The sequence below is a fragment of the Lelliottia sp. RWM.1 genome (assembly GCF_016859735.1).
Classification (GTDB): domain Bacteria; phylum Pseudomonadota; class Gammaproteobacteria; order Enterobacterales; family Enterobacteriaceae; genus Enterobacter.
In genome coordinates this window covers 1-57,671 of the sequence record NZ_WLVC01000006.1, presented here as the reverse complement: position 1 = coordinate 57,671, position 57,671 = coordinate 1, and the positions used below count along the sequence as shown (strand labels likewise).

Below are 57,671 nucleotides of genomic sequence, written 5' to 3'. Positions count from 1 at the left end.
GATAGCGGCATGATCCCGTGGTTGCTGGTGACAGAGTTGCTGTGCCTGAAAGGGCAGACGTTGGGCGAGCTGGTTCGCGACCGTATGGCAGCGTTCCCGGCGAGTGGTGAAATCAACAGCACACTGGCATTGCCCGTCGAGGCGATTGCGCGCGTCGAGCAGCATTTTGCTATTCACGCTCTGGATATTGATCACACCGATGGGATCAGCATGTCGTTTCCTCAATGGCGATTCAATCTGCGCTCCTCGAATACGGAACCTGTGGTGCGTCTGAATGTGGAGTCACGGGGAGATGTCCCGCTGATGGAAGCGCGAACGCAGGACATTCTGGCGCTGTTGAATCAGTAAAACTTTCCCCCTCAACTTCTCTTCGGAAGGGAGAAGGTGAGGGGCGGGTTTTGAACGAAAGGAACAACGATGACAAATCTAAAAAAGCGCGAGCGAGCCAGAACGAATGCATCGTTAATCTCAATGGTGCAGCGTTTTTCTGACATTACCATCATGGTCGGCGGGCTGTGGGCGGTGTGCCGGATAAGCGGATTGCCATTTTTATACATGCATCTGCTGATGGCGTTGATTGCCCTGGTGGTGTTTCAAATGATCGGCGGGATGACCGATTTTTATCGTTCATGGCGCGGTGTAAAGATTACAACTGAACTGATGCTGCTGCTGCAAAACTGGACCTTAAGTCTGATATTCAGTGCCGGACTGGTGGCATTTAGCCATGATTTTGATAATCGTCTTGTCACTTATCTGTGCTGGTACGGGTTAACCAGTCTCGGCATGGTGGTGTGTCGCGTGTCTATCCGTTATTGCGCTGGTTGGTTACGTAACCAGGGGTATAACACCCGCTTTGTGGCAGTGGCCGGCGATCTGCCCGTTGGGGCGTTATTACTCAACAGTTTCCGCAAAGAGCCCTGGCTGGGCTTCGACGTTGTCGGGGTGTATCACGACGCACAACCCGGCGGTGTCTCACCGGATTGGGCAGGCAATACCGAACAGCTCATTGAGGATGCGAAAGCGGGCAAGATCCACAATGTCTACATTGCGATGCCGATGAGTGAAGAGAAGTGTATCCGTAACCTGATGCGCGAGCTGGCTGATACCACCTGCTCAGTAAGTCTTATCCCTGATGTCTTTACCTTCAATATCTTGCATTCGCGTATCGAAGAGGTGAATGGCGTACCGGTAGTACCGCTTTACGATACACCGCTCTCCGGCATCAACCGCGTGCTGAAACGCCTGGAAGATATCGTCCTCTCTTCCCTGATTTTGTTGCTGATCTCCCCCGTTCTGTGCGCGATCGCCCTTGCGGTGAAGATCACCTCGCCAGGTCCGGTGATCTTCCGCCAGACCCGTTACGGCATGGACGGAAAACCGATCATGGTGTGGAAGTTCCGCTCAATGAAAGTCATGGAAAACGACAGCGTCGTGACGCAGGCGACGCAAAACGATCCGCGAGTGACGCGTGTGGGTAACTTTTTGCGCCGTACTTCACTGGACGAATTACCGCAATTTATTAACGTCCTGACCGGCGGTATGTCGATTGTTGGGCCACGACCACATGCAGTGGCGCATAACGAGCAATACCGTTCACTGATTGAAGGTTACATGCTGCGCCACAAAGTGAAGCCGGGTATTACGGGCTGGGCGCAAATCAACGGTTGGCGTGGTGAAACCGATACTCTGGAAAAAATGGAGAAACGCATTGAGTTCGATCTGGAGTACATCCGTGAGTGGAGTGTCTGGTTCGATATCAAAATCGTTTTTCTGACCATCTTTAAAGGCTTTGTGAACAAAGCGGCGTATTAAGGAACGGTCATGAGCTTACGTGAAAAAACCATCAGTGGGGCAAAGTGGTCAGCCATGGCGACGCTGGTGATCATCGGACTGGGGCTGGTGCAGATGACCGTCCTGGCGCGGATTATCGATAATCATCAGTTCGGTCTGTTGACCATCTCACTGGTCATTATTGCCCTGGCCGATACGCTATCGGATTTTGGTATTGCGAACTCCATTATCCAGCGTAAAGAGATTAGCCACCTGGAACTGACCACGCTCTACTGGCTGAACGTGGCGCTGGGCATTACGGTATGTGTGTTGGTCTTTCTGTCGGCCAGCACTATTGCTGACGTGTTACATAACCCCGATCTCGCACCGTTAATACGTACACTCTCTTTTGCTTTTGTCGTGATCCCGCATGGGCAACAGTTTCGTGCGCTCATGCAAAAAGAGCTGGAGTTCAGCAAGATTGGTATGGTTGAAACCAGTGCTGTGGTGGCGGGATTTACCTTTACCGTCGTGAGCGCGCATTTCTGGCCGTGGGCGTTAACGGCGATTCTGGGGTATCTGGTGAATACCGTCGTGCGTACCGCACTGTTCGGCTACTTTGGTCGTAAGATTTACCGTCCTGGATTCCACTTTTCGCTGGCGTCGGTGTCATCTAACCTGCGTTTTGGGGCGTGGCTAACCGCAGATAGCATCATTAACTACATTAATACCAATCTGTCCACGCTGGTGCTGGCGCGCATTCTGGGGGCGAGCATCGCAGGCGGCTACAATCTTGCGTACAACGTCGCGGTTGTCCCGCCGATGAAACTCAACCCTATCATCACCCGCGTGCTTTTTCCTGCGTTCGCCAAAATACAGGACGATACCGAAAAGTTACGCGTCAACTTCTATAAGCTACTTTCCGTGGTGGGGATTATTAATTTCCCGGCTCTGCTGGGGCTGATGGTGGTCTCCAACAATTTTGTTCCGCTGGTTTTTGGTGAGAAGTGGAACGGCATCGTTCCGATCCTGCAGTTGCTATGTGTGGTGGGGTTATTGCGTTCGGTAGGGAATCCGATTGGTTCCCTGCTGATGGCAAAAGCCCGCGTGGATATCAGCTTTAAATTCAATGTATTCAAAACCTTCCTGTTTATCCCGGCCATTATTGTTGGCGGTCATCTGGCGGGTGCGATTGGCGTGACGCTGGGCTTTCTGCTGGTGCAGGTCATCAACACCGTATTGAGCTATTTCGTGATGATCAAACCGGTACTCGGTTCCAGCTACCGGCAGTACATCCTGAGTCTGTGGCTGCCGTTTTACCTGTCGTTGCCAACACTGGCAGTCAGTTATGGCCTGGGCATAGCGCTCAATGGTCATCTGCCGCTTGGCGTATTGCTAGCCGCGCAAATAGCCGCTGGCGCACTAGCATTTGGGGCGATGATTGTGCTTTCACGTAATGCCCTGGTGGTGGAGATGAAACGCCAGTTTTGCCGAAGTGAGAAGATGAAAACGCTGCTCCGGGCAGGTTGATTTAGGGCATTTTTTCTTGATTCCGGCCTTTAGAGAAGAAGGTCAGGGTGGAGAATTTCTTTAAGAGGTCATTATGAAATTATTGATTCTTGGTAATCACACATGCGGCAACCGTGGTGACAGTGCCATTCTGCGCGGTTTACTGGATGCGATTAACGCGCTGGCCCCTGAAACGGAAGTGGATGTGATGAGCCGTTATCCGGTGAGCTCATCCTGGCTTCTTAACCGTCCGGTGATGGGCGACCCGCTGTACAGCCAGATGAAACAGCACAACAACGCCGCAGGGGTGATGGGGCGCGTAAAGAAAGTGCTGCGTCGTCGCTATCAGCATCAGGTGCTTTTGTCCCGTGTGACAGATACCGGGAAGTTGCGCAATATTGCTATTGCTCAGGGGTTTACTGATTTTGTCCGTCTGTTGTCGGGCTACGACGCCATCATTCAGGTCGGCGGTTCATTTTTTGTCGATCTCTATGGCGTGCCTCAGTTCGAGCACGCACTCTGTACTTTTATGGCGAAAAAACCGCTGTTTATGATTGGGCATAGCGTGGGGCCTTTCCAGGACCCACAGTTCAACCAACTGGCAAATTATGTATTTGGTCACTGTGATGCGCTAATCCTGCGTGAATCCGTCAGCCTTGAATTGATGAAACGAAGTGAAATCGACACGTCAAAAGTGGAGCATGGGGTCGATACGGCCTGGCTGGTCGATCATCAGGCTGATCAATTTGAGGCCAGTTATGCCGTTCAGCACTGGTTGAATGTGGCGGAACAACAAAAAACCGTTGCCATTACTTTGCGCGAGCTTGCACCTTTTGATAAGCGTCTGGGAACCACGCAGGAAGCCTATGAAAAAGCCTTCGCCGACGTGGTTAACCGCGTACTGGACTGCGGTTATCAGGTTCTGGCGCTTTCCACCTGCACCGGTATTGACAGCTACAACAAGGACGATCGCATGGTGGCGCTGAACCTGCGTCAGTATGTGAACGACCCGTCACGTTATCATGTGGTGATGGACGAGCTGAATGACCTTGAGATGGGGAAACTGCTTTCAGCCTGTGATTTAACCGTTGGGACGCGCCTGCATTCTGCGATTATCTCAATGAATTTCGGTACACCTGCCATTGCCATCAACTACGAGCACAAATCGGCAGGCATCATGCAGCAACTGGGAATGCCAGAGATGGCGATTGATGTTCGCCATCTTCTGGATGGGTCACTCAGTGCCATGGTGGCGGACACGCTGGGGCAGTTACCGGTCATTAACGCGCGCCTGACGAAGGCGGTGAAAGCAGAGCGAGAAAATGGCCTCGGTATGGTGAAGTCTGTTCTTGAACGCATCGGGGAGGTGAAATGAAGGTTGGTTTCTTTTTGCTGAAATTCCCGCTGTCTTCGGAAACGTTTGTCCTGAATCAGATTACTGCGTTTATTGATATGGGATATGAGGTTGAGATCATCGCCCTGCAAAAAGGGGATACGCAAAATACCCATGCTGCGTGGAAACAATACGGCCTGGAGGCGAAAACTCGCTGGTTGCAGGATGAACCGCAGGGGCGGATGGGAAAGCTCCGCTATCGCGCCGGTAAAACGCTACAAGGCATGCATCGCGCCTCGACATGGCGTGCGTTAAACATCTCTCGCTATGGCGACGAGTCACGCAATTTGATCCTCTCCGCCATCTGTGGTCAGACCGCCCGGCCCTACCGTGCAGATGTATTTATTGCTCATTTTGGGCCAGCGGGTGTCACGGCGGCAAAATTACGTGAACTGGGCGTGATTGAAGGGAAAATCGCCACGATTTTTCATGGGATCGATATCTCCAGCCATGACGTGCTTAACCACTATACCGCAGAGTATCAGGCGCTTTTTCGTCGTGGCGATCTGATGCTGCCTATCAGTGAACTGTGGGCCGGACGTCTGAAGCAAATGGGCTGCCCTGGTGAGAAGATTACTGTTTCTCGTATGGGCGTAGATATGGATCGTTTTACTCTGCGACCGATAAAAGTGCCGGGTAAACCGCTGCAAATTATCTCGGTTGCCCGTCTGACGGAGAAAAAGGGGCTGCACGTAGCAATTGAAGCCTGCCGGCAATTGAAATCCCGGGGCGTCGATTTTAAGTATCGCATCCTGGGTATCGGCCCGTGGGAGCGTCGCCTGAAGACCCTTATCGAACACTATGAACTGGACGATTATGTCGAAATGCCAGGTTTCAAACCGAGCCATGAAGTCAAAGCAATGCTGGATGACGCTGACGTCTTTTTGCTGCCGTCGGTAACAGGGACGGATGGCGATATGGAAGGCATTCCGGTGGCGCTGATGGAAGCGATGGCTGTGGGGATCCCGGTGGTGTCGACGGTACATAGCGGGATCCCGGAACTGATTAGCCCCGGTTACTCCGGCTGGCTTGTGCCTGAGAATGATGCACTCGCGCTGGCCGAGTGCCTGGCCACCTTTAGCCATATTGAGCAACAAGAACTGATGCCCGTATTACACAACGCACGGCAGAAAGTCGAAACGGAGTTTAATCAACACCTGATTAATCGCCAGTTAGCCAGCCTGTTACACACGCTTTAACGCCGAGGTTGTATGTTGAAATCAATTACCCGACGCACTTTTGTCTCTGCTTTTTCTGTCCTGGCTGCGACACCGCTGCTTAACTCGCGCGTGGCGAAGGCTGCCACCGGGGGAACGGTGGATATCAGCCATTACAACCACAATGACTGGATTGCCGCTTTTAAACAGGCGTTTGCCGAAGGGAACACGGTTATCGTTCCTGCCGGACTTCACTGTGAAAATATCAATACAGGCATTTTTATTCCTGAGGGTAAAACGCTGCTGATTCGTGGGATGTTGACCGGAAATGGCCGCGGACGCTTTGTCTTGCAGGATGGCTGCAAAGTGCTTGGGGAAGGGGAGGGACGGACTGAGAACATCACTCTGGATGTGCGTGGGTCCGATTGCGTGATTCAGGGACTGGCAATGAGTGGGTTTGGTCCCGTCACCCAGATTTACATTGGCGGAAAAACAGCGCGGGTGATGCGCAACCTGCTTATTGACAAGATCACGGTGGCTCAGGCGAATTACGCGATTCTCCGCCAGGGATTTCATAACCAGATTGATGGCGCGCGGATCACCAATAGCCGTTTTAGTCACTTGCAAGGGGATGCCATTGAGTGGAATGTCGCGATTAATGACCACAATATTTTGATCTCGGACCATGTCATCGACAACATCAACTGCACCAACGGTAAGATCAACTGGGGGATAGGGATTGGGCTGGCAGGGAGCACTTATGATAATGACTACCCTGAACAGCAGGCTGTGAAGAACTTCGTGGTGGCGAATATTACGGGCAGTAATTGCCGTCAACTGGTGCATGTTGAGAACGGCAAACACTTTGTTATTCGCAATATAAAAGCACAAAATATTACCCCGGATTTCAGTAAGAAAGCGGGGATCGATAATGCCACTGTGGCCATTTATGGCTGTGATAATTTCGTTATTGATAATGTTGAAATGGTGAATAGCGCGGGTATGTTAATTGGTTACGGCGTAATCAAGGGGGATTATCTGTCGATACCGCAGAATTTCAGGCTCAATAGCATCCGGCTTGATAATCGAAAACTTGATTACAAATTACGCGGCATTCAAATCTCTTCCGGAAATGCAACATCATTCGTGGCGATCACGAATGTTGATATTCAGCGCGCAACGCTTGAGCTACATAATAAACCGCAACATCTTTTTATGCGTAATATCAGTGTGATGCAGGAATCGAAGAGCGGACCAGCTCTTAAGGTAAACTTCGATCTGCGTAAAGATGTTCGCGGCAAGTTTATGGCAAGAGAAGAGACATTGCTTTCACTGGCCAACATTACTGCGGTTAATGAGAAGGGGCAGAGCTCCGTCGATATTGACAGGGTTGATCAGCAGGTTGTGAATGCGGAAAAACTGAATTTTACGTTGCCGCGCAGATGATACGAGTTGACACACTTTGCGACGATTCCTGGTATCTGTTCACGTGTTATTCGGATTACAACTACTGCATTTTATGGGGCTGAGGGGTAACATCTGCCCGAGAATTACAGCAAATCTTGCTGGCGAAAACAGGCTAAAGGGCTATAATTCGTCAACCATTTTAAGGTGGAAGAAATAATGATTAATTTGAAAGCAGTCATTCCGGTAGCAGGTCTTGGCATGCATATGCTGCCAGCCACCAAAGCGATTCCTAAAGAGATGCTGCCGATCGTCGACAAGCCAATGATCCAATACATCGTTGACGAGATTGTTGCTGCAGGGATCAAAGAAATCGTTCTGGTCACCCATTCATCAAAGAATGCGGTTGAAAACCACTTCGACACCTCTTACGAACTCGAAGCGTTGCTTGAGCAACGTGTCAAACGTCAGCTCCTGGCCGAAGTGCAGTCTATCTGCCCACCAGGGGTGACCATAATGAATGTCCGCCAGGCCCAGCCTCTGGGTCTGGGTCATTCCATTTTGTGTGCCCGTCCGATTGTCGGTGATAATCCGTTCATTGTCGTCTTGCCGGATATTATCCTGGACAATGCATCTGCCGACCCGCTGCGCTACAACCTTGCCGCAATGGTGGCCCGTTTCAATGAAACTGGCCGTAGCCAGGTGCTGGCAAAACGCATGAATGGCGATCTGTCCGAGTACTCTGTTATTCAGACAAAAGAACCTCTGGACTCAGAAGGCCAGGTGAGCCGTATCGTTGAATTTATCGAAAAACCAGATCAGCCGCAGACGCTGGACTCTGATTTGATGGCTGTAGGGCGTTATGTCCTCAACGCTGACATCTGGGCAGAACTGGAAAAAACGGAACCCGGCGCTTGGGATCGTGTCCAGTTAACTGACGCAATCGCTGAGCTTGCGAAGAAACAGTCCGTTGATGCGATGCTGATGACTGGCGACAGTTACGATTGCGGCAAAAAAATGGGGTACATGCAGGCGTTTGTAAACTACGGACTGCGTAACCTGAAAGAAGGGGCTAAGTTCCGTAAAAGCATTGAGAAAATGCTTACAGAGTAAGACATCGAAAAGGCCGTTTAATCGTGGCAGTAAGAAGGTAGTTGAGAGTGATTCTGGGCTGTTCAGAGCTTAGTCATTTATTCTCGCTACCTTTTTTTTATATTAAAATCAATAGTTAAAATTAGTAGTTCTCTCTTCTAACTCCTTAATTGGCAGTAAGATTTTTCCTTGTCTTCAAGGACGTTTAAGGGGAGAATATCGGATTAGCTTTTTGTGCCAATCCTTATAAAATTGCACTCCAGTTTCAACTGAGGTGCAGATAACGTTGTTCTTTTTTTCAGTATACTGGTAGCTGTAGAGCCAGGGGCGGTAGCGTGTTTATAATTTCTGCTCGCTGCTGTGCGTCTCTACGGAATGAAGGTTGAATTTAAACATTGCGACGCAATACGGAATAGTCTTGTGAAAATACTCGTCACTGGTGGTGCAGGTTTTATTGGATCTGCAGTAGTTCGTTATATCATTAATAATACTAAAGATTCTGTAGTGAACGTAGATAAGTTGACCTACGCAGGTAACCTTGAATCGTTGGTAGACATTGAAAATGATCCGCGTTACGCATTTGAGCGAGCAGACATCTGTGATGGTAATGCCATGGCGCGTATTTTCACTGAGCATCAACCCGATGCGGTTATGCATCTGGCGGCCGAAAGCCATGTCGATCGCTCCATTACTGGTCCTGCTGCATTTATCGAAACGAACATTATCGGAACGTATGTGCTGTTGGAAGCTGCTCGTCAATACTGGGCGCAACTGGATGAGACGCGCAAAGCGGCTTTCCGTTTCCATCATATCTCGACCGATGAGGTCTACGGCGATTTGCCACACCCTGATGAGTTGCCTGCCGGAAGCGCATTACCGCTGTTTACTGAAAAAACATCCTACTCCCCTAGCAGCCCTTACTCTTCCTCGAAAGCGTCCAGTGACCATTTAGTTCGTGCGTGGCGTCGTACCTACGGCTTGCCAACGCTAGTGACAAACTGCTCCAATAATTACGGTCCGTACCATTTCCCAGAAAAACTCATTCCACTTATTATCCTGAACGCAGTAGCGGGTAAACCGTTGCCGGTTTACGGCAATGGCGAGCAGATCCGTGACTGGTTGTTTGTAGAAGATCATGCTCGTGCTTTATATAAAGTGGTGACGGAAGGTGAGGTTGGCGAGACTTACAATATTGGTGGCCATAATGAGCGTAAAAACATCGATGTTGTGAAAACCATTTGCGGCATTCTCGATGAGGTTATCGCAGATAAACCTGCAGGTATTAATCATTACGCCGAACTCATTACCTATGTAACCGATCGCCCTGGGCACGATCTGCGTTATGCGATTGATGCTAGTAAAATTAAACATGATCTGGGTTGGGTCCCGCAAGAAACATTCGAGTCAGGTATTCGTAAAACTGTCCACTGGTATCTAAATAATAAAGAATGGTGGCAGCGAGTAATGGATGGTTCTTATGCAGGCGAGCGCCTGGGATTGGCGGAATAAGAAAGGAAATAATGATGAAAGGTATTGTACTTGCAGGTGGTTCCGGAACTCGTCTTTATCCAATAACTCAGGGTGTATCAAAGCAACTGTTACCAGTTTACGATAAGCCTATGATTTATTACCCAATATCTGTACTGATGTTGGCTGGCATTCGCGAGATCTTAATTATCACAACGCCAGAAGATATGTCTTCGTTCCAGCGTCTGCTTGGGGATGGGTCACAATTTGGTATAGAGCTTACCTATAAAGTTCAGCCCTCTCCTGATGGTCTGGCGCAGGCATTTATTATCGGTGAAGAGTTCATCAACAACGAACCATGTGCATTGGTGCTTGGGGATAATATCTATTTTGGCCAGAGCTTTGGCAAGAAGTTGGAAACTGCTGCAAAACTTACAAGTGGGGCAATGGTATTCGGCTATCAGGTTCTGGATCCAGAACGTTTCGGCGTAGTTGAGTTTGATGAGAATTATAAGGCACTTTCCATTGAGGAAAAACCTTTAAAGCCAAAATCAAATTGGGCAGTAACGGGACTCTATTTTTATGACAAAAATGTCGTAGAAATGGCAAAACAAGTTAAACCGTCTCCACGCGGTGAATTAGAAATTACTACACTCAACCAAATGTATCTCGAAAGAGAAGAATTACAGGTTGAATTGTTGGGGCGTGGTTTCGCGTGGCTTGATACCGGAACTCACGATAGCCTCGTTGAAGCATCTCAGTTTATTCATACTATAGAAAAACGGCAGGGTATGAAAGTTGCTTGCCTGGAGGAAATTGCCTTCAGGAAAGGTTGGTTAGATAAAGCTCAGGTCGAAGTTCAGGCAAAAATGTTGCAAAAAACAGAATATGGCCGCTACCTTCGCATGTTAATTAATGAGTAATTGTTTTTTAAACTCGCTTATCTGACTACTGTATGGAGCATCGATGAATATTCTTCTCATTGGGAAAAATGGGCAAGTTGGTTGGGAATTGCAGCGTTCACTTTCACTGCTTGGCAAAGTAACGGCCGTTGATTATTTTGACACGGAAATTTGTGGTGACCTGACAAATTTAACAGGTATTGCCAAAACTATAAGCGATATTAAACCTGATATCGTCGTCAATGCAGCTGCACATACCGCCGTTGATAAAGCAGAGAGTGAGCACGAATTAGCCCATTTACTGAACGCAGAAAGTGTTGAGATTATTGCTAAAGAGACGGCTAAGATCGGTGCTCTTTTAGTTCATTACTCTACAGATTATGTTTTTGATGGCGAAGGGGAGCATTACCGGCTCGAAAATGAAGCCCCTAATCCATTAAACGTCTATGGAGAGACAAAGCTGGCTGGTGAATTAGCTATTGCCCGTTTTAACCCACGGCATTTAATTTTTAGAACGAGTTGGGTTTATGCTGCCCGGGGAGCTAATTTTGCAAAAACAATGCTCCGTCTGGCAAAAGAAAAATCAATGTTGTCTATTATCAATGATCAATATGGTGCGCCAACAGGTGCTGAGTTGCTCGCTGATTGCACTGCTCAGGCTATTAGAGTGGAACAGCAAAACAACCAGGTGCATGGCACATACCATCTTGTCGCAAGTGGCGAAACAACATGGTATGACTATGCAGAATTCGTTTTTAATATTGCGAAGAAGAACAACGAAACTTTAGCTGTTGAAGTCGTGCATGGTGTATCAACATCATCCTATCCCACTCCTGCAAAGCGACCGCACAACTCAAGACTCTCAAACGAAAAATTTCAGAATGCGTTTAACGTCGTGTTGCCGCACTGGAGTGTGGGTGTTGAGCGTGTAGTGACTGAAATTCTTGGTAAGTAAAATATTAAAGAGCGATGTATGAACATAATTAAAACAGCCATTCCTGATGTATTAATCTGCGAGCCTAGAGTTTTTGGCGATGCTCGAGGTTTCTTTTTTGAAAGTTTTAACAAAAAACTCTTTGATGAAGCTGTTGGCCGCAGTGTTGAATTTGTTCAGGATAACCACTCTCAGTCGCAAAAAGGGGTGCTGCGTGGGCTCCATTATCAAATGGCTCCTCATGCGCAGGGTAAATTGGTACGTTGTGTTGAAGGTGAGGTTTTTGATGTTGCGGTCGATATCAGAAAGTCATCTAGCACGTTCGGTAAATGGGTTGGTGTTATCTTAAGCGCTGAAAATAAAAGACAGCTGTGGATTCCTGAAGGCTTTGCCCACGGATTTTTGACTCTAAGCGAAAGGGCACAGTTTGTTTATAAAACAACTAATTATTATCATCCACAAAGTGATCGCGGCATCATGTGGAATGATCCCGCTATTGGTATAGACTGGCCAGAAATAAATGGTCAGCTTATTCTTTCTGAAAAAGATAAAATGCATTCGTCTTTGAATGAAAATGAAAGTTTTTGATAATGAAAAAACATGATACATCACTAAAATATATGGTTAAGAGTTTTTGGCTTAATTATCCCTTGCTGAAAGGGCTTGTTATTAGAGATATAAAGTCTCGTTATAATGGCTCCTATATGGGGGTGCTTTGGTCAATTATCACACCTATTGTCATGCTGGCAATTTATACTTTCGTGTTCAGCGTTGTATTTAAGGCTAAATGGGGTGTTGATAGCGGCTCAAAAACCGAGTTTGCTTTGGTCCTGTTTGCGGGGATGATTATATTTAATTTATTCTCCGAATGTATAGCAAGATCAACATCATTAATATTGCAAAATGCCAACTATGTTAAAAAAGTTGTATTTCCTTTAGAGATATTAGTCCCTGTATGTCTCGGAAGTGCATTATTTAACTTTATAGTCAGTTTCTCGGTATGGATAATTGCATATGCCGTTTTGAATGGAATCCCTCCGGTCACTTTCCTGTTATTTCCTGTAATACTTATTCCATTCATATTTTTTGTAGCCGGCGTCTGTTGGCTCTTGAGTGCACTGAGCGTATTTATTCGTGATATAGCACAATTTATTAATATAATAATAACTGTATTGCTCTTTATGTCTCCAGTGTTTTATCCGGTGACAGCATTACCAGAAAACTATAGACATTATTTGTTTATAAATCCTTTGACATATTTTGTTGAAACGTTCAGAGCTTTTATCTTTTTTGGTCATGGAATAGATGTCTATTATCCAGTTTGTTTTATAGCATCATTATTAATGCTATGGCTCGGTTTCTATTTTTTCCAGAAAACAAGAAAAGGTTTCGCAGATGTCATCTGATTACGCAATCAAAGTTGAGAATATAAGTAAGTGCTATCAGATATATGATAAGCCGTTCGACAGGCTTAAGCAGATGTTCTCTAAATCTAATCATAAATACTATCGAGAATTCTGGGCACTACGAGATATTTCATTTGAAGTTAAAAAAGGTGAGACCGTAGGCATTGTTGGGAAAAATGGTAGCGGAAAGTCAACATTATTACAGATAATATGCGGAACACTTAACCCAACTTCAGGTGAGGTTACTACCAACGGTCGTATCGCGGCTTTGTTGGAGCTAGGCTCAGGCTTTAATCCTGAGTTTACTGGCAGAGATAATGTTTATATGAACGCTGCCTTATTGGGTTTGAGTAAGGCAGAAATTGAAGAAAAATTTGATAGCATTATTGATTTTGCCGATATTGGTCAATTTATCGATCAACCAGTAAAAACCTATTCAAGCGGCATGATGGTTCGTTTAGCATTTGCAGTACAAGCGCAAATTGAACCAGATATTCTCATCGTAGATGAAGCTTTGGCTGTTGGGGATGCTAAATTTCAGGCCCGTTGTTTTGAGCGACTCAAACAACTCAAACAAAATGGAACAAGTATTCTGCTTGTGACACACTCAACAGAACAAATTGTCACTCATTGTTCAAAAGCGGTGTTGATCGATAGTGGAATAGTGATGGAAATTGGTGAACCGAGAAAAGTAACTAACTATTATTTGGATCTTCTTTTTGGTCGTAGTGTCAAACCAGCAAATAACCAATCACAGTCGCTAGAATTGTCCCAATCCTCTGCGGAGAGCGATATCTGTAGTCTTAGCAAAACTGAAGATATTTTCTTAGCTCGACCAAATTCGAATAATCTAAGTTATCGATGGGGAGATCAAAAAGCAATAATCCTCGATTACTTACTTTCTTCTGAAGGTGTCAATTATCCACCAACCTTAAGATCAGGAAGTAAAATTGATCTTTCAATGTCGGTCAGGTTTGTGGAAGAAATTTTCCGTCCTATTATTGGATTCACAGTAAAGAATAAAGAAGGTGTCACTGTATATGGCACTAACTCTGAGTTGCTGGAATTTGAAGATGTTATGTCTACAGGAGCAAAAGACAGTGTAGAGATCATTAATATGAGCTTTACATGCAACCTTGCACCGGGAGACTACTTTATCTCATTAGGCGTTGCGAGCAAGGCTTCAGAAGATGTAGAACCGCATGACCGTCGTTATGATGCTATCCATGTACATGTAGAACCTGATAAAACAATGTTCGGGTTGTCAAATATGAATTTAACAATGAATAAGTTTTCAGGGGATGAGTAAATAAATGTCCAGTCTTTTTAATACTCAAAAATATTTTCTCAATGATGATATCAACGTCTATTGTAATAACGAATATAAAAGCATTAATTATAGCGATGGTGACAATATTGAACAAAATATCTATGAAATCATTAGCAATACCAATGATTTAAGTGTCTTGTCTAGTGAGTTAAGACATCATTGTAATGATTGGCCGACTGTATATCATCTTGGTTCTGAAAGAGCTAATATTCTAAGACCATTTGAAAATATTTTAAAAGGTGCTGATGTTCTTGAAATAGGCGCAGGATGTGGCGCTATTACCCGTTTTCTGGGTGAGTGCGGAGCTAATGTTCTGGCTGTCGAAGGATCATTACGTCGTGCAAAAATAGCGCGTTCTCGCACACGTGATTTGGATAATGTCACGGTACTTGCTGAAAAATTTGCTGATTTTGAGACCGACCATAAATTTGATGTTATCACCCTAATAGGTGTTCTTGAATATGCAAATCTTTTTACTTCAAGCGATACTCCGACGAAATCAATGCTTGAAGATGTATATGGATATTTAAAACCTAATGGTAAATTGATTATTGCCATAGAAAACCAGCTAGGACTGAAATACTTTGCAGGTGCTCCAGAAGATCATAAATGGCAAGTAATGTATGGTATTGAGGGGCGTTATACAAAAAATGATCCTGAAACCTTTGGTAAGCATAAGTTAAAAAATATTCTGAAAAGTGCTAAGTTCAATTCGCAGCAATTTTTTGCACCGTTCCCTGATTATAAAACTGCAAACTCCATCATATCTGAGACTGCTTACCAGAACCCAGCATTTAATGCTGCAGCCTTAGCGATAGAAAATACTCTTAAAGACCATCAGTTACCAAATCATTTACTCTTCTCACAAGAAAGAACGTGGTCTGTTATCCATGATAATAATTTGGGTCTCGACCTGGCTAACTCATTTTTAATTGTTGCTAGCCCAGAAGAAAATGCAAAACCAGTTTTGGAATCTAACAATCTTGCTTTTCACTATAGTACTTCCCGTCTTAAACATTTTTGTAAACAAACTCGCTTCGTTGCGGATGATGCGGGGAAAATAATTGTTAAAACTAGTAGGTTTTCTGAATCTATTAATATTAAAGAAATTAATTCCTCATTAGTCAATAGCATCAAAGAAGAAGAAAATTATATTGTTGGAACTTCTTTAAATGAAAAAATATCAAAAATCATCACCACTGATTACTGGTCACTTGATGATTTTATTGGTATTTTGAAAAAGTATTTGACCTTTATTTATAACTATAAAGATCATAGTTCTCACGAATACAATCCGGATTGGTTAGACGAAACTATCTGTGGTTCGCTAATTGATTGCATTCCTCAAAATATACTTATTTCAGAATCAAATCCAGAGTCCTGGAGCTTAATTGATCAGGAGTGGTCCTATGAAGGCAATGTACCATTGTCCTGGATCCTTTTTAGAGTCCTGCTAATCACTGTTCAGTCCAACACTCGGTTAGGTTACAATGATCAGGTTAATGATTTAACGCGTCGAGAGTTCTTTGAACTGTGCTATAAATTACTCGGTTTTAATATTACATCTCCTAAACTTGAAGAGTATGCTTCTTTTGAAGCTAATTTCCAAAGTTTAGTTTCTGGACGGGATATTGAAAACCTTGGTAACTGGTACTCCTCGCAAATTATCCGTACCAGAAACTACATACAGGAATCAGAGCGCTTTAGGAATACCAGAGAACTCATTATCACGCAAAATAAGCAGCTTGAGCGTCAAAATAATGAGATATCTGAATTTAATATTAAAGTTGAAGAACTTGAACGTATAAAATCTGGACTGAGCGATGAACTGGCACGCTATAAATTAAATGAGCAGCTAATTAAGGCATCGTTGAGCTGGAAAGTGACGAAACCCTTGAGAGTCATTAGAGCGCTTACTATAATTCCTCGTGAAGGAAAAACAATAAATTGGCTTAGACACAAAAGGAATTTAGCTAATTACCTTGCGAAACGTATTCAGAGTGGTGTAAAGCGACACGGGTTTATCAACTCAATTCCGCTTGCTATTAAGACTGCAGGAAGCTTATCTATAAATCACTTTAAAAAAGTACAGAAAAGTAAGCTTTATCAGCAAAAAATTAGTGAGCTTGAGCAATTCATTCTTAATGAAAAAAACTATATCGACCTCTTCCATGTACCTATGGGGTGGCATACACCACTCTTCCAGCGATTCCAACATTTGTCTTTACAGGCTGCACGGCTTGGCGGGTTGGCACTATATGGCGGACATATACAGGTAGATAAAGAATTATTTGTTTATGAACGTGAAGATAGCAATGTAATCGTATTTGATGCACTTGATAGTTTGGTTAATGAGAAAATAAAAGCTGCGCTGAAAAAGAACACTTTGGCTCAGAAAGTTGTTAGAATACAATCTATCGATCTTGCTACAACAATTGATGATATCCTTGAATTCCAGAATATGGGATTCAAAGTAGTGTATGAATATATCGATGAAATCACTGAAGAAATAGTAGGCGATTTTCCTGAAACAATCATCAATAGACATAAATGGACACTCGAAAATGAGTCCGTTTTTGTCATCGCAACGGCAACAAAGTTGTTTGAAGAGGTAGCAAGACATCGTTCTGAAAATATGCTTTTGTCGACAAATGGTGTTGATATCTCACATTGGCATATTACTTCCATTAATCCTCCAGACGATGTAAAACCTTTACTTGAAAACAATAAAGCTATTATTGGTTATCATGGGGCTTTAGCTAAATGGATAGACTATGATTTATTGCATAGAATCGCTGATGTTGAAGACTTCCAGTTATTGCTGATTGGATATGAGCATGACAGTTCACTTAAAGATAGTGGGCTAGCTTTGAGAGATAACGTACATTTTCTGGGGAGCAAGTCTTACTTTGAACTTCCTCAATATGCGTATTTTTACGATGTCGGAATTTTGCCATTTAAGAAATATAAATTAACGGAATCTGTATCACCTGTTAAATTATTCGAGTATATGGCATTACGTAAACCTGTGGTAACGACTGATCTCGTTGAATGCCTGAAATATAAAAGTTGTCTTGTTGCTGATTCAGAAAATCATGACCAATTTGTTGCTAATGTTAAAACAGCTATTTGTTTAAAAAGTGATGAAGATTATCTTAAAACATTAGATGCAGAGGCGCTGAGTAATTCCTGGCAATCAAAAACACTTGAGTACCTGGAACTGGTTGGAGTCAATGTGAATAAAAGTATCGAAGGGAAGTATAAATGAATAGCAAGTTATATCAGTTAGTACGAAAAGTTTATTGGAAATTGCCATTTAGCGATGAAACGAAAGAAGCGATCGTTGGGTTCGTGAAAAGAACTATACGTAAGACAAAGCAACAACCGAATATCGCTGATGCAGGCAAAATTGATACCACAAAGGATGATTATATTCATCAGGTGCTGAGTTCAGCAAAACCTGCTTCATCTGAATATGTTGCGGAGAGTGGAGACCATTATGAACGTAAAGATGGTGATGCGAAAATCATTGCTTATTATCTGACGCAGTTTCATCCAAACCCTGAAAATGATGAGTGGTGGGGTAAAGGTGTAACAGAATGGAATAACGTTTGCCGTGCAAAACCTCAATTTGTTGGTCATTCGCAGCCAAGACTTCCAGGCGAATTGGGATTTTATGATCTTCGCCTAAAAGAAAATATGCTCCGCCAGGTTGAACTTGCGAAGAATTATGGTGTTTATGGTTTTTCTTTCTATTATTATTGGTTTGATGGTGCAAGATTACTTGAAAGACCATTAGATCTGTTCATGAACAACCCAGATATTGATTTCCCATTTGCATTATGCTGGGCAAATGAATCATGGACACGTCGCTTTGATGGCACATGTGGCGAGATCCTTATGGAGCAAAGCGACAGCGTAGAAAGTTATCAGGCATTCATTGATAGTGTTATCCCATATATGCAGGACTCTCGTTACATAAAAGTAGCAGGCAAACCGTTACTGACTGTATATAGACCTTCCTTTATTCCTGATTGCAAAAATGTCCTACAGCACTGGCGTGATAAATGTGCAGAAGCTGGCATTGGCGACATTCATATCGTTGGTGTTAAAGAGCATACCTGGGATCGCGATCTTCTTTCATTAGGATTTGATGCGCAAAGTGAGTTCCATCCAGGTACTTTATTTAGGCATTGCAATGATATTACCCATACTATTAAGTTCGTTCAGCCAAAATTTGAAGGCTTGGTTTTGGATTATGAAGATATCGTTGTAAATAAAAAGTACTTTAAATACAATTATGAGACATTGTATCGTGCAGTAATGCCAATGTGGGACAATACTGCTCGTCGTGATAATAAAGGAATGATTTTCCACAAATCATCTCCTGCATTATATAAAACCTGGCTTCAGGATGTTATCGGTGAAGCTAATCAACGTAAAGATATTGAAGATAAACTAATCTTTATCAATGCCTGGAATGAATGGGGAGAAGGTGCTTATTTAGAGCCTGACAGGGAGTATGGTTACGCTTATTTACAAGCCACCCGTGACGCAGTTGAATCTTCTCGAGATAATAAATAGGACTTAGATATGTCAGATATGAAAGTAATGTGTGTTATCGGGACTCGACCGGAGGCTATCAAAATGGCTCCAGTTGTGAATGCCTTTAAAAAATCACCAGGCTTTGATGTTTGCGTATTGGCTACAGCGCAACATCGCGATCTCCTGGATCAAGCATTATCTTTATTCGATATTAAGAGTGATTATGATCTTAATATCATGCAACCAGGTCAGAGCCTGCCTGAATTAACTGCCAGATTGATGGTTGGCATAGATAAAACCTTAAGTGATGTAAAACCTGATTTGGTTATTGCTCAGGGCGATACAACCACCGTTTTTGTTACTGCTCTTGCATGTTTTTATCAAAAAATCCCTTTTGCTCATCTTGAAGCAGGTTTGAGAACACACGATCTCTACTCGCCTTATCCTGAAGAAGCAAACCGTATTCTTGCTGGCAACTTAGCATGTTTGCATTTTGCTCCTACGGAAGTATCACGTGGTAATTTGCTGCGTGAAGCAATCGATGATGACAAGATTTTTGTCACTGGTAATACTGTCATTGATGCATTGCTTTCAACTGCCGAAAAAAACTTCCCAATCGGTGTTGATGTTCCTGAGGGAATGCGAATGGTCTTGGTTACATCTCATCGTCGTGAGAATTTTGGCCAACCTATTATTAATACATGTAAAGCTATTATTGAGTTAGTCAATAAATATGAAGACATATTTATTGTATTCCCTGTTCACCCAAATCCAAATATACGTAAAGTTACTGATGAATATCTTCAGAATCATCCGCGTATTAAATTAGTTGCACCTTTCGACTACGGTCCATTCGTTTCAGCAATGAAGAAATCGTTCATTATTTTGACCGACTCGGGTGGTGTTCAGGAAGAGGCTCCTGCACTTGGCAAACCTGTCCTTGTGCTGCGACGCGATACTGAAAGACCTGAAGCTGTGACTGAAGGTGTGGTAAAACTCATTGGTACGGAAATGCATGATATTGTCGAGCAGGCATCAATTTTACTCGATGATACATCCGCTTACCAAGAAATGGCGAAAGGTGCATCACCTTATGGTGACGGTAAGTCAAGTGATAGAATTGTTCAAATAGTGCGTAATTATCTTGGACAGATTTCCGAATGAAACTTGTGTACTTATCTCCAGTTCCCTGGAATAGCATGAGTCAAAGACCCCATTTTTTTATCCAGCATGCATTCCATGCTGGAATAAAAGAGATAATGTGGGTTGAACCTTACCCGGGGCGATTGCCAAATTTTGGCGACCTTGTCCCGGGTCGGCATGCCAGGGAACCTGCGAGTAAACGGACTTTTGAGAATTTCACTGTTGTACCTGTTCCATCTGTCTTTCCAATTGAACCCCTGCATTGTCTATTTAAAATCATTAATAAACGTTTGTTCGATAATGTAAGGGAGCAAGTAAATACTTTTAAGGACGAGAATACGTTACTGGTAGTCGGGAAACCAAGTCTATTAGCTCTGGATTTATGTAAGCAGTCAGGTTGGAAGAATATACTGTTTGATGCAATGGATAACTATCCTGCTTTTTTCAAAGGTTACTCATCTTTTAGCATGGCAAACATTGAGAAAAAAGTTGCATTGGCGGTAAACACGGTAATTTGCAGTAGCCATTCTTTGCAGGAAAAGTTTGCACACTATGCAAATGTTGAACTCTGCCTGAATGCATGCACATCCGATTTTGCTGTTGACTCGCATAGTAAAAGATCAGATGTAAGACAGGATGTTGTGTTTGGGTATGTGGGGACTATTGCCAGTTGGTTTGACTGGCGTTGGGTAATTGAGCTTGCAGAACTTAACCCTGGTTCTAAAATTCGCTTGATTGGACCACTCAAAACACTAAAGCCGGTTAATTTGCCTAAGAATATTGTGCTTGAAAAGGCCATATCCCATGATGAAGTTCCATCAGTTTTATCTGGGATCGATGTTGGGTTAATTCCATTTCAGGTTAACGATATCACTAAGTATGTTGACCCAATAAAATTCTATGAATATTCAGCAACAAAGATGCCATTGCTCTCAACCCAATTTGGTGAAATGTTATGGCATTATAATAGAGTAGATGGACAAAGAAATGATTGTCCATTTAATGTGCCAGATAATACGCTTTACTTTGATGAGAGAAATCTTGAAAACATTACATGGGAGAACCGTTTTTCTGAACTTTTCCCCAAAATATTAGTATAGTGTATTTGCTACGAGTGTATTAATGAACAATGTTGCTAAATTAACTATTTCTTTAGTTGTTTATAAGCCTGATCTTAATCAATTAAATGATACTCTTACTAGCTTAGCTACAAGCTTAGATTACGCAGGAAGTTCTTATCATATCTATATAATAGATAATACACCGCAAGGTGTTGAGTCTGGAATATCTACGGAGTATATTTCCCGCTATTTTAAATATGATGAGGTTACATATTCCCGGAATGAGAAAAATGTAGGTTTCGGCGGTGCTCACAATCAAGCTCTGGATGTTCAATCCGATTTTCATCTTATTATTAACCCTGACTTGATTATAAGTCGTGATGCTATAAGTAATGCAATGCTATTTATGAGTAGCAATGAGCGCTGCGGCCTTGTTACTCCTTACGCAACCTGGACGGATGGTACTATTCAGCGACTATGCAAACAATATCCATCTGTGTTAGTTCTGCTATTAAGAGGATTTGCCCCTCCATTCATAAAAAAACCGTTTAATAAGTTACTGAATAATTATGAAATGGTAGGGGTTATAAATTGTGATGAAGTATTCTGGAACCCTCCGATGGTCAGTGGATGCTTTATGTTTTTCAAAACTGAAGTGTGGAAAAAATGTCGAGGGTTTGATCATCGATACTTTTTATATTTTGAGGATTTTGACTTGAGCATAAGGGCTAAGCAAGTCTGTGATATTGCCTATGTGCCTTCGGTTAAAGTTGTGCACCATGGAGGGTATGCAGCTCGTAAGGGGTTGAAACATATTGTTTTGTTCTTCAAATCCATGGTTTCATTCTTCAGAATTCACCACTGGCGTTGGTTTTAATTTAAGCGTCTGGGGTCAGGTGCAAATACCTGTAATATAGCTTAACAACCTAAGAATGATTTTTAATGACCATTAACACATTCACCAGACGTCTTGTAAACAGTCAACTCGTTAGATTTTGTATTGTTGGTTTGATGAACACAGTTACCACTATGCTTATAATATTCATATTAATGCATAGTGGTTTTTCTTTGTATGTTGCAAATGCTCTTGGTTATATAGTTGGCATTATGCTCAGTTTTGTGATGAATTCACGCTTTACCTTTTCTGTCGATCTGAAATTAGCAAGGTTTTTAAAATTCCTGGTTACAGTTGCAATATCGTATGGGTTAAATATATTAACCATAAAATACACTATTTACTTTCTGTCTTTTAATGAATATATATCGCAATTTGCGGGTATGGTGATCTACACAGTCGCTTGTTTTGTAATTAATAAGCTATGGGCAATGAAATGAATCTGGAAGAAAAAAAACACCCTGTGTTGGCTATCGTTGTTCCTTGTTATAACGAAAGTGAAATGTTCTCAATGTGTGTAACTCAATTAAGAGAAGTACTTTCTAACTTAGTTGAGAAGGGCAGCATTTCTGCGAGTAGTTACCTCCTTTTTGTTGATGATGGCAGCAGGGATGATACCTGGGAGCAGATTAGCCATTCGTCACTGCAGTTTGAGAATGTTCGCGGATTGAAACTATCCCGAAATAAAGGTCATCAGCTTGCTTTAAGGGCAGGATTACGATTCTCTGACGCAGACATCACAATTAGTATTGATGCCGATCTACAGGATGATGTTGCCGCCATAGGAAAAATGGTTGATGAGTACCATAATGGTAACGAAATTGTTTATGGCGTGAGAAATGATAGAACCACGGATAGCTTTTTCAAACGTAATACAGCTACGCTCTTTTATAAAATGATGAGCCGCCTGGGTGTCCATCAGGTTGAACAACACGCCGACTATCGTTTGTTAGGCCGGAATGCGCTGAATGCATTTCTGGATTTTAACGAGAAGAATCTCTATATCCGCGGTATTATCCCATTACTGGGCTTTAAAAGTACAAAGGTTTACTATTCTCGCAAAGAGCGGCTTGCTGGTGAGTCTAAATATCCGCTAAAGAAAATGCTATCACTGGCTCTTGACGGGATTACTTCGTTATCCGTAAAGCCACTACGAATTATTTCCTTACTGGGGTTCTTTGTTTCTTTGGTCTCATTTGTCATTGGTTTTACAGCACTAATGCAAAAATTCCTTGGGCATACCATTGAGGGATGGGCATCGGTAATGGTCGGTCTTTTCTTTATGGGCGGGGTCCAGTTATTGTGCATTGGAATTTTGGGCGAATATATAGGTAAGATTTATGTTGAAGTTAAGAATAGACCTTCCTATTTTATCGAAAAGTGTACCTGGCTTGAAAAAAATAACAATGAACAGAGTGATTGACCTTTACCAGGCCTGAATATTCGTGTCTTTGCATAGAGGGAAGTGACATATAAGTCACACAGGATTTACGAAGTTTATGTATTTTTATACTATTAGAGAGTATAGAGTAAATGAGAAAAGTGCTTGCATTTGTTGATTTCTCAAGTGTCTTTGTTTTACTTTTATTTGTTGGCTTTGTTTCTTATCTAAATGTCACAATGCTGAATGCTGGCTATATCACACATTATTTTAATTTTCTCAGTTTAGGGGGGATGTTTGTTTTTTTAGCCTTCCTTATTTTTGTTTTTCATAAGATAAGTCATGTTATTAATAGTAAAAATTATGGATGGCTTGTTTTTGTTATTAGTATCATCACAAAACTGATATTTATCATGCTCGTAAATAGCAAGCCTGAAAGCGATTTTGCGATGATTTTTAAAACAGCAGGGATGTTTGCCGACGGAACAATAAAAACATTAAATGCCGGACCCGGTAGCTATTATGATGTATGGGCATATCAATCTGTATACACTCTGTATCAAGCCTTTGTTCTTTACGTTTATAATTCTATTGATGCCTTGAAAATTCTCAATGTCTTTTTCATGGCTGGTTCCTCTGTAATGGTGTACAAAATATGTAATGAGATATATTCTGAGAAAATTTCATTCATAGTCGCTTGTTTGTATTCACTGTACCCAGAAATGGCTTTTTATTCTCCAGTGTTATCAAATCAACACATTTCAACATTTTTTGTTTTGATTGGTGTTTATCTCCTTCTTAAGAATAATTATCGTTCATTAATCTTTTCTGGCATATTCCTGGCTCTGGGTGATTTGATGCGACCTGAAATCATCATCATCTTTATTGCAGCCGGTTTTTGCCTGATCGTTTCCAGCATGAAAAGTCGTGAGCGTGGGGTAATATTAAGCCAACTGGCTAAATTTAGTACAGTGGTTGTAATCTACGTCCTTATTCATGTTTTCACTGGCGCAGCAATTAAAGCATCAGGTGTAAATCAATATGGAATTGATAACAGAAATCCTGAATGGAAATTCATGGTTGGTCTGGATAAAGAACATTTGGGCGCATGGAATACCTCCCATGCTAATATTCTTGGAATGACGGATAGCGCCGAGCGAAAGAAAGAGGTTATCGATTATGTTAAAAAAACATATAAAACGCCTGGTGATGTGCTGAGTTTTGTGCACGATAAACAAGCTTTCATGTGGGCTTCGCCAAGTCCTGTTTATTTTACATTTAACGATGGAGAGTTGACACGAACGGTGAGATTATTCGGCAAAGAATACTATATGAATGATTTAGTTAACGTTTTCGTCTCTCTCGATAAAGTGTATTATACATTTATATTTTGCTTGTTTTTCGTTAGTGTTTTAGATGTGTTTGTTTCTTTGTTCCGCGGAGTTGTGCCGTCAAAAGAACAGTATTTTATCATGATGGTGTGCCTGGTTAATTTCTTGATTTATCTTTTCATTGAAGTTCAACCCCGCTATAAATATTTTGTGATGCCATTTATCTTTATTGCGATTGGACATTTCCTGACTCGAGTCAGTACGATTAACAAATCGAATTTAAAAGCACGTTTCTTGCTGGTTTTTGGTAAGCGGTCAGATGCCGCATTATGAAGTAGGAAAGCTAATTACCGGGATATGCTGAAATCTGTGGTTTAAAAAGAATAAATTACTTCAGCACCTAACGCTACTACCGCGAGCCTACCTTCTGGGTTAACATATTATTCACTTAAGTCCTGAGGGCGCGACCCACAGGGCAACCACACCTGACAGGAGTATGTAATGTCCAAGCAACAAATCGGTGTTGTCGGTATGGCAGTGATGGGGCGCAACCTGGCGCTCAACATCGAAAGCCGCGGTTATACCGTCTCCGTTTTCAACCGCTCCCGTGAAAAAACCGAAGAAGTGATTGCTGAGAACCCTGGCAAGAAACTGGTTCCTTTTTACACGGTGCAGGAGTTTGTTGAGTCTCTGGAAACACCTCGTCGTATCCTGTTGATGGTGAAAGCGGGCGCTGGCACAGATGCTGCTATTGACTCCCTGAAGCCATATCTTGATAAAGGCGACATCATTATTGATGGCGGTAATACTTTCTACCATGACACCATCCGTCGTAACCGTGAGCTGTCTGCTGAAGGTTTCAACTTTATCGGTACTGGCGTATCCGGTGGTGAAGAGGGCGCACTGAAAGGCCCATCTATCATGCCTGGTGGACAGAAAGACGCATACGAACTGGTTGCGCCAATCCTGACCAAAATTGCTGCCGTGGCGGAAGATGGTGTGCCGTGCGTGACCTATATCGGTCCAGACGGTGCGGGCCACTACGTGAAGATGGTTCATAACGGCATCGAATACGGCGATATGCAGCTGATTGCTGAAGCCTATTCTCTGCTGAAAGGTGGCCTGAATCTCTCCAACGAAGAGCTGGCACAGACCTTTACCAACTGGAATAACGGCGAGCTGAGCAGCTATCTGATCGACATCACCAAAGATATCTTCACCAAGAAAGATGAAGAAGGTAAATACCTGGTTGATGTGATTCTGGATGAAGCGGCGAACAAAGGCACAGGTAAATGGACCAGCCAGAGTTCCCTGGATCTGGGCGAGCCACTGTCTCTGATCACCGAATCCGTATTTGCGCGTTATATCTCCTCCCTCAAAGAGCAGCGTGTTGCGGCTTCTAAAGTTCTGTCTGGCCCACAAGCTAAGCCAGCAAGTGACAAAGCGGAATTCATCGAGAAAGTCCGCCGCGCACTGTACCTGGGGAAAATTGTCTCTTACGCTCAGGGCTTCTCGCAGCTGCGTGCCGCCTCTGACGAAAACAACTGGGATCTGAACTACGGCGAAATTGCGAAAATCTTCCGTGCAGGTTGTATCATTCGCGCCCAGTTCCTGCAGAAAATCACCGATGCCTACGCTGAAAACGCGAGCATCGCTAACCTGCTGCTGGCTCCTTACTTCAAGAAAATCGCTGATGAATACCAGCAAGCCTTGCGTGATGTTGTGGCTTATGCGGTTCAGAACGGCATTCCGGTTCCAACTTTCTCTGCCGCTGTGGCTTACTACGACAGCTATCGTGCTGCCGTTCTGCCTGCGAACCTGATCCAGGCACAGCGCGATTACTTTGGTGCGCATACGTACAAACGCACTGATAAAGAAGGTGTGTTCCACACCGAATGGCTGGATTAATCTGATTTAGCCTCACGCAGTGACATGAACCCGGAGAATCTCTCCGGGTTTTTTTACGCCAAAATTCGTGGCAGGTGACTCGAAGTAGTCCGAATGTCAGCCTGATACACGTCAATCCTCCGGCTTCGCCTTGACAGCCCTACAAGCCAGGAGGTAAAAAGCCCACAGTTATTGATTATCGTGATGGTCAAACGGCCATCTCTACAGTTAACCCAGAGAAGTCATTAGCGAATGAAAATAACAATTTCCGGTACAGGTTATGTAGGTCTCTCGAACGGTATCCTGATCGCGCAAAATCATGAAGTTGTTGCGCTCGATATCGTGCAGGCCAAGGTGGATATGCTGAATCAGAAGCAATCCCCGATTGTAGATAAAGAGATTGAAGAGTACCTGGCGACGAAGCCGCTAAACTTCCGTGCCACGACCGATAAGCTCGATGCTTATCGTGATGCGGACTATGTGATCATTGCGACCCCAACGGATTACGACCCTAAGAATAACTATTTCAATACGTCCAGCGTGGAATCGGTTATCCGCGATGTTACAGAGATCAACCCAAAAGCGGTTATGATCATTAAATCCACCATTCCGGTAGGTTTTACACAATCCATTAAAGAGAAGTACGGCATCGATAATGTTATCTTCTCGCCAGAATTCCTGCGTGAAGGTCGTGCGTTGTTCGATAACCTCAACCCGTCACGCATCGTCATCGGAGAGCGTTCAGAGCGTGCTGAACGTTTTGCTGCTCTGTTGCAGGAAGGGGCAATTAAGAAAGACATTCCAACCCTCTTCACCGACTCAACCGAAGCGGAAGCTATCAAACTGTTTGCCAACACTTACCTTGCAATGCGTGTCGCTTATTTCAATGAGCTGGACAGCTATGCAGAAAGTCTGGGGCTGAACAGTCGTCAGATCATCGAAGGCGTCTGTCTTGACCCACGCATTGGTAACCACTACAACAACCCGTCGTTTGGCTATGGCGGTTATTGCCTGCCAAAAGATACCAAGCAGTTGCTGGCGAATTACCAGTCCGTACCGAATAACATCATCTCCGCTATTGTTGATGCGAACCGTACGCGTAAGGATTTCATCGCCGATTCAATTTTGTCCCGACAGCCGAAAGTGGTGGGTGTCTACCGTCTTATTATGAAGAGCGGTTCCGATAACTTCCGTGCTTCGTCCATTCAGGGCATCATGAAGCGTATTAAGGCGAAGGGCGTCCAGGTCATTATTTATGAGCCGGTGATGCAGGAAGATGAGTTCTTCCACTCCCGCGTAGTGCGCGATCTGGATGCGTTTAAGAAAGAGGCGGATGTCATCATCTCCAACCGTATGGCTGAAGAGCTGGCGGATGTTGCGGATAAGGTTTACACCCGCGACCTGTTTGGCAGCGATTAAGCATGAAAAAGCCCGGTAATACCGGGCTTTTTTTTGAGTATATTTTAAAAATTAAACCTTGTAGAACGCTCTGTACCACTCCACAAAATTCTTCACGCCCTCTTTCACCGAGGTCTGTGGTTTAAAGCCCGTCACATCGAACAGTGGCTGAGTATCGGCACTGGTTTCCAGCACGTCGCCTGGCTGAATAGGCAGCATATTTTTTATCGCCGTTGTTCCCAGCGCTTCTTCCAGTGCAGTGATGTAATCCATCAATTCAACGGGTGAACTGTTACCGATATTATAAACGCGGTACGGTGCAGAACTGCTCGCCGGTGTGCCCGTTTCCACCGTCCAGTCAGGATCTGCCTGAGGGATAACATCCTGCAGGCGCATAATCGCTTCGGCAATATCGTCGATGTAGGTGAAGTCTCGCTTCATTTTACCGTAGTTATAGACGTCAATGCTTTTGCCTTCGATCATCGCCTTAGTGAACTTAAACAGTGCCATATCCGGACGGCCCCATGGCCCATAGACGGTAAAGAAGCGCAGGCCAGTGGTTGGCAGATCGTAAAGGTGAGAGTAGGTGTGCGACATCAGCTCATTTGCTTTTTTGGTGGCAGCATAGAGCGACACAGGATGGTCCACTGAATCATCCGTCGAGAATGGCATTTTACGGTTGAGGCCGTAAATCGAACTGGAAGAGGCATACAGAAGATGTTGTACCTTGTTATGGCGGCAACCTTCCAGAACGTTAAGATGACCAATCAGGTTGGAATCTGCATACGCGTGAGGATTTTCCAGCGAGTAACGTACCCCAGCCTGTGCAGCCAAATGAATGACACGGTCAAATTTCTCGCGGGCAAAGAGCGTCGCCATACCTTCACGATCGGCAAGATCAAGCTTATGGAAGGTAAAATGGTCAGATGTCAGAAGATCAAGTCGGGCCTGTTTCAGATTAACATCGTAGTAGTCATTAAGGTTATCCATCCCAACAACCTGATGTCCCGCCTGTAAGAGACGTTCGCAGACGCGAGAACCGATAAAGCCGGCCGCGCCGGTGACAAGAAATTTCATCTTCAACCTCAATGTTTAGTATACGTAGCTCGTAACGTACTCTTCGAGAACGTCAAATCTGTTGGCCGATGATACCTGCTCCGGGAGGGAATGATAACTGCTTTATTCTGGGGAAGGGGGGAGCACTGGTCTCCCCACGGAAGTGATGCTTACTTGTGGCGCTTGCGAAGATTCTCAATCACGGTGGTTAAATCCAGCTCCTGATCCTGCAACAGCACCAGAAGATGGTAGATAAGATCAGAGGCTTCATTGGTTAACTCATCCCGATCACGTACGGTCGCCGCCAGTGCTGTCTCAACACCTTCTTCCCCCACTTTCTGCGCGATACGCTTGGTTCCACTCGCATACAGCTTTGCGGTATAGGAACTTGCCGGGTCAGCCGTTTTGCGTTCTGCGAGCAACTGTTCCAGTTGATACAGGAACAACCACTGGTGGCTTGCTTCGCCAAAGCAGCTGCTTGTGCCTTTGTGACAGGTAGGCCCAATGGGGTTGGCCAGAATCAACAGCGTATCGTTATCGCAGTCAGGCGTAATGCTTACGACGTTGAGGAAGTGACCAGACGTTTCGCCTTTGGTCCACAGGCGCTGTTTTGTGCGCGAGAAAAAGGTCACTTTCCCGCTGCTGAGGGTTGTTGCCAGCGCATTCTGGTTCATGTAACCCAGCATCAGCACTTCACCCGAAACGGCGTGCTGTACAACCACGGGCAATAATCCGTCCGTTTTTTCCCAGTCCAGTTGTGCCTGTTGTTGCTCTGTTAACATACCCTAATCTCCACGCCCTGGTTTGCCAGGTACGTTTTTAACTCACCAATATTAATAATCTGCTTGTGGAACACGGACGCGGCCAGCGCGCCGTCTACGTTAGCGTCACGGAAGGCTTCCAGGAAGTGCTCCATCGTTCCCGCACCGCCAGAGGCGATCAGCGGAACATGGCAAACGGCACGTACTTTGCTCAACTGCTCAAGATCGTAACCGTTGCGAACACCATCCTGATTCATCATATTCAGAACAATTTCACCTGCACCGCGTTTCTGTACTTCCTGCACCCAGTCCAGCGTTTCCCACTGCGTCACGCGTGTCCGGCTCTCGTCGCCGGTGTACTGATTAACGTGGTATTTGCCTGTCGCAGCGTCGAACCATGTATCGATACCAACCACAATGCACTGAACGCCAAAACGGTCAGCCAGGCGGGTAATTAACGTCGGGTCCGCCAGCGCAGGGGAGTTGATCGAAATTTTATCTGCACCAAAAGAGAGAATTTTGGCCGCGTCTTCTGCAGACTTAATGCCACCGGCGACACAAAACGGAATGTCGATCACTTCCGCCACGCGCGCGACCCAGCTTTTATCCACGACACGGCCATCACTGGAGGCCGTGATATCGTAAAACACCAGCTCATCAGCACCTTCGTCAGCATAGCGTTTTGCCAGTGGGACAATGTCACCAATAATTTCGTGATTACGGAACTGTACGCCTTTAACTACCTGACCATCGCGTACATCAAGACAAGGGATTATCCGTTTTGCCAGCATTGAATCGCCTCCGTCACAGTAAATTTTCCTTCCAGCAAGGCGCGCCCAACAATCACACCGCGAACGCCAGTCCCTCGTAATGCGGCAACATCGGCAATATCACCAATGCCACCGGATGACTGGAATGCCACCTGGGGATAGCGAGCACAAACTTCTTCATACAGTGAGACGTTAGAACCCGCCAGCGTGCCATCGCGGGAGATATCGGTACAAAGAACATGCTTCAGGCCAACGGGGAGATAAATATCCACGAGCGCTTCCAGCGTCACGCCGGAGTTTTCCTGCCAGCCGCTGACCGCAACCTGCTTGTTGCCTTGTTCGTCAATGCGAACATCGAGCGCCAGAACCAGCGCATCCGCACCAAAACGGCGGAACCAGCCTTTGACCTGCTCAGGATTTTTTACGGCAGTCGAGCCGACCACCACGCGCGCAACACCAGCGTCAAGCAGGGCCGCAACATCCTCTTCTGTACGTACGCCGCCGCCAACCTGCACCGGGACATTCACACCGGCCACAAGCTTTTTGAGTAACGGGATCTGACGTTTAGCCGGGTCTTTTGCGCCCGTCAGGTCAACCAGGTGCAGCACCTCAGCCCCCTGGGCGGCGTAATCCTGCAAGCGTGGCAGCGGATCGTTACCGTAGTCGCGCTGTTGGGCATAATCGCCCTGATGGAGTCGCACGACCGTGCCGTCAATCAAATCTAACGCAGGAATAATCATCACATCTCCAGGAAGTTTTTCAGCAGTTGTGCACCCGCTGAGCCGGAGCGTTCCGGGTGAAACTGCACGCCGAAGAAATTATCTTTCTGAACGGCAGCGGTGAATGGTTCGCCGTAGTTGCACTGGGCAATGGTGTACGGATTAACCGGCATGGCGTAACTGTGTACGAAGTAAAAGTAAGCGCCATCCTCAATACCCCGGAACAGTCGATCACCGGCTTTTGGATAAACACGGTTCCAGCCCATGTGCGGCAGGGGCAGACCGTGATCAACCATTTTGGGGACATCTTCTTCAATGATGCCAAGCAGGTTCACGCCGTGACTCTCTTCGCTGCGACGACCCAGCAATTGCATGCCGAGGCAGATCCCGAGTACGGGCTGAGTACAGGCTTTAATCAGTTCGGCCAGGTCGCGCTCGTGGATTTGATCCATTGCGGCCTGCGCCGTACCCACACCTGGTAAAAAGAGCTTGTCTGCGCGCAGCACCACGTCAGGGTCCCGGCTGACGGCAGGCTCATAGCCATGACGTGTAATTGCCGATTTTACCGAGTTCAGGTTGGCGCAGCCGGTATCCAGAATGACCACATTCATCACAAGACTCCTTTGGACGAGGGCAGCGCATCACCTTCCACGCGGATTGCCTGACGTAAGGTCCGGCCAAACGCTTTGAACAGGCTTTCGACACGGTGGTGATCGTTTTTGCCTTTGGTTTTCAGGTGCAGCGTCAGGCCCATGGTATAGGAAAGCGAACGGAAGAAATGCTCAACCATTTCGGTACTGAGGTCACCCACACGCTGGTAGGTGAAATCTGCTTTGTATTCCAGGTGGGGGCGGCCAGAGATATCCAGCGCACAGCGTGCCAGGCATTCATCCATGGGCAGGACAAAACCGAAACGGTTAATTCCGCGTTTGTCGCCCAGGGCCAGTTTCAGCGCTTCGCCTAATGCCAGACCGGTATCTTCCACGGTGTGGTGATCGTCAATATAGAGGTCGCCTTTGACGGCGATTTCCATGCGAAAACCACCATGAGTGGCAATCTGATCCAGCATGTGGTCAAAGAAGCCCACACCCGTGTGGATCTTGCTGCCGCCTTCACGGTCGAGCCAGACTTTCACGTCAATTTGTGTCTCTTTGGTATTGCGTTCAACATGTGAGAAGCGGTCACGCTTCGTCAGTTGCTCGCCAATCATTGCCCAGTTGAGATCCGCACGGTTGTAACGCAGGCCTGCAATACCCATGTTTTCGGCCAGTGTGATGTCGGTGGCACGATCCCCAATGACATAACTGTTGGCTTTGTCCAGGAAGGTGTCTGCCAGATAACGTTCGACCAGTTTCACCTTTGGCTTCCGACAGTCGCAATTGTCTGCCGGAAGATGCGGACAAATCAGCACCTCATCAAATTCCACACCCTGGGAGGAGAGGATCTGCATCATCAGATTATGCGGGCCGTCAAAATCAGCCTGCGGGAAGCTATCAGTACCCAGACCGTCCTGATTGGTAATCATGACCAGCTTAAATCCGGCTTTCTGTAATTTGAGCAGCACGGGAATAACGTCGGCTTCAAAAGCCAGCTTGTCGAAGCGATCAACCTGATAATCCGTTGGTGGCTCGGAAATAATCGTTCCGTCGCGATCGATAAAAAGGGTCTTCTGACTCATACTTTCTCCGCTTTCAGAGCGTCAATAACGCGCTGGCTCTCTGCCCGTGTGCCTACAGTAATACGCAAACAGCCGCTTAATGAAGGTTGTTTATTTTGGTCTCGTAAGATAATGCCCTGATCCCACAGCGATTTAAATACTGTGCTGGAGGCAATAAAGCGCACCAGGATGTAATTGGTTTCGGAGTCGAAAACCTGCTCCACGCAGGGGATCGCTTGCAACGCATCAACCAGGTACTGACGTTCAGTCAGGATTTGCGCCACACGTTCCCGCATGGCACTGATCCCCTGCGGGGCAAGTGCCTGTGCCGCAATATCTGCAACCGGCGTGGAGAGTGGATACGGGGCAATCACCTTCATCAGCAGGTCGATGACCTCTTTATTTGCCAGCGTGAAGCCACAACGCAGGCCCGCAAGAGCAAAAGCTTTTGACAGCGTACGCAAGACTACCAGGTGAGGATACTCTTCAAGCCAGCCCGCCAGCGACGCCTGCGGGCAAAATTCAATATAGGCCTCGTCGGCGACGACCAGGGCCTTACCGCGGGTCATCTCCAGTAATGTGCGAATGTCCTGCGGGTTGATGATCTGCCCGGTCGGGTTATTCGGGCTACAGACAAACACCACTTTTACGCCATCAAGATTTTCGGCAATGCCTTTCAGATCGAGCTGCCAGTCATCGAGTGCCAGCACGTTGCGACATGCCACGCCGAAAGTCTCGGCACTCACACTGTACATGCCGTACGTCGGCTGGCAGTACATCACTGCATCCTGACCCGGCTCGCAGAAGGCACGGATCAGTAATTCAATGCCTTCATCGGCCCCACGACTGACCAACACTTGCTCAGGTTTAACGCCAGCGTACTGGGCATAATTGGCAATGACTGCTTTCGGCTGGCACTCCGGATAACGGTTCAGTGTTTGTTGTGACAGTTGAAATTCCACAGCTGTCGGAAATTCGTTGGCATTCAGCCAGACATCACCGTTACCGCCCAAACGACGCGCTGACTGATATGGAGTCAGTTGACGGACATTTTCGCGTGCTAATTCTTCAATGCTCATGCTTGCTCCTTCAGGGCTGCGACACGCAGCGTCACAGCGTTTTTGTGGGCAGTCAGTCGTTCTGCTGCGGCCAGCGTTTCAATTGTGGAGGCCAGTGATGCAAACCCTTCGCGGGAGAGTTCCTGCACCGTCATGCGTTTCTGGAAATCCGCGAGTCCGAGGCTTGAGCAGGTCGAGGTATAACCATATGTCGGCAAGACGTGGTTTGTCCCGGATGCATAATCGCCTGCGGATTCAGGTGACCAGTCGCCCAGGAAAACAGACCCTGCGCTGGTAATGTTGTCGACCAACTCACGTGCGTTACGGGTCTGGATGATCAGATGCTCCGGACCATACTGGTTAGAAATGGCAATACACTGGTCAAGATCGCGTGCCACAATCAGGCGGCTCGCGGATAACGCCTGACGAGCGGTATCCGCACGTGGCAGATCGGCAAGTTGACGTTCAACCGCTTCACCCACACGTTTTGCCATGTCGGCATCTGGCGTGAGTAAAATAACCTGCGAGTCAGGTCCGTGTTCGGCTTGTGATAACAGATCCGAGGCGACAAAATCCGGTGTTGCACCGCTGTCGGCAATGACCAGAACTTCCGACGGCCCGGCAGGCATATCAATGGCTGCGCCATCAAGACGCTGGCTGACCTGACGTTTGGCTTCCGTGACAAACGCATTCCCAGGACCAAAAATTTTGTCCACTTTAGGAACTGACGCAGTGCCGAAGGCGAGGGCGGAAATGGCCTGCGCGCCGCCGACTTTAAAGACGTCCTGCACTCCGCACAGTTTGGCGGCATAGAGGATTTCATCGGCAATCGGTGGTGGGGAGCACAGCACCACTTTCTGGCAACCGGCAATACGCGCCGGTGTCGCCAGCATTAATACGGTAGAAAACAGTGGCGCAGAGCCGCCCGGAATATACAAGCCTACGGAGGCTACAGGGCGGGTTACCTGCTGGCAACGCACGCCTGGCAGGGTTTCCACATCCACGGACTGCAGTTTTTGCGCCGTGTGGAAGGTATCAATGTTTTTAACCGCAACAGCCATGGCCTGTTTGATCTCATCCCCCAGACGATTGCTGGCATCGATGATTTCCTGGTCGGTCACTTTTAATACGCTAACGTCGATTTTATCGAATTTTGCACTGTATTCACGCAGCGCGTCGTCACCCCGGCTTTTGACGTTATCGAGAATGTCAGACACGGTGCGGGTTATGCTCTCTGAGGCGGATATCGCCGGGCGCATCAGCAGCGCTTTCTGCTGTGCTTCGTTACAGGTGTTCCAGTCGATAAGGGTGTTAAAGCTCATGGCGGTTACTCCATCATCTTCTCGATTGGCAGCACCAGAATAGAGCTGGCTCCCAGTGCTTTCAGTTTTTCCATGGTTTCCCAGAACAGAGTCTCGCTGCTGACCATGTGCATTGCCACGCGCTGCTGGTCACCCGCCAGCGGCAGGATCGTTGGGCGCTCCGCACCCGGCAACAGAGCAATCACGTCGTCGAGACGTTCGGTTGGTGCGTGCATCATGATGTATTTGGATTCACGTGCCTGAATTACACCCTGAATACGGGTCAGCAACTTATCGATGAGCTGCTGTTTGGCGTCGGCCATTTCGCCATCGCGCTGGATAAGACAGGCTTTGGAGCGGTAAATTACTTCCACTTCGCGCAGGCCGTTGGCTTCAAGCGTTGCACCGGTCGATACCAGGTCACAAATGGCATCTGCCAGTCCGGCGCGAGGAGCGACCTCGACGGAACCGTTCAGCAAGCAGGATTTAAACTGTACGCCTTTTTGATCCAGGTAACGTTTGAGCAGGTGAGGGTAGGAGGTTGCAATGCGTTTACCCTTCAGGGCTGCCGGACCATCCCATGCTTCATCCACCGGCGTGGCCAGCGACAAACGGCAGCCGCCGAAGTCCAGACGACGCAGCGTGAAATAGCGCGGATCTTCTCCCTGAGCGCGGCGGGTCAGTAACTCTTCTTCCAGCACGTTTTCGCCAATGATACCGAGGTCGACGACGCCATCCATGACCAGGCCCGGGATATCGTCGTCACGTACACGCAGAATATCGATGGGCATATTTTCAGCCAGGGCGATCAGACGCTGGGTGTGCAGGTTGATTTTAATCCCGCAGCGGGCCAGCAGTTCGCGTGAATCGTCGCTCAGACGGCCTGATTTTTGAATAGCTATGCGTAAACGTGCGTTATCTAACATTCTGTGTTCCTCGTTAACCTGTTTTAAACTGTCTGAACGCGGTCCAAAAAAAAGCCCCCGGAAGATGATCTTCCGGGGGCTCTCTCTTGCGTTCTCGCACCACTGGAAGATCTGAATGTCTTCCAGCACACATCGCCTGAAAGACTAGTCAGGATGATGGTGATGATGGTGGTGTTTAAATTGAACGCGTGTCATATATGTTCTCGATGAATGCTTATTCATGTGATGTCTTTTAACCTAAACCACTTGTGTGACATAAAGCAAGGGCTTTTTTTGATCATTAATTCATTTCATATTGATGCTATGAATTGTCAGTTCAGCAGGGCTGGCGTAGCCTTAAGACAGACGTATGAAAGTCAGGAGAACTCGCATGAAAAAGGTCGCGATTGTCGGTCTGGGATGGTTAGGTATGCCGCTGGCGATGTCATTAGCAGCGAAAGGCTGGCAAGTCACCGGAAGTAAAACCACGACGGATGGTGTTGAAGCGGCGCGAATGTGCGGCATCGAGAGTATCGCCTTGCGTCTTGAACCTGAACTGGTATGTGATGCTGACGATCTGGATGCGTTAATGAACGTGGATGCGCTGGTCATTACGCTGCCGGCGCGACGGAGCGGGCCGGGTGAATCGTTTTACCTGCAGGCCGTTCAGGAAATCGTTGATAGTGCGCTGGCACATCACATTCCCCGCATTATCTTCACCAGCTCAACATCGGTATACGGTGATATTGACGGGAGCGTGAAAGAGAGCACCGCTCGCCATCCGGTGACGGCGAGTGGCCGGGTTCTCAAGGAACTGGAAGACTGGTTGCATAATCTTCCTGGCACTCAGGTTGATATTTTGCGTCTGGCTGGACTGGTGGGGCCGGGACGACATCCCGGGCGTTTCTTTGCCGGAAAATCAGCGCCTGATGGACAGCATGGCGTCAATCTTGTGCATCTTGAAGATGTGATTGGCGCAATTACGTTACTCCTTCAGGCTCCAAAAGGGGGACACATCTATAATATATGTGCGCCTTCCCATCCATCACGCAGTACTTTTTATCCCCTGATGGCACGCCAGCTTGGTTTGACACCGCCTTATTTTGGTGATGCCCTGGGTGAGGGAAAAGGCAAACTCATTGATGGTAATCGTATTTGCCATGAACTGGGATTTGAGTATCAGTATCCCGACCCGCTGGTGATGCCCATGGAATAATGTCCACAGCGGAGACGATCGCACGCCGCCAGGGGGCGAAAATGAAACCGCTGCTGGATGTTCTTATTATTCTCGATGCGCTGGAAAAAGAGGGGAGCTTTGCTGCGGCGTCAGCAAAGCTCTTTAAAACGCCTTCGGCGCTGAGTTATACCGTCCATAAACTTGAAAGCGATTTAAATATCCAGATTCTGGACCGCTCAGGTCACCGTGCGCGTTTTACCCGTACTGGCCAGATGCTGCTGGAGAAAGGGCGTGAAGTGCTTCATACGGTTCGTGAGCTGGAAAAGCAGGCGGTTAAACTTCACCAGGGATGGGAAAATCAACTGGTGATTGGCGTTGATGATACGTTTCCCTTTTCCCTCCTGACCCCACTTATCGAAGCTTTTTATCAACGTCATAGTGTGACGCGTTTGATCTTCATTAATGGCGTCCTGGGTGGCTCGTGGGATGCATTAACCCAGGGGAGAGCGGATATTATCGTCGGTGCGCTGCACGAACCTCCCCAGTTGAGTGATTTTGGCTTTGCTCGTCTGGGTGTGCTCGAACAGGTCTTTGTCGTCGCACCACACCACCCGTTGGCCCATGAGCCGGAGCCGATTAACCGTCGGATCCTGAAAGGTTTTCGTGCCATTGTCGTGGGCGACAGCTCGCGTCAGGAATATGCGGTTTCTTCACAACTGCTGGACGACCAGGAAGCCATTACGGTATTCGATTTTAAAACTAAACTGGAACTGCAAATAAGCGGGCTGGGGTGCGGTTATCTGCCGCGCTATTTAGCTCAGCGGTTTATTGAGTCTGGTGCATTGGTTGAAAAACAGGTGATGGCGCAAAGTAATAATGAGTCAGTATGGGTTGGCTGGAATGAACAAACGGCCGGGCTTGCCAGTGCATGGTGGCGGGATGAGATTTTAGCAAATAGTGCTATTGCTGCTGTGTATGCTCAGGCAGGTGTTGATAAATCAGTCAGTTAGAAAAAAGAAAATGTGGATGGCCTTATCAATCTATTGCCTTTTGTATCCGGAATAGGGCAAAATGCCGCCGCTGCAAACAAATGAATAATCGACGATATAAAAGGCGTCGGTTATTTTTTTTTGCATGTACGAAACGAAACTAAAAACCAAGAGGCCGGGCTTCGTACCGGATAGATATTTACTAAAATCCGACAGTTGTTGTCGCTGAGGAATCCAGAAAATGGGGCAATTTTTTGCTTACGTGGCGGTGTTCACCGTAAAGGGGAATAACCATGTCGCATAACGCTACTCCAAAAACCTCTCGCGTGGAATTACGTAAAACGCTTACGTTGATTCCGGTTGTTATGATGGGCCTTGCCTATATGCAGCCGATGACGCTGTTCGATACGTTTGGTATCGTCTCAGGCCTCACTGACGGTCACGTTGCGACGGCTTATGCCTTTGCGCTGGTCGCCATTCTCTTTACGGCGTTGAGCTACGGTAAACTGGTTCGCCGTTTCCCGTCTGCAGGCTCTGCGTACACTTATGCTCAGAAATCCATTAGCCCGGCTGTCGGCTTTATGGTGGGCTGGTCATCTCTGCTGGACTACCTGTTCATGCCGATGATCAACATTCTGCTGGCAAAAATTTACTTTGAAGCGCTTGTGCCTTCTGTTCCGTCGTGGATCTTTGTTGTCGCACTGGTGGCCTTTATGACCATCTCTAACCTGCGCAGCATCAAGACTGTGGCGAACTTCAATACCCTGATCGTGATTCTGCAGATGGGGATTGTAGCGGTTATCGTTGGCCTGATTATTTATGGTGTGGCTCACGGTGAAGGTGCAGGTACGCTGACCAGTACGCGTCCATTCTGGTCTGAAGGCGCACACGTTGTGCCGATGATTACCGGTGCGACTATTCTGTGCTTCTCGTTCCTGGGCTTCGACGGTATCTCTTCGCTGTCCGAAGAAACCAAAGATGCTGAACGCGTGATCCCGAAAGCTATCTTCCTGACGGCGCTTATCGGTGGTCTGGTGTTTATCGGCGCATCTTACTTCCTGCAACTGTACTTCCCGGATATCTCTCGCTTTAAAGATCCGGATGCATCACAGCCTGAAATCATGCTGTATGTTGCGGGTAAAACCTTCCAGTGGGGCGTGCTGATCTTCTCCAGCGTAACCGTTCTGGCATCCGGTATGGCGGCACATGCGGGCGTCTCTCGTCTGATGTACGTGATGGGACGTGATGGCGTGTTCCCAACTCGCTTCTTTGGTTACGTTCATCCGAAATGGCGTACTCCGGCGTGGAACGTGTTGCTGGTGGGTGTTATTGCGCTGCTGGCTATTAAGTTTGACCTGGTAACCGCAACGGCACTGATTAACTTTGGTGCGCTGGTGGCCTTTACCTTTGTTAACCTCTCTGTGATCTCCCAGTTCTGGATCCGTGAGAAGCGCAACAAAACGCTGAAAGACCACTTCAACTACCTGGTGTTGCCGGTATGTGGGGCTCTGACGGTTGGTGCGTTGTGGATTAACCTGGAAGAAAGCTCCATGATTCTGGGTCTTATCTGGGGCGCTATTGGCCTGGTGTATCTGGCTTGTGTCACGAAGAGCTTCCGTAACCCGGTTCCTCAGTACGAAGATATCGCGCAGTAACAAGCGCAGTAAAAAAAACCGGAGACAACGTCTCCGGTTTTTTTATGCCTAAATGGTTTACACAATTTCCTGAGCATACTGATACAGGGCTTTCAGCAGCGTCTGCTTTTCCGCATTCCCTTCATACTGTGTGTAGAGCATTTCCAGTTCTTCGGCATAACGGTGCAAAAACTCCGGAGTAAAGACGTTCCGGCGATGCTGCAACCACCGTTCTTGTTCTGCTTCATCGAGCGTACCGGGATAATTACGCGCCCGGTAATTGAACATCAACTTTTCAATACGACTATCGGCAAAGCTGATATCCAGCGCCGGTAAATTACGTGGCTCTGTTTGCAAAACAATTGCCATGGCTGCGCGGTCAGCGTCGCTAAAGAAGCCGTTATAAAGTTGTGCATCCACGTTTTCAGAGGGAACAAAGGGTTCTGCCTCAGCAAAAATAGCCACCGCTTTTTCTCGCACTTGCGGGTTATCACGCAGCACTTTCAGGTTATCGAGACAGTGTTGACGGTTAATCCCCAGTCTGTCCGCATCTTCCGGGCGCAGGGTATTGGCTTGTGCCAGAACCGGGCATTTGTTGATGTGCACCAGTTTCAGTGGCACTGCGACTGCATCTCCCAGTTCGCTTTTCGGGGTGTAAAGCCGCTCGCGGAGTTGATCGCTGTTGAGTTCCAGCAGAGGGGAAATATCACCCGCTAAATCGACCATGATGACGGCATTACGATTGTCAGGATGCCAGGCGAGTGGGGCCACCCAACTGGTGTTACCCCGCCACGCACCGAACATACCTGAAATATGTACCAGCGGTTTCATCTGCGGAACGTCAATCAGCGTGGTGAGTTTCTGTTTGCTGCGGTGGCTTAACAGATACTCAAACAGGCGCGGCTGGGCTGTTTTCACCCGTTTCGCCATCGCGATGGTGGCATAAACGTCGGCCATGGCATCGTGCGCATTACCGTGTTCGATCCCATTGGCGCGCGTCAGATGCTCAAGCCTGAAGCTGGGCAATCCGTCGTCGTTTTCCGGCCAGTTGATTCCTTCAGGTCGCAAGGCGTAGCAGGCACGCATGATGTCCAGCAGATCCCAGCGAGAATTACGGTTTTGCCAGCTCCAGGCGTAAGGATCGTAGAAGTTGCGATAAAAAATATTGCGCGTCACTTCATCGTCAAAGCGGATGTTGTTGTAGCCCACTACGCAGGTATTTGGCACGGTAAACAGGTCATGAATGCGGCGCGCAAACTCGGCTTCGCTGACGCCTTTTTCGCGCGCTTCTTGCGGCGTAATGCCGGTAACCATAACTGCACCTGGTTGTGGCAGGTAGTCATCTGCGGGTTTGCAGTAAAAGACTTCAGGCTCGCCAATGATGTTGAAATCAGCGTCGGTACGGATGGCAGCAAACTGTGCAGGGCGGTCCAGTGCCGGGTGAGTGCCAAAGGTTTCATAATCGTGGAATAAAAATGTTGGGCGCGCGGCGGAGTCAGACACCAGTAATACCATCCTGTTAAAAAGTGACGCCTCTATGGTAAACGATCGCACCGGGTAGACCGAATAAAAAGCGCCCTCAGGCATGAAATTTGCGAGGCGTCTTCAGATAAAAACACGCTCTTTGTCACATTTTTTTGCAATTAAGGCAGGTAACGACATCAGAAGTCCCGTAAAAAGGTCAACGATTTTAAATGACCTGAGGATATACCGTTGAAACGCCGTCTGTTTATTGCTGTTTCTTTACTCGCTTCGAGTATCTCATCTGCACTGGCTGTCGAACCCCTGGATTTTTCACCGCAGCCGCCTGCTATTCAGGCGGGGGCGTGGGTGCTGATGGATTACACCACAGGTCAAATCCTGACTGCGGGCAACGAGCATCAACAACGCAATCCGGCGAGCCTTACCAAGCTAATGACGGGATATGTTGTCGATCGCGCTATTGATAGCCATCGTATTACCCCGGACGATATTGTTACCGTTGGCCGTGACGCCTGGGCAAAAGGTAACCCGGTATTTGACGGTTCTTCCCTGATGTTCCTGAAACCCGGCGATCGTGTGTCGGTGCGCGATCTGAGCCGTGGTCTGATTGTGGATTCCGGTAACGATGCGTGTGTGGCGTTAGCCGATCATGTAGCCGGAGGGCAGCCGCAGTTCGTCAACATGATGAATGATTATGTTCAGAAGCTGAATCTGCGAGATACGCACTTTGAAACGGTACACGGCCTTGATGCGCCGGGGCAGCACAGTTCTGCCTATGACCTGGCAGTGCTTTCACGGGCAATCATTCACGGAGAGCCTGAGTTTTACCACATGTACAGTGAAAAGAGCCTGACCTGGAATGGGATAACCCAGCAGAACCGCAATGGTCTGTTGTGGGACAAAACGATGAATGTCGATGGTCTTAAAACGGGCCACACCTCAGGCGCGGGCTTTAATCTGATTGCTTCAGCGGTTGATGGCCAGCGTCGTCTGATTGCCGTGGTGATGGGGGCGGATAGCCCGAAAGGACGTGAAGATCAGGCTCGTAAATTATTGCACTGGGGCCAGCAGAATTTCGATACCGTACAGATCCTGCATAGCGGCAAGCAAGTGGGAACCGAGCGCATCTGGTATGGCGATAAAGAGCAGGTTACGCTGGGGACAGATCAGGATTTCTGGCTCGCATTACCGAAAGCAGAAGTGCCAAACATAAAGGCCAAATACGTGCTGGATAGAAAAGAGCTTGAAGCCCCAATTGCCGCCCATCAGAGAGTCGGGGAAATTCAGTTGTATGACCGCGATAAGGTTGTGGCGCACTGGCCGTTGGTCACGCTGGAAGGGGTGGATAAGGGCGGTATGTTCTCGCGACTGAGCGACTATCTGCACCACAAAATCTGACTATCCGCCTTCCTACTGCCGAGCAGACTGGCAAGGTTGCGAGTCTGCTCACATAATAAACACTCCTCATTTGCCGGTCGTAAAAAAACTGATTTAAACTGTATATATATACAGTGATAAGTGGAGGGTGTATGGACTACAGCGTCAGACAGCAACAGAAGCGTAAAATTGCGGGCTTCCATCTGGTTGGGCCGTGGGAACAGACGGTAAAGCAAGGTTTCGAACAACTGGTTATGTGGGTCGACGGACATCACATTCAGCCGCTGGAATGGGTAGCGGTTTACTACGACAACCCTGATGTCGTGCCAGCGGAAAAGCTACGATGTGACACCGCCGTGACGGTTCCGGACGATTTTGTTATTCCTGAAAACAGCGAAGGTGTGATGATGACAGAAGTCGCCGCTGGCGATTATGCCGTTGCTACCGCTCGCGTCGAGAATTTCGATTTCGCCACACCCTGGTACAATTTCTTTAATTCTCTGCTGCAAGATCATCACTATCAACTCGCCGCAAAACCCTGTTTTGAACGCTACCTTAATGACGGTAACGCTGATGGCTACTGGGATATTGAGATGTATGTTGCGGTAGAACATAAAGCGGGTTAATTTCCTGGTAAAATCAGGGTTTTTCAGCCGGGTGTGATCCGCCCGGCTGAAAACACAGTACAATTGTGATTTGCCGTATAGCTGGAGAGCGGGTGTGCGTCCCGACAAATCATTAACGCCTTTTGAAATTAAGTTGTATCAACATTACCGCGTTGTGCATGGCTGTCGCATTGCGCTGGCGTTTATTCTGACCTTTGTACTGGTACGGATGCTGCATGTCCCGGAGGGAACATGGCCACTGATTACGCTGGTGGTGATCATGGGGCCAATCTCTTTTTGGGGAAACGTTGTACCTCGGGCATTCGAGCGTATTGGTGGAACGGTATTTGGCTCGGCATTAGGTTTGATTGCGCTTAAGCTGGAACTGATTTCGTTTCCCGTCATGTTGATGTGGTGTGCGGGAGCTATGTTCCTGTGCGGTTGGCTTGCGCTGGGTAAAAAACCCTATCAGGCGCTACTGATTGGCATCACCTTGTCCGTCGTCGTCGGCGCACCTGCAGGTGACATGACGACAGCATTATGGCGAAGCGGTGATGTGGTTCTCGGTTCTTTGCTGGCGATGCTTTTCACGGGCATTTGGCCGCAGCGTGCCTTCCTGCACTGGCGTATCCAGATGGCAAACTACGTCACGTCGTTCAACCGTGTTTACCAGGCAGGTTTCTCGCCCAATCTGGTTGAGAGGCCACGTCTGGAAAAGCACCTGCAAAAGATCCTTAATGATGTGGTCAAGATGCGTGGCCTGATTACCCCTGCCAGCAAAGAGACGCATATCCAGAAATCAATTTTTGAAGCGATTCAGACCGTCAGCCGTAATCTCGTCTGTATGCTGGAATTGCAAATCAATGCGCACTGGGCTTCGCGAGCCAGTCATCTGCTGATGCTCAATGCTCATACGCTGAAAGAGACACAGCAAATGACGCAGCAAACGTTGCTCACTATTGCCCATGCCTTGTATGAAGGGAATCCCCAGCCGATTCTGGCCAACAGTGAGCGTCTGAATGAGATTGTTGCTGAGTTAAAACAGTTAATTAGCGAGCGGCAGAACGACAATGTTGCAGAAACACCGATTCATGGGTATGTCTGGCTGAGTATGGAACTGGCTCGTCAACTGGAGTTGTTATCGCATCTGATTTGCCGGGCGTTGCGCAAATAAAAAGCAGCTATCGCCATATGTGACGCCTGCTGCTTCGATTCAGCACCAATTGGGGTTATGATAGCGTCAAACGATATACCCATTGTCATTCGCGACCGCTGTCAGTAAGGTTAATATTACAACGGTTGCTTTAACGAATCCGAATCTCACATTATCAGGGGTGTAAAAATGGAAACTACCAAGCCTTCGTTCCAGGATGTTCTGGAATTCGTCCGCCTGTTCCGCCGCAAAAATAAACTGCAGCGTGAAATCCAGGACGTTGAGAAGAAGATCCGTGACAACCAGAAACGTGTTCTGCTGCTCGATAACCTGAGCGATTACATCAAGCCAGGTATGAGTGTTGAAGCCATCCAGGGCATCATCGCCAGCATGAAGAGCGATTACGAAGATCGCGTTGACGACTACATCATCAAAAATGCTGAGCTGTCCAAAGAACGTCGTGACATCTCCAAAAAGCTGAAAGTGATGGGCGAAATCAAAAACGGTGAAGCAAAAAGCGAATAATCGCCGCTAAACGTTGAAAGGGCTCTCTGGCAACAGGGAGCCTTTTTTGTATCGCCGGGATTCAGGGTGATGATTGAGCCAGCTTGTTTCTGCATACCCTGACGTATTTTTCAGTGTTTCAGTACGTTCAGACTTTCCTGGAGTGAAATAATATCTTCCGACGTTCCTTTACCTTCTACGGTATTACTAAAATAGTTGTAATCGAGATCAATCCATTTCTGCAGTTTCGCGGCGTAGTTGTCCGGATACTGTGCTTGTTCAATCGCCGGGAGTGTTTCATAGTGTTTTAGCACTGAACTGAAAAAATCAGTCAATTTCCCACTGCTGTCATATTCCGCCATCGCTTGAGCGACCACCTCTTTTCGCCATGAATACTCCTGATCATATGACTCTTCCCATGCCGCTCTTCTTTCATTCGTGGTGTAGAGTCCACTGTCATCATAGGTAATGAGGGCAAGACTTTCTCGTGAAAGACCGGCAAATGGATTTTTCCCATTTCCGCTAACAAACGCTGTCGCTTCCGCAGCTCTGGCTACACGTTCGGGATCAGACGAATCAGGCGTTTCGGCGTGACGAGCGGCCCGGCTGGCGTCATAAGTTGTCCCGGTGATTTTCTTAAGCAAAGTGGATGCTTGTTCACCGAGCTCTTCCCTGGTCAGAACTGCATATGCTGTGTCCGCCCGGTTTGCGCTGTCACTTAATTGATAAGCCAGAGAGGAAAACGCGGCGTCTTTTGGGGGCAGGTTATCCACCGTATCAGTTGTATTATCAGAATTGATTAACGAGACAGGCTTAGGTGCTGTACGCCAAGTATCAACAGTATGACGACTGGAATGATGTGTATTGCTTAATGGGGTGATCATATCTGCATTTCCTTTTGTCAATATTTTAGCGAGTTGCGTAGATCCTAGCCGTCTGTCCCGTTTTTTGTTCCTGATTGCGTGGCATGACTCCCTGCCTGGAGCATGAAATATATCGGTCGCAGGGTATCAATCTTTAATAGGTTCTGATGTATGACTGCGTTGATTTGAGCAATATACCTACTGGATCAGGGGGGGAGATTAGATAGCGGTGTACGAAATTAAATAAGACCAGATATATTTTATAGTGACTCTCTCCATTACAAGGAGTACCAAATACCAGAGTACTGCTTTTTTAAAAAAGGTCAGCAAATTATTGCGCTGGAAAGATCTGCCGCCGATGGTGCTTTTCAGCTGACTGAACAGGGTTATGAAAAACAATTTGAAGAGGTCAACGCCGCTGATGAAAAAGACGCGCTTGCCCGCTTTGCTGATATCCGCAAGGAACAGCAAATTGATCACCATAATTTCTTATCGGGTGCGATATCCATGCCCTTGATCGGGGTGTTAGCGGCAGCATTTACGGCTCTGTTCAGGAAAAAGTGATCAACATCTTTATGCCTGTATTGCCAGGCCTCAATGGACGAGAGGCAGTCGCTGTCGTCTGGCTGAGAATGCTGTAAGCCTGGTCACAACAGGTTTACCCTCAAAACGGGCTGGGATGATGGGCGGTGATCCACTCCTGGCTGACCGGATGGACAAAATGCAGCTCGCTGGCGTGTAGCATCAGTCGCGGCGTGTTTTCCGTGCCAGGAAGCAGACGACCACCATACAGGTCGCAGCCCAGAATAGGATGACCTAATTTCTGGCAGTGGATACGGAGCTGATGGGTGCGTCCGGTTTCCGGGGTGAGTTGTACCCGCGTTAACGGCAGTAACGTACCATCGTCCTGTTCACGGTAAAAGCGTTCAACGACTCGGAAGCGAGAGCGGGCTGGCTTGCCGTGGATAGCGCAAATCGACATCAACGGAAAAAGCGCCGGATCTTTGGCAATGGCCGCATCTATCACTCCTTCATCGTCATCCAGATGCCCGCAGAGCAGGGCGCTGTATACTTTAGTGACGGTCCGTTGGCTGAATTGCTGGCAGAGAATGGCATTGATGGCTTTATTTCTGGCAATGACCATCAGCCCGGACGTCCCGAAATCAAGGCGATGAACCAGTGTACAACCGGGGAAGATTTTAACCAGCCGATGATGTACCGAGTCGAGATTTTGTGGATTTTTCCCGGAGAGGCTAAGCAACCCGGCGGGCTTATTGATAAGCACCAGATGATCGTCCTGATAGAGTGTCTCTATCTTGTCATGACAGGGTGGGGCAATAAAGGTATCTAAAATCGTAGACATCAGGCTGCCTGAAGGGGGAGTGGGTGCGGATAATAACGAATTTTCGTCCTACTGGCTAATCCGGCGGTACGTCAGGTAAAGGCATAACTGTCACGCCGTGAGCAGGATATTTACCGGTCCTTGCCGGGATGACAGAAAAAACACATCAGGAGTGCTATTATCCAGGCGAATAATGCTGGCATTCACCCTGAGGGTTAATTAATGAACAATAACGTACCACTGAAATATTATGACATCGCAGATGAGTATGCGACGGAGTGCGCAAAGCCGGTTAGCGAGTCAGAACGTGATCCTCTGGCGCTCTATTTCCAGCTACTGCTTACCCGTTTAATGAACAACGAAGAGATCAGTGAGGAGGCGCAGAAAGACATGGCTGATGAAGCCGGAATCGATGAGCAGCGCATTGATGAGATCGCGATGTTTCTGAATCAATGGGGCAATGAGTAGCCCTTAAACCGAATGACCACTGCACTATCGGGTTGGCGCAACAGGTCTTCGGCGGTTATCGATCCGCCAGGGCCTGTAGCTGATAAATCCATGCAACAACCTGTGTCCCATCCGCGAGCATCACATCGACCTCAACGCGGTCATAACCCTCTTCGAATTCATCCAGCATTGGCCAATGGGCGCTGAGATTGTCGGATAGAAACAGATACCCCTCGACACGAGCGTTGCCTTTATCCAGCACTATTCCGGGGAAACCTTCGGCTGGCCCCCAGCCACTCTCGTAAAATGTTCCCGTAACATAGCCAGGTAACCATTCTCCGCCAATGTTGTCGAGAATATAGGCATTGGATTGACCGGGACGCAGCGTACCGTAGACAAACAGAGGTTTCATATTCTTACCTTTAACACACTAAAGCCGGGTGGACGGGAAAAGCATTCAACATACGGCGTGATGGTAAGGTTGGCAACGGGCAGAATACGCTGAGTTATTGCGGTTGTACGTGTGAGTTCAGGGATTAAGCGGTAGAAAGCAAAAAGCCTGCTTTAAAAGCAGGCTTTTCAAATTTGGCTCCTCTGACTGGACTCGAACCAGTGACATACGGATTAACAGTCCGCCGTTCTACCGACTGAACTACAGAGGAATCGTGTGAACGGGGCGAATATTAGCGACGTCAGTTGCGCTTGTCAAAGGGTGGATCACCCCGCTTTGATCGTTTGCTGACAAAATCAGCAAAGTGGTGTTTTTCACAACGAATTGCACTGTTTTAGTGCGCAAGTACCCCTTATGGGGCAGATCATAAACCGCTGTTTCGGTAATGAAACCCGTATTGATGATTAGATTTCCTTATTTTCAGGCGGTTAGCGGACATATCAGACCTCTTATGAAAACTGGCACTCATATTGCAAAAACCTCTTTAACAATTAGCGCCAGTACCGGCACTGCATTTCGAACAGGGGGCAAAATGAACTTAAGACGACTGAAATACTTCGTAAAAATCGTCGATATCGGCAGCCTGACCCAGGCGGCTGAAGTGTTGCATATCGCGCAGCCTGCGCTGAGCCAGCAGGTAGCCACTCTGGAAGGTGAACTGGATCAGCAACTGTTGATCCGTACTAAACGTGGTGTCACGCCAACCGAAGCCGGTAAGATCCTTTACACTCACGCTCGCACCATCCTGCGCCAGTGCGAACAGGCACAACTGGCAGTGAATAACGTCGGACAAACGCTCAGCGGCCAGGTTTCCATCGGGCTGGCCCCGGGAACTGCAGCATCCTCTATTACCATGCCATTGCTCCAGGCCGTTCGTGCAGAGCTCCCTGAAGTGCTGGTCTATTTACATGAAAACAGCGGCTCTGTGCTCAATGAAAAATTGCTCAACGGCCAACTGGATATGGCGGTGCTTTACGATCGTTCCCCGGTTGCCGGAATCAGCAGCCAGCCGCTGCTGAAAGAGGATCTTTATCTGGTGGGAACCCGCGACTGTCCGGGCCAGAGTATTGACCTGACTGCAGTGGCTGAAATGAACTTGTTCTTACCGCGCGATTACAGTGCAGTGCGTGTCCGCGTGGACGAAGCGTTCTCGCTGCGTCGCCTGACGGCAAAAATCATCGGTGAAATTGATTCCATCTCCACGTTGACCGCAGCAATTGCCAGCGGAATGGGGGTGACCGTTCTGCCTGAATCGGCCGCACGCTCCCTGAGTAGCGCTGCGAATGGCTGGATGGCGCGGATTACTACGCCGTCCATGAGTCTACCTCTGTCGCTGAATATGTCCGCTCGCGGCTCTTTGTCACCACAAGCGCAGGCGGTAAAAGAGATCCTGATGTCTTTGGTTAGCCGTCCTTCTCTGGAGAATCGCGAACTGCAGTTGGTGAGCTGATATTCCATAAAGGAATAAGATGCTGGTTTTTATTATTTGTTCTGCGGCTCAGCTGACTCTAACAATAGAGCGATATCAGATGCGGCGGAGTGAATCGTGAATTTCCAGCAACTTAAAATTATCCGTGAGGCGGCAAGGCGGGATTACAACCTGACCGAAGTCGCCAACATGCTTTATACCTCCCAGTCGGGCGTGAGCCGCCATATTCGTGAGCTGGAAGAAGAGCTTGGTATTGAAATATTCATTCGTCGCGGCAAGCGCCTGCTTGGTATGACGGAGCCTGGCAAGGCTTTACTGACCATTGCCGAGCGGATCCTCAATGAAGCCAGCAATGTTCGTCGGCTGGCCGATCTCTTCACCAATGATGCCTCCGGCGTGTTGACCATCGCGACGACCCATACTCAGGCACGGTACAGTTTACCTCCCGTCATCAAAGCATTTCGTGAGCTATTCCCGGAGGTTCGCCTGGAACTGATTCAGGGAACACCGCAGGAAATCGAAGTGTTGCTGCAAAACGGTGGGGCGGATATCGGAATAGCCAGCGAACGACTCAGCAACGATCCGCTGCTGGTGGCATTTCCCTGGTTTCGTTGGTATCACAGCCTGCTTTTACCTGTTGACCATCCGCTTCATCAGGTTTCTCCTCTTACGCTTGAAGAGATCAGCAAGTGGCCGCTTATTACCTACCGTCAGGGGATTACCGGACGTTCTCGCATTGATGAGGCCTTCAATCGCAAAGGGCTGACGCCAGATGTGGTGCTGAGTGCGCAGGATTCCGATGTCATTAAAACCTATGTGGAGCTCGGTCTGGGGATCGGTCTTGTGGCTGAACAGTCCGGTGGTGAGCGTGAAGTAGGCAATCTGGTACGCCTTGATACACGGCATCTGTTTGATGCGAATACGGTATGGCTGGGCCTGAAGCGTGGGCAATTACAGCGCAACTACGTGTGGCGATTTATCGAGTTATGCAATGCGGGACTATCGGTGGATGAAATTAAGCGTCAGGTGATGGAACCGGAAGAAGTGGCGATCGATTATCAGATTTAGGCATGGGAAGAGTTAACCGGTAGCGTAATATTCTCTTCTCGGCCTTTTCCCAAAGGGCTGAGAGAGCAAAAACTCAAAACGCCAACAGGGCGGCGGTTTCACATTTACCGTGTTCACAAAAGCAAAAAGCCTGCTTCAAAAGCAGGCTTTTTAAATGTGGCTCCTCTGACTGGACTCGAACCAGTGACATACGGATTAACAGTCCGCCGTTCTACCGACTGAACTACAGAGGAATCGGTTTGGAGGCCTATCTTAGCGGCGAAAAAAGTTTTGTCAAACCTGATCTTAGATGAATACGATTGATTGCTGATTCTGTCGTCAGTTTGTTGTAATTCCAAACATATTTTTGTGGAAAATACTTTGCAGGATTAGCTTTTCTCCATCATCATTTGAAATGGAGTTTCAACTTTCTCGCTAAGGTCTCTTTTTGAACGTCACCGCCCCCTTACGCCAGGTGCTCATGCGCACGCCCTGGTATGCTAAACGCAAAAGCTATCGTGTTTTGTTCTGGCGTGAAATCACCCCTCTTGCCGTACCTATTTTTCTGGAGAATACCTGCGTCCTGCTGATGGGGGTATTGAGCACCTTCCTGGTAAGCTGGCTCGGTAAAGAGGCAATGGCAGGCGTCGGGCTGGCCGACAGCTTTAATATGGTAGTGATGTCGTTTTTTGCCGCTATCGATCTCGGGACCACGGTTGTTGTTGCTTTCAGCCTAGGCAAACTCGACCCCAAACGGGCGCGCGAAGCAGCCCGACAATCGCTCATGATCATGACGATTTTCTCAATCATTCTGGCAGCGGTGATCCATTATTTCGGTAAAGAAATTATCGATATTGTTGCCGGGGAAGCGACGAATGAAGTCAAAGATCTGGCGCTGACCTATCTGGAGATGACCGTTCTGAGCTATCCGGCGGCGGCGATAGCCTTAATTGGTAGTGGTGCGCTTCGTGGGGCAGGGAACACCAAAATTCCGCTGTTGATTAACGGTGGGATGAACATTCTGAACATTATCATCAGCAGTATCCTGATTTACGGCGTTTTCTCGTGGGATGGGCTGGGGTTTGTCGGCGCAGGTCTTGGGCTGACAATCTCCCGCTATATCGGTGCGTTCGCTATTGTTGGGGTGTTGATGGCGGGTTTTAACCCGGCATTGCGCATTACCTTCAGGAGCTTTTTCCGGCCACTCAATTTCGCCATTATCTGGGAAGTGATGGGGATTGGGATCCCGGCCAGCATCGAGTCCGTGCTGTTTAACGGTGGGAAGCTTCTCACGCAAATGTTCGTTGCAGGAATGGGGACGGATGTCATCGCCGGTAACTTTATCGCCTTTTCCATTGCATCGCTCATCAACCTTCCGGGGAACGCCCTGGGGTCTGCGTCGACGATTATCACAGGCAAACGGCTTGGAAAAGGACAGATAGGCCAGGCAGAACGCCAGTTGCGCCATGTATTTTGGCTGTCGACGATAGGGTTGACGGCGATAGCCTGGGGGACTGCGCCCTTTGCCGGGCTGATGGCCTCCTTCTATACACACGAAGACGACGTAAAAGAGGTGGTCAAGATACTGATCTGGCTGAATGCCCTGTTTATGCCGATTTGGGCGGCATCGTGGGTTCTTCCTGCCGGGTTGAAGGGCGCACGTGACGCCCGGTTTGCGATGTGGGTGTCGATGCTGGGCATGTGGGGTTGTCGCGTGGTGGCAGGCTATACGCTGGGAATTATGCTTGGGATGGGCGTTGTCGGCGTCTGGCTGGGTATGTTCCTCGACTGGGCAGTTCGCGGTGTGCTGTTCTACTGGCGTATGGTGAGTGGCCGCTGGCTGTGGAAATATCCCCGCAAGAAATCGGGGATTGCTGAATCAGGAACCGCAGAATGCGTACCAAATGGCCGAAATGGAGAATAAATCGGCAAACGATCAGAATTCTGCATTCTGCCTTTGACATCACGGGGTAGCATCGATAATATGCGCCCCGTTCACACGATTCCTCTGTAGTTCAGTCGGTAGAACGGCGGACTGTTAATCCGTATGTCACTGGTTCGAGTCCAGTCAGAGGAGCCAATTTAAGGGAAGCAGACGTTCACTAACGTCTGCTTTCTGCATTTCTATCAATTGGTTATCCCCTCTCAGTCGTTCACCCTCGTTCACTAAAAACCACTCGAAGCCATATCATTTTGATGGTAAAAATGCTGGTAATGCTGGTTCGATTTCTCTTTTACCAACAAATGAGGGGGTGTTTTCATGTCACTGACTGATATTAAAGCAAAAAATGCAAAACCCCTTGAGAAGGAATACAAGCTTACTGATGGCTTTGGTATGTTCCTTCGTGTTACCCCTAAAGGTTCGAAATACTGGCAAATGGCTTACCGCTTCGAAGGGAAACAAAAACTCTTCTCTATTGGTGTTTACCCTGCAGTTTCTCTTTCTGACGCAAGACAACGCCGTGACGAGGCCAGAAGGCTTCTGGCTCAGGGTATTGACCCTAATGCAAAGAAACAGGCAGAGGTTAAAGAGCTTAAAGCCAAACGTGATAATACACGCTCCTTCAGAACAGTAGCCAAAGCGTGGTTCTCTACGAAAACAAAATGGTCTGATGATTATGGTGATGCCGTATGGAAGCGCCTTGAAACTTATGTCTTCCCGGTAATCGGTGACAAAGATGTTGCCGAACTGGATACGGGTGATCTGCTGGTTCCGGTGAAAAAGGTTGAGGCACTTGGTTATCTTGAAGTTGCCATGCGCATTCAACAATACATTACGGCAATCCTGCGTCATGCCGTCCAGCAAAAGCTGATACGCCATAACCCAGCCTATGATATGGAAGGTGCAGTTCAGAAACCACAAACTGAACACCGCCCTGCACTTGAGCTGGAAGAAATACCCCAGCTACTGAACAAAATTGCCGAATACAAAGGCCGCAGGTTAACCATACTGGCAATACAGCTCAATCTGATGATTTTCATTCGTTCCAGTGAGCTGCGTTTCGCTCGCTGGTCTGAAATTGATTTCAAAAGTAAGTTATGGGTGATACCCGAACAGCGTGAAGCAATTGAAAACGTCAAACATTCGACTCGTGGTGCCAAAATGAAGCGTAAGCACTTCGTTCCCCTTTGTAAGCAAGCTATGAGGATACTAAAAGAGATCCGACAACTGACTTATGAAGAAGGCCATGATGATGGATTAATCTTCACTGGCTGTTATGACTCGTTTAAACCCATGAGTGAAAACACCATCAACAAAGCCCTGCGTAATATGGGATATAACACGAAGCAGGACATCTGTGGACACGGTTTCCGCACTCTGGCCTGTAGTGCCTTAATTGAGTCCGGGCTATGGTCAGAAGACGCTGTAGAGCTTCAGATGAGCCATAAGGAAAGCAACAGTGTCCGGGCAGCTTATACCCACAAGGCTAAACACCTTGATCAACGCCGTCTGATGCTTCAGTGGTGGGCCGATTTCCTTGATGCTAACAGCAATCATATGGTCAGGCCGTTTGAGTTTGCTTCAAATAAATAAAGGGAAAGGCCGTTCGCGGCCTTTCAACTTCATGCTTAATTACACTCTATGCTGAATATGATACTGAATCTTTCTCTATCACTAAACCAGCGATTTTTTCCAGCATTATTTCCCAGAGTGCGTATTTTCTTTTGTGCTCAATAAACAGGGATTTTAAATACTCTTCTGTAGAAGGGATTTTTTCAGTCCATGTAATATCTTTACTGTAATCAATGCTTTTTTTCATATCAGATGCTGCATAGGTGTAGTATTTACTCTGAGAACGACTGATACTGTCCTCTGCCAGCACTCTACGGAGCAAAGTTGCAGAACATGCATAACCATGCCTGTAAAGTTCACTCGATAAGGTACGAACAAAAGAACCGCGTAATAAAGACATCATCTCTGCGATTTCATTTTCACTCGCATTCATGACTTCAGAATCAAGTTTTCCATAACTATCTGTCCCGGACAAGAAAAGAATAACAAACGGAAAGCCTTTTTTCTTTGCTATGCCAGAGAACAAATCCAGTGAGTCATTATTTTTATCTACCCGATTATAGATATTATAAAAAATAACATCACACCTGTTCTTAAATCCGTCTATACAAATTGTTTTTGCCTGCTGAATCTCGCCTTCTTCAATCAACGCCAGAGCCAACACCTCAGTCCATTTATCACGAAGCCCTGCCTGATCAACTGATTTATCTTCTTTGATTTTATTGAGAACCTGAATGGCTTCCTCAGTGCACAGTTCATCAACCAGCAACTCAGCAAACTTAATGATGTATTCTGGCTGGTTCAGTTTTCTTTTCTCAAAGCATTGCCTGATGAAATCAACATCCCTGATATACAGACTTAACTCAACAGCACCATTGACATCACCTGTCTTAAGAAGACTTTCCCTTAAAACACGAATAACATTGTATCCCAGTTCTTTTTTATACTTATCAAAAATATCAAAGTTAAAATACACATCACCTTTAAGTACGGAAATTATTTTATCCGCTATAACATCAATGCTTTTGTCTTTTTGTAGGGACAGGGATTTTAACCATATTTCGACAGCACCATTATAATAGTCCATCCATGATCCATCTGATGTATCAGCAATTTCGCTGATTTTATCAAATGAGAGCAGTAAATCATGGCAAAACGCCTCGGTTTTTTCAGGCAGCGTTGATACCGTCTTTTCAAGTGGAAATATGACATTCCTGTATAGCCCCTCAAAAAAAACCGCTGCTTCATAATAATCATAAAAGCGTTTTGTTTTAATTACCCTTTTGTATTCAGCCTCAGCCTTTTTCAGTGATTCTTCTGGAGTTAACAGATATTTATTAATAATAAAGGATTTTGCCTGACCATTATCCTCTGCAATATCACAAATTATTTGCATGAGTTGATCGGCAGGTATTTCTTTGAGTAAAGCAAGTTGTTTCTTGTTCAGTTTAGCCATCATCACATCCTGATAATGTTTGGTAGACGCAGAAAAGCTAATTGTACTAACACGAGGACAGAACATTCAATAAAAGCATTAACATAATGATTTAAAAAGAAATCTGTAGCACGCTGTTCATTGATGAAATGCACTATTTACCGTAAAATATCCCCCATCACACAGTAACCTGATACAGATACGTGGAATGGTCAATGAACAAACTTTCGCCTGAAATGCCCGAACTGCAATCAATGAATATCACTGCTGATAACATCACCAAGCTTAAATCATTGTTTCCTGAAGCTTTTAATGAAGACAGTGTTGATTTTGAGGTTTTAAAGCAGCTTTTGGGTGAGAATGTAGACGACAAAGAAGAACGCTATGGCCTGAACTGGCATGGTAAGCGTCAGGCTCGTCAGCTTGCTCTTACCCCTTCCCGTGGAACCTTACGCCCATGTAAAGATGAAAGCGTTGATTGGGATAACACCAAGAACCTCATGATCGAGGGTGATAACCTTGAAGTATTGAAGCTTCTTCAAAAAAGCTACACTGGAAAAGTTAAGCTTATATATATTGATCCTCCTTACAACACCGGGAAAGATTTTGTTTATCCTGATAACTTCCAAGATAATATGAAAAATTATCTTGAAATTACTGGACAGACAGAAGACGGAGCACGTTTAAGCACAAATACAGAAACCAGTGGACGTTACCATACTGATTGGTTAAATATGATTTACCCACGTTTAAAACTTGCAAGAAACTTGTTGAAAGAAGATGGGGTTATTTTCATTTCCATTGATGATGCTGAAGTTGATAATTTAAAAAAAGTTTGCTCGGAAATCTTTGGTGAAGAGAACTTTGTTGCTAATATTGTATGGCAAAAAAAATACTCACCACAAAATGATGCCACATATTTTAGTGATATGCATGATCATATTTTAGTATATGCAAAGCAACGGAAGAATTCAAAAAATGATTCAAATGGTTGGAACATAGATTTTCTACCAAGATCAGACGAACAAAATGCAGCGTATAAAAACCCCGACAATGACCCTCGTGGAGTTTGGAAGTCTGTAGATTTATCAGTCAAAACTTATTCCAAGGCTAATGATTACTCAATTACCACACCATCAGGACGTATTGTAACTCCTCCCGCCAGTAGATGCTGGCAGGTTTCTGAAAAACGTTTTGCAGAATTGTGTAAAGAAAATAAAATTTGGTTTGGAGAAAATGGTAATAATGTTCCATCAATCAAAAGATTCCTGACTGAGGTCCAAGATGGTGTTGTTCCTACAACATGGTGGTCATATAAAGAATGTGGCCATAATCAAGAGGCCAAACAGGAACTAAAAAAACTCATGGAGGGAGAATCTGTATTCTTTGACACGCCTAAACCATTGAGATTATTAGATAGAATATTACATTTAGCAACAACCAATGATAAAAATAGTATTATCCTAGATTTTTTCGCTGGGTCAGGTACCACGGCTCACGCAACTTTGAATAAAAATATTGCTGACAGTGGTTCACGCCGATATATTGCTGTGCAATTACCTGAAAAAATAGATGATGAAAAATACCATACAATATCAGAACTAACCAAAGAACGCCTCCGCCGCGCGGGTAAAAAGGTTCGTGAAGACAATCCAGAGTGGAAAGGTGACGTTGGTTTTCGTGTTTTCAAACTCGATACATCTAATATCCGTCCGTGGGAAGCAACAGCGGAAAGCCTTTCACAACAACTTGATGCCTATGTAAGCCCAATCCTTGAAGGCCGTAGTGAAGAAGATTTGCTCACAGAGTTGATGCTCAAACGTGGTATTGACCTGAGTGTAAACATTGAAACCCGTCAGTTTGATGGATTAACCGTTTCTTGCGTTGAAGGTGGCAAATTGTTTACCTGCTTTGCTAAGGAAGGTGCGAATAAGCAGGTCATTTCTTCCCAAGCTGACTCGCTGATTAAAATTTCGCGGATCTGGGCCGA

53 protein-coding genes, 3 tRNA genes and 1 other annotated feature (1 of these 57 running past the window's edge) are annotated in these 57,671 nt (G+C 46.7%); of the genes, 39 read left to right on the top strand and 17 right to left on the bottom strand.

The features are described from left to right. The 23 genes from cpsG to ugd all read left to right on the top strand — a co-directional run. Positions 1-348, top strand: the final stretch of a protein-coding gene (gene cpsG / locus GF617_RS07330) for a colanic acid biosynthesis phosphomannomutase CpsG (RefSeq protein WP_203451405.1). 1,023 nt of this gene lie to the left of the window's left edge; the window shows 348 of its 1,371 coding nt (coding positions 1,024-1,371); the start codon falls outside the window, past its left edge; it ends in the stop codon at positions 346-348. 69 nt (positions 349-417) lie between these two features. Then, positions 418-1,812: an undecaprenyl-phosphate glucose phosphotransferase gene (gene wcaJ / locus GF617_RS07325; RefSeq protein WP_181620059.1), complete on the top strand. Its 1,395-nt coding sequence runs from the start codon at positions 418-420 to the stop codon at positions 1,810-1,812. Between the two features lie 9 nt (positions 1,813-1,821). After that, positions 1,822-3,300, top strand: a complete 1,479-nt coding sequence (gene wzxC, locus GF617_RS07320) for a colanic acid undecaprenyl disphosphate flippase WzxC (protein WP_181620058.1) — start codon at positions 1,822-1,824, stop codon at positions 3,298-3,300. Between the two features lie 73 nt (positions 3,301-3,373). Then, the gene (gene wcaK / locus GF617_RS07315) at positions 3,374-4,654 is read left to right on the top strand and encodes a colanic acid biosynthesis pyruvyl transferase WcaK (protein ID WP_181620057.1); all 1,281 of its coding nucleotides are present in this window, start codon (positions 3,374-3,376) and stop codon (positions 4,652-4,654) included. After that, positions 4,651-5,871, top strand: a complete 1,221-nt coding sequence (gene wcaL, locus GF617_RS07310) for a colanic acid biosynthesis glycosyltransferase WcaL (protein WP_203451404.1) — start codon at positions 4,651-4,653, stop codon at positions 5,869-5,871. The genes wcaK and wcaL overlap by 4 nt, the downstream gene beginning before the upstream one ends. A gap of 12 nt (positions 5,872-5,883) precedes the next feature. Beyond that, positions 5,884-7,275 carry a colanic acid biosynthesis protein WcaM gene (wcaM, locus tag GF617_RS07305; RefSeq protein WP_181620055.1) on the top strand — a complete coding sequence of 464 codons (1,392 nt, stop codon included), beginning with the start codon at positions 5,884-5,886 and terminating at the stop codon, positions 7,273-7,275. A 177-nt stretch (positions 7,276-7,452) separates the two neighbouring features. Next, the gene (gene galF / locus GF617_RS07300) at positions 7,453-8,346 is read left to right on the top strand and encodes a GalU regulator GalF (RefSeq protein ID WP_181620054.1); all 894 of its coding nucleotides are present in this window, start codon (positions 7,453-7,455) and stop codon (positions 8,344-8,346) included. A 399-nt stretch (positions 8,347-8,745) separates the two neighbouring features. Then, positions 8,746-9,834, top strand: coding sequence for a dTDP-glucose 4,6-dehydratase (rfbB, locus tag GF617_RS07295; RefSeq protein ID WP_203451403.1), 1,089 nt, complete (start codon positions 8,746-8,748; stop codon positions 9,832-9,834). A 14-nt stretch (positions 9,835-9,848) separates the two neighbouring features. Continuing rightward, positions 9,849-10,715: a glucose-1-phosphate thymidylyltransferase RfbA gene (gene rfbA, locus GF617_RS07290; protein WP_203451460.1), complete on the top strand. Its 867-nt coding sequence runs from the start codon at positions 9,849-9,851 to the stop codon at positions 10,713-10,715. A gap of 43 nt (positions 10,716-10,758) precedes the next feature. Continuing rightward, positions 10,759-11,649: a dTDP-4-dehydrorhamnose reductase gene (gene rfbD / locus GF617_RS07285; RefSeq protein WP_203451402.1), complete on the top strand. Its 891-nt coding sequence runs from the start codon at positions 10,759-10,761 to the stop codon at positions 11,647-11,649. 18 nt (positions 11,650-11,667) lie between these two features. Beyond that, entirely contained in the window at positions 11,668-12,216 is a 549-nt protein-coding gene (gene rfbC / locus GF617_RS07280; protein ID WP_203451401.1) for a dTDP-4-dehydrorhamnose 3,5-epimerase, read from the top strand. Between the two features lie 2 nt (positions 12,217-12,218). After that, entirely contained in the window at positions 12,219-13,034 is an 816-nt protein-coding gene (locus tag GF617_RS07275; RefSeq protein WP_203451400.1) for an ABC transporter permease, read from the top strand. Then, entirely contained in the window at positions 13,024-14,343 is a 1,320-nt protein-coding gene (locus GF617_RS07270) for an ABC transporter ATP-binding protein (protein WP_203451399.1), read from the top strand. The genes GF617_RS07275 and GF617_RS07270 overlap by 11 nt, the downstream gene beginning before the upstream one ends. A gap of 4 nt (positions 14,344-14,347) precedes the next feature. After that, positions 14,348-17,632: a methyltransferase gene (locus GF617_RS07265; protein ID WP_203451398.1), complete on the top strand. Its 3,285-nt coding sequence runs from the start codon at positions 14,348-14,350 to the stop codon at positions 17,630-17,632. After that, entirely contained in the window at positions 17,629-18,948 is a 1,320-nt protein-coding gene (locus tag GF617_RS07260; RefSeq protein ID WP_203451397.1) for a glycoside hydrolase family 99-like domain-containing protein, read from the top strand. The genes GF617_RS07265 and GF617_RS07260 overlap by 4 nt, the downstream gene beginning before the upstream one ends. 18 nt (positions 18,949-18,966) lie before the next feature. Next, positions 18,967-20,073: a non-hydrolyzing UDP-N-acetylglucosamine 2-epimerase gene (gene wecB, locus GF617_RS07255; protein ID WP_203451459.1), complete on the top strand. Its 1,107-nt coding sequence runs from the start codon at positions 18,967-18,969 to the stop codon at positions 20,071-20,073. A gap of 35 nt (positions 20,074-20,108) precedes the next feature. After that, positions 20,109-21,152, top strand: a complete 1,044-nt coding sequence (locus GF617_RS07250; protein ID WP_203451396.1) for a glycosyltransferase — start codon at positions 20,109-20,111, stop codon at positions 21,150-21,152. Positions 21,153-21,174: 22 nt separating this feature from the next. After that, positions 21,175-21,990, top strand: coding sequence for a glycosyltransferase family 2 protein (locus tag GF617_RS07245; RefSeq protein ID WP_203451395.1), 816 nt, complete (start codon positions 21,175-21,177; stop codon positions 21,988-21,990). 65 nt (positions 21,991-22,055) lie between these two features. After that, positions 22,056-22,448, top strand: a complete 393-nt coding sequence (locus tag GF617_RS07240; RefSeq protein WP_255547612.1) for a GtrA family protein — start codon at positions 22,056-22,058, stop codon at positions 22,446-22,448. Next, the gene (locus GF617_RS07235) at positions 22,445-23,431 is read left to right on the top strand and encodes a glycosyltransferase family 2 protein (RefSeq protein ID WP_203451394.1); all 987 of its coding nucleotides are present in this window, start codon (positions 22,445-22,447) and stop codon (positions 23,429-23,431) included. Before GF617_RS07240 ends, GF617_RS07235 begins: the two co-directional genes overlap by 4 nt. A 110-nt stretch (positions 23,432-23,541) precedes the next feature. Further along, positions 23,542-25,053, top strand: coding sequence for a DUF2079 domain-containing protein (locus GF617_RS07230; RefSeq protein ID WP_203451393.1), 1,512 nt, complete (start codon positions 23,542-23,544; stop codon positions 25,051-25,053). A gap of 168 nt (positions 25,054-25,221) precedes the next feature. Beyond that, positions 25,222-26,628, top strand: a complete 1,407-nt coding sequence (gndA, locus tag GF617_RS07225; protein WP_203451392.1) for an NADP-dependent phosphogluconate dehydrogenase — start codon at positions 25,222-25,224, stop codon at positions 26,626-26,628. Positions 26,629-26,859: 231 nt separating this feature from the next. Next, complete coding sequence (gene ugd / locus GF617_RS07220; RefSeq protein ID WP_181620038.1) at positions 26,860-28,026, top strand: UDP-glucose 6-dehydrogenase; 1,167 nt, start codon at positions 26,860-26,862, stop codon at positions 28,024-28,026. A 51-nt stretch (positions 28,027-28,077) separates the two neighbouring features. Here ugd and GF617_RS07215 read toward each other — a convergent pair whose 3' ends face one another. The 10 genes from GF617_RS07215 to hisL form a co-directional block, all read right to left on the bottom strand. After that, the gene (locus GF617_RS07215) at positions 28,078-29,082 is read right to left on the bottom strand and encodes an NAD-dependent epimerase (RefSeq protein ID WP_181620037.1); all 1,005 of its coding nucleotides are present in this window, start codon (positions 29,080-29,082) and stop codon (positions 28,078-28,080) included. A 149-nt stretch (positions 29,083-29,231) separates the two neighbouring features. Next, positions 29,232-29,843, bottom strand: coding sequence for a bifunctional phosphoribosyl-AMP cyclohydrolase/phosphoribosyl-ATP diphosphatase HisIE (gene hisIE, locus GF617_RS07210; protein WP_203451391.1), 612 nt, complete (start codon positions 29,841-29,843; stop codon positions 29,232-29,234). Then, positions 29,837-30,613 (bottom strand): imidazole glycerol phosphate synthase subunit HisF, encoded by a 777-nt coding sequence (gene hisF / locus GF617_RS07205; protein WP_181620035.1) that lies wholly within the window; start codon positions 30,611-30,613, stop codon positions 29,837-29,839. Before hisF ends, hisIE begins: the two co-directional genes overlap by 7 nt. Then, positions 30,595-31,332, bottom strand: a complete 738-nt coding sequence (gene hisA, locus GF617_RS07200) for a 1-(5-phosphoribosyl)-5-[(5-phosphoribosylamino)methylideneamino]imidazole-4-carboxamide isomerase (RefSeq protein WP_181620034.1) — start codon at positions 31,330-31,332, stop codon at positions 30,595-30,597. Before hisA ends, hisF begins: the two co-directional genes overlap by 19 nt. Next, on the bottom strand, positions 31,332-31,922 hold the full coding sequence (hisH, locus tag GF617_RS07195; protein ID WP_181620033.1) for an imidazole glycerol phosphate synthase subunit HisH: 591 nt from the start codon (positions 31,920-31,922) through the stop codon (positions 31,332-31,334). The genes hisA and hisH overlap by 1 nt, the downstream gene beginning before the upstream one ends. Continuing rightward, complete coding sequence (gene hisB / locus GF617_RS07190) at positions 31,922-32,989, bottom strand: bifunctional histidinol-phosphatase/imidazoleglycerol-phosphate dehydratase HisB (protein WP_181620032.1); 1,068 nt, start codon at positions 32,987-32,989, stop codon at positions 31,922-31,924. The genes hisH and hisB overlap by 1 nt, the downstream gene beginning before the upstream one ends. Further along, entirely contained in the window at positions 32,986-34,047 is a 1,062-nt protein-coding gene (gene hisC, locus GF617_RS07185; protein WP_181620031.1) for a histidinol-phosphate transaminase, read from the bottom strand. Before hisC ends, hisB begins: the two co-directional genes overlap by 4 nt. Continuing rightward, positions 34,044-35,348: a histidinol dehydrogenase gene (gene hisD / locus GF617_RS07180; protein ID WP_203451390.1), complete on the bottom strand. Its 1,305-nt coding sequence runs from the start codon at positions 35,346-35,348 to the stop codon at positions 34,044-34,046. The genes hisC and hisD overlap by 4 nt, the downstream gene beginning before the upstream one ends. Positions 35,349-35,353: 5 nt before the next feature. Further along, positions 35,354-36,253, bottom strand: a complete 900-nt coding sequence (hisG, locus tag GF617_RS07175; RefSeq protein WP_203451389.1) for an ATP phosphoribosyltransferase — start codon at positions 36,251-36,253, stop codon at positions 35,354-35,356. 45 nt (positions 36,254-36,298) lie between these two features. Then, positions 36,299-36,422, bottom strand: a sequence feature (His leader region). Next, positions 36,398-36,448, bottom strand: a complete 51-nt coding sequence (gene hisL / locus GF617_RS07170) for a his operon leader peptide (RefSeq protein WP_001364200.1) — start codon at positions 36,446-36,448, stop codon at positions 36,398-36,400. (Overlaps the previous feature by 25 nt.) Before the next feature lie 175 nt (positions 36,449-36,623). Here hisL and GF617_RS07165 point away from each other — a divergent pair, with 175 nt between their 5' ends. The 4 genes from GF617_RS07165 to GF617_RS07150 all read left to right on the top strand — a co-directional run bounded on the left by GF617_RS07165 (position 36,624) and on the right by GF617_RS07150 (position 40,053). Further along, complete coding sequence (locus GF617_RS07165) at positions 36,624-37,448, top strand: SDR family oxidoreductase (RefSeq protein ID WP_181620028.1); 825 nt, start codon at positions 36,624-36,626, stop codon at positions 37,446-37,448. A 41-nt stretch (positions 37,449-37,489) separates the two neighbouring features. Next, on the top strand, positions 37,490-38,419 hold the full coding sequence (locus GF617_RS07160; protein WP_181620027.1) for a LysR family transcriptional regulator: 930 nt from the start codon (positions 37,490-37,492) through the stop codon (positions 38,417-38,419). Between the two features lie 220 nt (positions 38,420-38,639). Continuing rightward, positions 38,640-38,702, top strand: coding sequence for a membrane protein YoeI (yoeI, locus tag GF617_RS27495; RefSeq protein WP_181623798.1), 63 nt, complete (start codon positions 38,640-38,642; stop codon positions 38,700-38,702). Further along, the gene (locus GF617_RS07150) at positions 38,692-40,053 is read left to right on the top strand and encodes an APC family permease (RefSeq protein ID WP_181620026.1); all 1,362 of its coding nucleotides are present in this window, start codon (positions 38,692-38,694) and stop codon (positions 40,051-40,053) included. Before yoeI ends, GF617_RS07150 begins: the two co-directional genes overlap by 11 nt. Before the next feature lie 57 nt (positions 40,054-40,110). Here GF617_RS07150 and sbcB read toward each other — a convergent pair whose 3' ends face one another. Beyond that, positions 40,111-41,535, bottom strand: coding sequence for an exodeoxyribonuclease I (gene sbcB, locus GF617_RS07145; protein ID WP_203451388.1), 1,425 nt, complete (start codon positions 41,533-41,535; stop codon positions 40,111-40,113). 204 nt (positions 41,536-41,739) lie between these two features. Between sbcB and dacD the strand changes: the two genes are divergently transcribed. The 4 genes from dacD to GF617_RS07125 all read left to right on the top strand — a co-directional run bounded on the left by dacD (position 41,740) and on the right by GF617_RS07125 (position 45,174). Then, a complete protein-coding gene (gene dacD / locus GF617_RS07140) occupies positions 41,740-42,912 on the top strand; it encodes a serine-type D-Ala-D-Ala carboxypeptidase DacD (protein WP_181623797.1) in 1,173 nt (390 codons plus the stop codon). A 131-nt stretch (positions 42,913-43,043) separates the two neighbouring features. Further along, on the top strand, positions 43,044-43,517 hold the full coding sequence (gene sbmC / locus GF617_RS07135; protein ID WP_181620024.1) for a DNA gyrase inhibitor SbmC: 474 nt from the start codon (positions 43,044-43,046) through the stop codon (positions 43,515-43,517). Between the two features lie 94 nt (positions 43,518-43,611). Next, positions 43,612-44,670, top strand: coding sequence for an FUSC family protein (locus GF617_RS07130; RefSeq protein WP_181620023.1), 1,059 nt, complete (start codon positions 43,612-43,614; stop codon positions 44,668-44,670). Between the two features lie 168 nt (positions 44,671-44,838). Continuing rightward, on the top strand, positions 44,839-45,174 hold the full coding sequence (locus GF617_RS07125) for a DUF496 family protein (protein WP_008499467.1): 336 nt from the start codon (positions 44,839-44,841) through the stop codon (positions 45,172-45,174). Positions 45,175-45,284: 110 nt separating this feature from the next. Here GF617_RS07125 and GF617_RS07120 read toward each other — a convergent pair whose 3' ends face one another. Continuing rightward, positions 45,285-46,037: a hypothetical protein gene (locus GF617_RS07120; RefSeq protein ID WP_239006373.1), complete on the bottom strand. Its 753-nt coding sequence runs from the start codon at positions 46,035-46,037 to the stop codon at positions 45,285-45,287. A 273-nt stretch (positions 46,038-46,310) separates the two neighbouring features. On the opposite strand from GF617_RS07120, the gene GF617_RS27070 reads away from it, so the two are divergent. Next, positions 46,311-46,580, top strand: a complete 270-nt coding sequence (locus tag GF617_RS27070; protein ID WP_249415149.1) for a hypothetical protein — start codon at positions 46,311-46,313, stop codon at positions 46,578-46,580. Between the two features lie 100 nt (positions 46,581-46,680). On the opposite strand, the gene GF617_RS07115 is transcribed toward GF617_RS27070, so the two are convergent. Next, positions 46,681-47,379, bottom strand: a complete 699-nt coding sequence (locus tag GF617_RS07115; RefSeq protein ID WP_203451387.1) for an RluA family pseudouridine synthase — start codon at positions 47,377-47,379, stop codon at positions 46,681-46,683. Positions 47,380-47,580: 201 nt separating this feature from the next. Between GF617_RS07115 and GF617_RS07110 the strand changes: the two genes are divergently transcribed. Then, positions 47,581-47,826, top strand: a complete 246-nt coding sequence (locus GF617_RS07110) for a YmjA family protein (RefSeq protein WP_181620020.1) — start codon at positions 47,581-47,583, stop codon at positions 47,824-47,826. Between the two features lie 55 nt (positions 47,827-47,881). Here the strand turns inward: GF617_RS07110 and GF617_RS07105 are convergent, their stop codons facing one another. Further along, on the bottom strand, positions 47,882-48,217 hold the full coding sequence (locus GF617_RS07105) for a gamma-glutamylcyclotransferase family protein (protein WP_181620019.1): 336 nt from the start codon (positions 48,215-48,217) through the stop codon (positions 47,882-47,884). A gap of 174 nt (positions 48,218-48,391) precedes the next feature. Beyond that, positions 48,392-48,467: transfer RNA gene (locus GF617_RS07100), tRNA-Asn, on the bottom strand. Positions 48,468-48,788: 321 nt separating this feature from the next. On the opposite strand from GF617_RS07100, the gene nac reads away from it, so the two are divergent. Further along, positions 48,789-49,706 (top strand): nitrogen assimilation transcriptional regulator NAC, encoded by a 918-nt coding sequence (gene nac, locus GF617_RS07095; RefSeq protein WP_181620013.1) that lies wholly within the window; start codon positions 48,789-48,791, stop codon positions 49,704-49,706. Positions 49,707-49,802: 96 nt separating this feature from the next. Continuing rightward, the gene (cbl, locus tag GF617_RS07090; RefSeq protein WP_181620012.1) at positions 49,803-50,753 is read left to right on the top strand and encodes an HTH-type transcriptional regulator Cbl; all 951 of its coding nucleotides are present in this window, start codon (positions 49,803-49,805) and stop codon (positions 50,751-50,753) included. Positions 50,754-50,910: 157 nt separating this feature from the next. On the opposite strand, the gene GF617_RS07085 is transcribed toward cbl, so the two are convergent. Further along, positions 50,911-50,986: transfer RNA gene (locus GF617_RS07085), tRNA-Asn, on the bottom strand. A 194-nt stretch (positions 50,987-51,180) separates the two neighbouring features. Here GF617_RS07085 and emmdR point away from each other — a divergent pair. From emmdR to GF617_RS07070, 3 genes are all read left to right on the top strand, one after another. Beyond that, a complete protein-coding gene (gene emmdR, locus GF617_RS07080) occupies positions 51,181-52,656 on the top strand; it encodes a multidrug efflux MATE transporter EmmdR (protein ID WP_181620011.1) in 1,476 nt (491 codons plus the stop codon). A gap of 80 nt (positions 52,657-52,736) precedes the next feature. Beyond that, positions 52,737-52,812: transfer RNA gene (locus tag GF617_RS07075), tRNA-Asn, on the top strand. Positions 52,813-52,992: 180 nt separating this feature from the next. Then, positions 52,993-54,267 carry an integrase arm-type DNA-binding domain-containing protein gene (locus tag GF617_RS07070; protein WP_047730338.1) on the top strand — a complete coding sequence of 425 codons (1,275 nt, stop codon included), beginning with the start codon at positions 52,993-52,995 and terminating at the stop codon, positions 54,265-54,267. Between the two features lie 46 nt (positions 54,268-54,313). Here GF617_RS07070 and GF617_RS07065 read toward each other — a convergent pair whose 3' ends face one another. Continuing rightward, positions 54,314-55,702 carry a SpnT protein gene (locus GF617_RS07065; RefSeq protein WP_117054970.1) on the bottom strand — a complete coding sequence of 463 codons (1,389 nt, stop codon included), beginning with the start codon at positions 55,700-55,702 and terminating at the stop codon, positions 54,314-54,316. Between the two features lie 194 nt (positions 55,703-55,896). On the opposite strand from GF617_RS07065, the gene GF617_RS07060 reads away from it, so the two are divergent. Then, the coding region (locus GF617_RS07060; RefSeq protein ID WP_239006371.1) for a site-specific DNA-methyltransferase at positions 55,897-57,671 on the top strand (1,775 nt) is incomplete at its 3' end.

Coding starts and splice junctions, on each gene's coding strand:
- wcaJ (WP_181620059.1), top strand. CDS start 418: ATGACAAATCTAAAAAAGCGCGAGCGAGCCAGAACGAATGCATCGTTA.
- wzxC (WP_181620058.1), top strand. CDS start 1,822: ATGAGCTTACGTGAAAAAACCATCAGTGGGGCAAAGTGGTCAGCCATG.
- wcaK (WP_181620057.1), top strand. CDS start 3,374: ATGAAATTATTGATTCTTGGTAATCACACATGCGGCAACCGTGGTGAC.
- wcaL (WP_203451404.1), top strand. CDS start 4,651: ATGAAGGTTGGTTTCTTTTTGCTGAAATTCCCGCTGTCTTCGGAAACG.
- wcaM (WP_181620055.1), top strand. CDS start 5,884: ATGTTGAAATCAATTACCCGACGCACTTTTGTCTCTGCTTTTTCTGTC.
- galF (WP_181620054.1), top strand. CDS start 7,453: ATGATTAATTTGAAAGCAGTCATTCCGGTAGCAGGTCTTGGCATGCAT.
- rfbA (WP_203451460.1), top strand. CDS start 9,849: ATGAAAGGTATTGTACTTGCAGGTGGTTCCGGAACTCGTCTTTATCCA.
- rfbD (WP_203451402.1), top strand. CDS start 10,759: ATGAATATTCTTCTCATTGGGAAAAATGGGCAAGTTGGTTGGGAATTG.
- rfbC (WP_203451401.1), top strand. CDS start 11,668: ATGAACATAATTAAAACAGCCATTCCTGATGTATTAATCTGCGAGCCT.
- GF617_RS07275 (WP_203451400.1), top strand. CDS start 12,219: ATGAAAAAACATGATACATCACTAAAATATATGGTTAAGAGTTTTTGG.
- GF617_RS07270 (WP_203451399.1), top strand. CDS start 13,024: ATGTCATCTGATTACGCAATCAAAGTTGAGAATATAAGTAAGTGCTAT.
- GF617_RS07265 (WP_203451398.1), top strand. CDS start 14,348: ATGTCCAGTCTTTTTAATACTCAAAAATATTTTCTCAATGATGATATC.
- GF617_RS07260 (WP_203451397.1), top strand. CDS start 17,629: ATGAATAGCAAGTTATATCAGTTAGTACGAAAAGTTTATTGGAAATTG.
- wecB (WP_203451459.1), top strand. CDS start 18,967: ATGAAAGTAATGTGTGTTATCGGGACTCGACCGGAGGCTATCAAAATG.
- GF617_RS07250 (WP_203451396.1), top strand. CDS start 20,109: ATGAGTCAAAGACCCCATTTTTTTATCCAGCATGCATTCCATGCTGGA.
- GF617_RS07245 (WP_203451395.1), top strand. CDS start 21,175: ATGAACAATGTTGCTAAATTAACTATTTCTTTAGTTGTTTATAAGCCT.
- GF617_RS07240 (WP_255547612.1), top strand. CDS start 22,056: ATGACCATTAACACATTCACCAGACGTCTTGTAAACAGTCAACTCGTT.
- GF617_RS07235 (WP_203451394.1), top strand. CDS start 22,445: ATGAATCTGGAAGAAAAAAAACACCCTGTGTTGGCTATCGTTGTTCCT.
- GF617_RS07230 (WP_203451393.1), top strand. CDS start 23,542: ATGAGAAAAGTGCTTGCATTTGTTGATTTCTCAAGTGTCTTTGTTTTA.
- gndA (WP_203451392.1), top strand. CDS start 25,222: ATGTCCAAGCAACAAATCGGTGTTGTCGGTATGGCAGTGATGGGGCGC.
- ugd (WP_181620038.1), top strand. CDS start 26,860: ATGAAAATAACAATTTCCGGTACAGGTTATGTAGGTCTCTCGAACGGT.
- GF617_RS07215 (WP_181620037.1), bottom strand. CDS start 29,082: ATGAAATTTCTTGTCACCGGCGCGGCCGGCTTTATCGGTTCTCGCGTC.
- hisIE (WP_203451391.1), bottom strand. CDS start 29,843: ATGTTAACAGAGCAACAACAGGCACAACTGGACTGGGAAAAAACGGAC.
- hisF (WP_181620035.1), bottom strand. CDS start 30,613: ATGCTGGCAAAACGGATAATCCCTTGTCTTGATGTACGCGATGGTCAG.
- hisA (WP_181620034.1), bottom strand. CDS start 31,332: ATGATTATTCCTGCGTTAGATTTGATTGACGGCACGGTCGTGCGACTC.
- hisH (WP_181620033.1), bottom strand. CDS start 31,922: ATGAATGTGGTCATTCTGGATACCGGCTGCGCCAACCTGAACTCGGTA.
- hisB (WP_181620032.1), bottom strand. CDS start 32,989: ATGAGTCAGAAGACCCTTTTTATCGATCGCGACGGAACGATTATTTCC.
- hisC (WP_181620031.1), bottom strand. CDS start 34,047: ATGAGCATTGAAGAATTAGCACGCGAAAATGTCCGTCAACTGACTCCA.
- hisD (WP_203451390.1), bottom strand. CDS start 35,348: ATGAGCTTTAACACCCTTATCGACTGGAACACCTGTAACGAAGCACAG.
- hisG (WP_203451389.1), bottom strand. CDS start 36,253: ATGTTAGATAACGCACGTTTACGCATAGCTATTCAAAAATCAGGCCGT.
- GF617_RS07165 (WP_181620028.1), top strand. CDS start 36,624: ATGAAAAAGGTCGCGATTGTCGGTCTGGGATGGTTAGGTATGCCGCTG.
- GF617_RS07160 (WP_181620027.1), top strand. CDS start 37,490: ATGAAACCGCTGCTGGATGTTCTTATTATTCTCGATGCGCTGGAAAAA.
- GF617_RS07150 (WP_181620026.1), top strand. CDS start 38,692: ATGTCGCATAACGCTACTCCAAAAACCTCTCGCGTGGAATTACGTAAA.
- sbmC (WP_181620024.1), top strand. CDS start 43,044: ATGGACTACAGCGTCAGACAGCAACAGAAGCGTAAAATTGCGGGCTTC.
- GF617_RS07125 (WP_008499467.1), top strand. CDS start 44,839: ATGGAAACTACCAAGCCTTCGTTCCAGGATGTTCTGGAATTCGTCCGC.
- GF617_RS07120 (WP_239006373.1), bottom strand. CDS start 46,037: ATGATCACCCCATTAAGCAATACACATCATTCCAGTCGTCATACTGTT.
- GF617_RS07115 (WP_203451387.1), bottom strand. CDS start 47,379: ATGTCTACGATTTTAGATACCTTTATTGCCCCACCCTGTCATGACAAG.
- GF617_RS07110 (WP_181620020.1), top strand. CDS start 47,581: ATGAACAATAACGTACCACTGAAATATTATGACATCGCAGATGAGTAT.
- GF617_RS07105 (WP_181620019.1), bottom strand. CDS start 48,217: ATGAAACCTCTGTTTGTCTACGGTACGCTGCGTCCCGGTCAATCCAAT.
- nac (WP_181620013.1), top strand. CDS start 48,789: ATGAACTTAAGACGACTGAAATACTTCGTAAAAATCGTCGATATCGGC.
- GF617_RS07070 (WP_047730338.1), top strand. CDS start 52,993: ATGTCACTGACTGATATTAAAGCAAAAAATGCAAAACCCCTTGAGAAG.
- GF617_RS07065 (WP_117054970.1), bottom strand. CDS start 55,702: ATGGCTAAACTGAACAAGAAACAACTTGCTTTACTCAAAGAAATACCT.